This is a genomic window from Paenibacillus sp. IHB B 3415 (genome assembly GCF_000802655.2).
GTDB classification, from domain to species: domain Bacteria; phylum Bacillota; class Bacilli; order Paenibacillales; family Paenibacillaceae; genus Paenibacillus_AQ; species Paenibacillus_AQ phytohabitans.
The window spans coordinates 1-41,894 of sequence record NZ_JUEI01000078.1; the positions used below are offsets into that span (position 1 = coordinate 1).

Genomic DNA, 41,894 nt, shown 5'->3' on the forward strand with positions numbered 1-41,894 from the left:
GTATTTTGGAAATTATATCCATACCATAATATGGGGAATCAACAGGCTTGCACAAAGTACAACAATCCGTCTGCGATATGCCCTCAGCAGGAGGAAATGTTGCACTACGTACAACAATCCGTCTGCGATATGCCCTCAGCGCTCCCGGCGTTAGCTAAAGCCTGACCAGGGCAGAAAATCCTATCCAAATGTGGTGCGCTGTTATTTAGCGCAAACGTTTGTACAAAGCTCCAAAAAATAAATGAAGCGTAATTAGCTTCATTTATCTGCTTGTAAAATCATTGTTGCTTGTGCATCACTGCTGCTTGTGCATCATTGCTTACCCGGAGTATACATCGATGACTCCCGTACGATTAAACGGTGGGGAATGACAAAACGGTTAGTATATCCGTCATGATTATCCGGCTTCTGAATACTCTGAATCAGCACCTGTGAGGCTGTATAGCCCAGATGATAGATTCCGATATCTATGCTGCTGATTGGCGGGCTGGACAATTCCGAGAGCGGAATATTGTTAAAGCTGACAATCGCCAGATCCTCAGGGACCTTGTATTTCAGCTCATTCAGTCCGCGCAATACCCCGAAAGAGACCATATCATCCACCGCAACGAGTGCCGTCGGACGGTTCGGGAGATTCATGAAGAATGACATCGCCCGGTAGCCGCTGTCCTGCAGAAACTCGCCTTCGACAATCCATTCCGCCTTCATTTCAAGGCCTTTATTCTGCATTGCCTTACGGTAGCCTTCCAGACGGTCGCGCGAAACGATAAGATTCGGCGGGCCGCTGACGAAGCCAATGCGTTCATGACCCATGGAAATAAGGTGGTTCGTTGCATCATAAGCAGCCATGATATTATCATTGTCGACTGACAATATATCCTCATAGCGGTCGCTTCGTCCAACCAGCACGAAGGGATAGCCGCCTGATTCCAGAAAATCGATCACCGCATCATCTTTACGGGAATACAGCAGAATAACGCCGTCCACCCGGCGTCCCTTGAGCAAGCGTGAGACGGCTTCAAGCTCTTCCTTCTCATTTGCCCCGGAGCTGATCAGCACATCGTAGCCGGAACGGCTGGACTGGGTGACGATCCCGCGGATTAATTCCATAAAAAACAAATTGGAGAACAGCTCTTCAGCCGGTTTCGGAAGAATGATGCAAATACTGTTGGTTGTCTTGGAAACGAGACTTTTGGCCATCATGTTCGGGGTGTAGCCCATTTCCTCCATAATCACTTTAACCTTACGGGAAGTTTCTAGGCTGATTCTGGGATGGCCTGACAACACCCGGGAGACCGTGGAGGGAGAAACTCCCGCTTTCTTGGCCACGTCCTTAATGGTAACTGTCATAGAAACCTCCTTATGGAACCGTTTGCTTTACACAGTAATATTAATCGAAGTGCTGATGATTGTAAATAGATAAACCCGGTGTGTTGCACAATACTGGCATAGAAAGTGATGAAATGAACATTTTTACTGTGCAGGCCACAAGCTTTCCACAGGGATTCACTGGATGAATATAAATGGAGTGGTATCCGTGGGAGGAGGCAGTAGAAAGGTATCCCGGACATTGCACCGAAACTGTGCAAACGTTATTAGATTGGTTTGGAGATGATATATCTAATTTATTTTCAATATTCCTTTATAAAATAAGGATTTATTTAGACTTTCTCAGCCTTTTTATTATCAACAGAAGCATATGAATGAATATGAAGTGTGCAAATTAATGCAATTAATGACTTAATTATTGTGCAACTATAAGCAAATATTTGAGAATATTCTGGAAAATTACTAGTTGACAATAACTTTACCGGCGGATTAGTATGAAATCGAAATGAAGCAAGCGTTTACAAAGCCCGATTTTATGCATAGTATTTATGTCGTTTCCCAAAGTCAATGGATAAGGGTTTGTGCACAAATGATTGCAAACGTTTGCACTCTGGGAAGGGCGAATTGAGGGCGTGAGGGCGTGATGGCGTGATGGCGTGATGGCGTGATGGCGTGATTTTGGAATTTGACAAGGAGGATCGGAGTCGGTTGGGCCTGACAAGCCATCTTTACAGCAGAAATCCTGCAACCGGAGCGGGGGATTCTGCCGTTCATGCGGGTTGAAGTTCATAACATTCATGGGGGGATTGACGGAATGGAATTTGCTTTACGGATAAAAAAGGCTTTTGCAATCCTGATGGTTATCGCTCTTGTATGCTCAGGCCTGGGCATAAACCTGCCCAGAGTCAGCGCAGAAACGACAAAGGTTGTGCTGGTTGGTGATCTGCAGAGTAAGTTCACCGGACTGGATTCCGCTGAAACGAAAGATTGGAACGAGAAGTCTACAGTAACCCAAATGACTTACAGGGGTGAGGGTCTGTACACCTTCACCGGCATGCTGCCACAGGGGACCTATCAATACAAAGTGGCCCTCAACGATGCCTGGACGGAGAACTACGGATATGGCAGCTATACTGATCCTGACGGGACAGATGCAGGCGGCAACATTCAGATTACATTAAGTGAGGATACAAGTGTAACCTTTTATTATAATGACATTACCAAAGCGATTGCAGATTCCACGTATTATTCACCGGTGCCTGCGGACCGTTTACCCCGGGTGACCGGCAGTCTGCAGACTGCGCTTGGAGATGAGCAGAATGACTCCCCTGCAGAGGCCCGTACGCTGCTAACCGATCCTGACTTCGACGGGGTCTATGAGCAGACGGCCACACTTCCTGCTGGCAATTATACCTACCAGGTTTATCTTCCGGGCGCTGATCCATCGGGTGGAGTCTCCTATCCGGATACGGCGCAGGAGCTTAAGCTTCCCTCCGCATTACCTGTAACATTCAAGTATAAAACGCAGGACAACAGTGTGTCTGCCCATTACACGGTTCCTTCTGAACCGGGTACGGCTGTGCCTGTTCCTGCCGGACATATAAGAGTTCATTACCACCGTGCTGCCGGTGATTATGCCGGTCAGGCGTTATGGACATGGGGCGATGTTGTATCACCGTCCGTGAATTGGCCTAAGGATGCCGTTCCGTTTCCTGATGGACAAACCGATGCCTACGGCGCTTATGTCGATCTGCCTGTGAAGGATGGGGCGAAGACGATCTCGTTCCTCGTGGTAAACCGGACTACCGGGGTTAAGGAAATGGAGGACGGGGACAAAACCTTTAATATCAGTACTCCGCAGACCAATGAGGTCTGGATCACGGAAGGCTCGAATAAAGTAACCCCTTATGAACCGGTGGAGCTTCCGGCGAATACAGTGCGGATTCATTATATGCGGGCCGACAACAATCAGAGCCAGTATGGCCTGTGGCTGTGGGATGATGTGGTGACGCCGTCTAATGTGTGGCCCAAAGACGCAACGCCTTTTGAACCGGAGAACCGGGATTCCTTCGGTGCCTATGCGGATATTCCGCTGAAGGAGAATGCCAAAACTATCAGTTTCATCGTTATGAAGCCTGCAAACGGAGACAAAGACGGTCCGGCGGGCAATGAGAACAAAAGCTTCGCCTTTCTCGACCGTTACAATCAGCTATGGGTGAAGGAGAATGACCCGAATGTTTATACTTCACCTTTTGGCGAGACACCGGTTGGGCTGTTATCCGCAGATATATTGTCCGCAAGCAAACTATGGCTCGGGTTTACGTTAACGGACGGACTTACGGCGGATGCATTAAAAACAGCCATTTCCATAAAGGATTCGGAAGGAGCCTCTGTTCCTGTTACAGGTGTGGCGGTTACCGGCGCAACTTCGGTTGAAGTGACTACCGGTGCATTTGATCTGAAGAAAATCCCGCTGAGTATAACGTATGCAGGTAAAACTGTATCCGCTTCCACCGGCTGGAGAATGATGGATGAGCTGTACAATTACACAGGTGACGATCTCGGAGCCACGTACCATAAGGCCGGCAAGTCGGCAACCCTGAAGCTATGGGCGCCGAAGGCGAGCTCGGTGACCGTGGTAGTCTACGATAAAGCTGACGCTAATCTCACCGTAGGCCGCGCCGGACTGACTCTGGGTGACAAGGGGGTCTGGTCGGCGGAGCTGACTCCGGCTGATCTGACCGGTGCACCCGGCGCAGAGGATGTCAGGGACTTCTACTACCAGTATGAAGTGACTAATGATGGAGTAACTAAGCAGGTGCTTGATCCTTATGCCAAATCCATGGCCGTATTCACCGTGAATACGGCGGGAGAGGCAGGGGGAGAGGCAGGCGCAGGCGGTGATACGGTGGGCAAGGCAGCCATTGTGGATTTAAGCGCTACGAATCCCGAGGGCTTCCAGGCTGCAGACATTGCCGGCTATGAGGATCGTGAAGACGCCATTATCTATGAGGCACATATCAGGGATTTCACCTCTGATCCGGCAATCGAGTCGAGTCTCGGCGGGGAACGCTGGGGGTCTTATGCGGCTTTTGAGTCGAAGCTGGATTATATCAAATCACTGGGTGTCACCCACATTCAGCTGCTTCCGGTGATGGCCTGGTATTACGGGGACGAAACCGGGATGGAAGACAGGGAGCTGGACTATTCAGCTCAAGGTAATGAGTATAACTGGGGTTATGATCCGCACAGCTATTTCTCTCCGGACGGGGCGTATTCCCGGAATCCGGCAGATCCGGAAGAGCGGATCAAAGAGCTGAAAGGCTTGATCGATGCGGTGCACGAAGCCGGGATGGGCGTCATTCTTGATGTTGTGTACACCCATATGGCCAAAAAAGAATTCCTGAATGACATCGTGCCTAATTATTATGCCTTCCAGGACCCGGCCGGGAACTTCATCGGCGGCTTCGGCAACAATCTGGCAACCAGCCATAAGATGGCCGAGAAGCTGATGGTCGATTCCGTGAAATACTGGTTCCAGGAGTACAAAATCGACGGGATGCGGTGGGACATGATGGGCGATGCCACAGCAGATGCGGTACAGGCTGCTTATGACGCAGCGGCTGCCATTAATCCCAAGGCCCTGTTCATCGGGGAGGGCTGGATTACCTTCGGGGGCGAGGCTTCTGATCCATCCCTCAAAGGCAAGGCTGCTGATCAGACCTGGATGGATAAGACGGACAGTGTCGGCGTATTCTCCGATGAATTCCGCAATGAGCTGAAATCCGGGTACGGCTCCGAAGGAGATCCGCGGTTCATTACGGGCGGAGCGCGCCCCTTGACGACGATCTTGAACAATATCAAAGCGCAGCCTTCCAATATTCCGGCAGATGATCCGGGAGATATCGTGCAATACATTGAAGCGCATGATAATCTGACGCTCCATGATGTCATTGCCCTGGCCCTTCACAAGAATCCGCAGAATGCGGCGAACGAGCTGGAGATTCAGAAACGGATCAGGCTCGGAAACATGCTGCTGCTGACTTCGCAGGGAACCGCATTCCTGCAGGCAGGTCAGGAGTACGGGCGTACCAAGCAATGGATGGCTGCGGGGACTCCACAGCAGAAATATACCGAAGTCCGCGATGCGGCTGATCAGTCTGTCAGTTATTTCATCAACGATTCATACGATTCTTCGGATGCGGTCAATGCCTTCGACTGGGCCGCAGCAACGGATGAAGTGAACTTTCCGGTGCAGAATGCGACCAGAGAATATACGGCCGGGCTGATTAAGCTCAGAAAGTCTACCAACGCTTTCCGGCTGGGCGACATCAGTCTCGTGAATTCCAATGTCAAGCTTATCGAAGCACCTGAAATGCAGAAGGATGATCTTGTGATCGGTTATTCAAGCAAAGCAACGGATGGGACCGGGATCTATTATGTCTTCATGAACGGTGACAGCAAGACAAGAGTTCTTACTTTGCCGGAGAACTTGAGTGACGGTACTGTGCTTGCCGATAATGACGAAGCCGGGACCGAAGCTATTACTGCTGCGGACCAGAGCGGATTCAGCCTGACTGCGGATTCGATTACCCTCGACCCGCTCACATCTGTAATTATCCGCAAGGATGCAGCCGCAGCAGTAGTGTCTCTGCTAGAGACGGACCAGGCCAGCTATTCGCTGAAGGAGGGGGCCGCGCATCAGATTGTGGTCACGGCCAAATATGCGGACGGCACTTCAAGCAAAGTGACCGCCAAGGCGCTGTATGTATCCGATAAACCGGAAGTAGCCACAGTGACAAGCAAAGGGCTGGTGAAGGGGATTAAGGCGGGAACGGCTATCCTTACCATTACCTATGGCGGCGTGTCCGTGAATGTGACCGTAGAAGTAACCAGCCCGCCGGTGGAAACCAAACGGTATGTGCAGTTCACTTATACCCGTGAAGACAGGAATTATAAGGATTGGAGTGTATGGCTGTGGTATTCCGGGGCAACAGACGGTGAGGTGAAGCTCCCCGAGCCCGCAGGAGATTCAGCAAGCTCGACGGTTCTGATTGAAGTAGGCAAAGACGCAACCCAGGTAGGCTTTGTGCTCATAAAAGGTCTGGACTGGTCTGACAACAAACAGGATATAGCGGACGACCGCTATATTGTTCTGACTCCCGGCGAGGACTTTACCAAAGTCCATGTAACCAGCATGGTCAAAGAGCTTGAAATCACCCCGGGCATCAGCGGTCCGCTGATGCAGGATGAAGCCATAACCTCTCCCGGCGAGGACTTTACCAAAGTCCATGTAACCAGCATGGTCAAAGAGCTTGAAATCCCCCCGGGCATCAGCGGTCCGCTGATGCAGGATGAAGCCATAACCTTCCTGTACCGTGATGACGAGCTGTTCCGCGGCGGCGAAGTGTCTGCGATAACAGACATTAAAGTGAAGGTGAACGGTAAAGAATATCCGATGGAGTATGATCCGGCCAAGGAATGGTTCATCTACCGGCTGAGCGGTCTGGAGGAAGGCATTTATAAGTATACCTTCATCGTAACTAAGGACGGAGTGACCCGCGAGTTCACCGACCCGCACAACACGGTGGGCGGGGAATCTTCCCTGTACTATCACAAGCCGGAAGTCAGTATTACGGCAGAGGTCAATCCGCCGGCTGTAACTTCCAATGAGAACACTGTGCTAACGGTCAAGGCTGTTTCAGCAGAGGAAGTGTCTTATAAGGAGGCTTATCTGGACCTTACTGCACTAGGTGGACCAGCCAAGGTCAAATTTGATACAGAGCTTATGCAGCAGACTATAGCGGTGAAGGATGAGGTTCCGGCAGGTATCAAGAGCATTCCTATTGTCCTTGTAGACCAGTATGGCAATCTGCACAGACAGTCTGCTGAAATCGAGGTGAAAGCCAGAACCTACAGCGGTTCCAAGCTTGATTTCGACTGGGATGAAGCGCGGATCTATTTCGCACTGACCGACCGCTTCAAGGACGGTGACCCTGACAACAATGAGAATGTGGACAAGGCACATCTTGAAGCCTATCATGGCGGCGATTTCAGGGGGATGATCGGCAAGCTCGATTATCTGCAGGAGCTGGGCATCAACACGCTCTGGATCACGCCGGTTGTAGACAATATTGATTTCAACCAGGGGTTAAGCTTTGGCGGCAAACAATATGCTTATCACGGGTATTGGGCCAAGGATTTCACTAAGCTTGATGAGCATCTTGGGGACATGGAGACCTTCAAGGAGCTGATCGAGAAGGCGCATGACAAGGGCATCAAGATTATGGTCGATGTAGTGCTTAATCATACAGGCTACGGGTTGAAGGAGGATGACGTCAATCCGCAGGTGGCTGCAGAGGACAAAGCGCGTTTTGCGGGAATGCTGCGTACGGACGGCGTTCAAGCCGATACGGATGTCATCAAAGGCGAGCTCAGCGGATTGCCGGACTTCAAGACGGAGGATCCTACGGTACGCAAGCAGATCATTGCCTGGCAGACAGGCTGGCTGGATAATGCCCGGACAGAGCGGGGAGATACAATCGACTATTTCCGCGTTGATACGGTCAAGCATGTGGAGAGCACAACCTGGAAAGCATTTAAAAATGTACTGACGGCTATAGATCCGGGCTTCAAAATGGTCGGCGAATACTTCGGTGGAACCGCCGATAATGATGGCGGCATGCTGCAGAGCGGGCAAATGGATGGTTTGCTTGATTTTAGCTTTAATGATCAGGCCAAGCTGTTCGCAGAGGGCACCATTAATGCTGTGGATGCTTATCTGCAGGAGCGCGAAGCGAAGATCAGCAATACCGGGGTGATGGCACAATTCCTCAGCAGCCACGATGAGGATGGTTTCCTTACAGACTACGTGGACGGGGACAAGGGTAAGCTCAAGATCGCTGCCGCGCTGCAGATCACGGCCAAGGGCCAGCCGGTGATTTACTATGGGGAAGAGCTTGGCCGGTCCGGTAAAAATGCCGGGGATATGGCAAGCGGCAAGTTCAGCGAAAACCGGGGCGATATGCCTTGGGATCAGCTTACTGCAGAGCAGGGACTTCATGATCATTATCAGAAGCTGCTGAACATTAGGGCGGAATATTCGCAGCTATATGCCAAAGGTATCCGCACCAAGCTTGCGGGCTCCGATGATCTGGGATATCTGGCCTTCAACAAGCAATACGGGAACGATAACGTGGTTACGGTAATCAACACGAAGAAGGAAGGTCTGAGTGCAGAAATTCCCGTGCCTTTTGCGGCCTTGTCTTCTGTAAGAGATGAGTACAGCGGCAAACTATATACGGTATCGGCTGCCCGGAAGGTAATGGTTGATCTGCCGGGAAGAGATGACGGCGGAACGGTGATTCTGGCAGCGGAGACAGTTGTAGTACCGCCAACACCAACACCAACACCAACACCAACACCAACACCAACACCAACACCAACACCAACACCAACACCAACACCAACACCAACACCAACACCAACACCAACACCAACACCAACACCAACACCAACACCAACACCAACACCAACACCAACACCAACAAACGGTGATTCTGGCAGCGGAGACAGTTGTAGTACCGCCAACACCAACACCAACACCAACACCAACACCAACACCAACGGCAGAATCCGAAATAAGTTCCGTTGTAAAGCCAATAGTAACACCAACGCCAGCGCCAACGGCGGTTCCGTCAGGCACACAGATCATAAGTGAGCCGGATCTTCGAAATGGCAAGGATGGCAAAGTAGAACTCAGTCTGGAACAGGGCAAGACTTCGGTGCTGCTGCCGGTCCAGGCAGCTAAGCTGCTGGGGAATAACGGGCTGGTTATTCACTCGGAGGGGCTGTCCGTTACAATCCCGAATGCTGTGCTGGCTGATATTCAGGCCATGGTTACAGGTGCGGATGCGGACAATTCACATATCCTGCTGGAGCTGAGTCCGCTAAGTAAAGCGGCTGCACAGGATGCAGTCAAGAAATTCAGTAAGGAGAACACGGTTGCAACTGCTGTATCCGGGGTATACGACCTTAAACTGCAGATTATCAAAAAAGACGGGACCAGCCTGTCAGTTACAACCTTCAAGCAGCCGGTTACGATATCACTGAAGCTACAGGGCAATCCGGTTAAAGATTGGACGGGACTATTCTATCTCGCCGATAACGGGGAGCTGAAGTATGTGGGTGGCGCAGCGCAAGCGGATGGCTCACTTACTGCTGCAGTTATGCATTTCAGCAAGTATGCAGCGCTTCAGATGAATACAGTGTTTAAGGATGTTCCTGATACCCACTGGGCTTCTGCTGCCATTAAATCGCTTGCAGCCAAACAGGTGGCAACAGGAGTATCGGCTGCTGAATTTGAACCTGCAAAAAAGGTGACGCGTGCGGAGTTTACAGCATTGCTGATGCGTGCACTCGGACAGACAGGGGAAGGGGGAGCGATATTCGCTGATGTCCGGGCAGATGCCTGGTACTCCTCTTATGTAGCCGCTGCCGTCAAATCAGGCATTGTTAACGGGCGCAGCAGCACTGCCTTTGCCCCGGATGCTACTATCAGCCGTGAGGAAATGGCGGTGATGATAATCCGCGCTCTGGAGTTCAAACAGGGCAAGCTTCTGGCTTCCTCAACAGGCCCGGCCTTATTCGCGGATGCCTCCAGTATCAGTGAATGGGCAAATGCTTATGTGAACGCTGCCGTAGAGCTGGAACTGGTAGAGGGCAGAGACCATCATCTCTTTGCGCCGCAAGGACCGTTGACCCGTGCAGAGAGTGCGCAGGTGATTTACAAGCTGCTCGGCAAATAGCCCGCGCAACGAATCGGATCAGAACATAACAGGGTATTCCGCAGGCCATAACGGCTGCGGAATACCGCAGGCCATAACGGCTGCGGAATACCCTGTTTGCTTTGCCTGGAATATAACTCAATCATATAAAATGGTGCTGATGATACGGAGGCTAGTCCAAGTTAGCCTGCAGTACCGCATAACCGTAAGCCGGCAGCTTGAGCGACAGCTTGCCACGTTCCGCACGGAGCGGTTCGCCGGTGAACAGGTTCTCCCAGGAGCGTTCCTGTACGTCTACCCGGAAGGTCTGCGCGGTCTCTTCCGTATTGATCAGCACGAGAATAAGATCATCGCCCAGGCTGCGTTCATAAGCCAGCTTGGTGCCTTGGGGACCGGCTTCCAGGAACGTGAAGCTTCCTGTGCGCAGTGCCGGATGACTGCTGCGGATCTCGATCAGCTTGCGGTAATAATTGAACAGGCCGCGGTCCTGCATCGCCGGATTCCACTCCATGCACTTGCGGCAGTCCGGGTCGCCATCACCATCCATGCCGATCTCATCCCCGTAATAAATGCAGGGGGTGCCCATGAATGTGAACTGGAACAGCGCAGCCAGCTTCAGCTTATTCTTGTCCCCGTCCGCGAGCGTCAGCAAACGCGGGGTATCGTGGCTGTCCAGCAGGTTGAAGGCAACCTCGCTGGCCTGTAGCGGGTAGCGCGACAGCTGTTTGCCAATGGAGTTGGCGAAGCCTTCCGCATCAAGTTTGCCATACACGAAGAAGTCGAGCACCGCATCCGTGAACGGGTAGTTCATCACCGCATCGAACTTGTCTCCCTCCAGCCATGGTGCGGATTCATGCCAGATCTCACCGAGAATATAAGCCTCGGGATTCGCACGCTTCACCACCTTGCGGAAGTCGCGCCAGAATTCATGATCGACCTCGTTGGCCACATCCAGGCGCCAGCCATCGATGCCGACCTCCCGGATCCAATACTCAGCGACTTTCAGCAAATATTCCTTAACCTCAGGATTCTCCGTATTCAGCTTCGGCATCAGCGGCTCAAAGGCAAAAGCGTCGTAATTCGGAATGTTATCCACTACCTGAAGCGGGAACTCACGGACATGGAACCAGTCTTTATAAGCGGAGGCTTCGCCTTTCTCCAGCACGTCCACGAACGGGGCGAAGGTACGTCCAGCATGATTGAATACAGCGTCAAGCAGCACACGGATACCGCGTTCATGGCAGGCGTCGACTAGCCTTTTCAGCGTCTCCACATCACCGAAATGCGGATCGACCTGCATATAGTCCTCCGTATCATATTTATGGTTGGTGGTGGCTGTGAAGACAGGAGTGAAATAGATGCCCGTGATACCCAGCTCAGTGAGATGATCCAGATGGTCAATGACCCCCTGCAGATCACCGCCGAAGAAGTTGTCAGGCTTAGGTGTGCCGCCCCATGGCTGTACATTGTCCGGATTCAGACTGGGATCGCCGTTCGCGAAACGTTCAGGGAAGATCTGATAGAAGACAGCATCCTTCACCCACGCAGGAGGAATGAACACGTCACCGCGGTTGATATAAGGGAATTCAAACAGCCGGTTTGGATTGGCGGGACGTTCGGTTTGGAAATCGCTTTCGGTCATCCAGATGCGCTCATGGCCCTTTTGCAGCAGGAAACCGTACTTCAACCGGCGGTAAAGGGGGACGGACTCGCACTCCCAGTAATCGAACATCGCATCCGAAGTGAAAAGAGTCATAGGAATCAACTCCTTGGTGTTGTCCCAGGCGTACTTGTCCCCGGCCCAGGCGAATACCTCGGTCAAATCCCCCTTCTTGGCACGCAGACGCAGGTGGATCGTTTCATGATCGTAGGCATAAGACCAATTGAGGCGCGGACGATGATACACAGCTTCTAACAACATACTAATTCCTCCTAAGGTTTAGTGAACCAAACACCCCTGAATGACACCGGGCAAACCAGCGCTGGCTCCGGAAGTAAGCATTTTACAAACACAGTCCTATATCTGGCAAGTGCATGATTAGCACTGCAGCTGTGCCACAATCGCACTAATCATTCAGATTCTGCGCATACCAAACAGGCACAACCGGCGCCGGGTAGCTTGTCCGAGGTTGTACCCAATTGAAGTAACATTGCCTTTGAATTATGTGAAGAACAGGGGCGTTCTTAATGTTTTGGATTATAGCATGGAATAAATTGAGGTTCAATACGTTTGTACAAACATTTGCACAAATACCGTTAGGAAGGAAACCGATTTCCAAAGCTTGGAAAATGAGATTATATGGAAATTAAATTACATAATCCGCTAAAATACAACAAAAAATGCGGTTTGTAGATTTTAATAAAAAGATAAATAGAGATATTTAAAGAAATCCTGTGAAATTAAAAGTAAATAATTGATTATATGTATTAAATGATTGAATTTGCTTAAATACACTCTGTGCAAACGTTTTAACAATCTTGCCTGCTGTTGTATTATGAATTCAGGAATGAAGCGCTTTCTAAAACTTGGCGGAGCACATAAGGAAGGGTCAATTTGCAAAACATGAATTTTTTTTGAGTCTTCTGAAATCGTTTGCGCAAAGTCGGAGGCATCATGTTCAAATCAAGTGATATACAAATCGGGAGGGGTTAAAAGCAATGAATTTGAAAAAACTCATGGTTCTCACCGCATCGTTTTCTATGGCAATGTCGATTACGGCGTGCGGCTCAAACAACAATAACGGGGGAAATGCAGCAGCAACCAATGCTCCTGCGAATAACGCAGCAGCAACAGACAACGCTGGCACAAACGGCGGGAATGCTCCGGCAACAGATGAGATTGTACCTGAAGACGGCGCATCACTGGTGATCTGGGAGAGTAAAGAAGAAAGAGCATTTGCTGAAGAGATCGCCAAGCAGTTCACCGCACAGTACAACGTTCCCATCAAAATTGAAGAGGTAGCACCGCCCGATCAGGTCGGCAAGCTGACACAAGACGGCCCGTCAGGTCTGGCAGCAGACGTTATCCTCATCCCTCACGACAATCTGGGTAAGGCTGCGAGCGCGAGCCTGCTGCTTCCAAACGATATTTTCGTTGAGCAGACCAAAGCTGAGAACACAGAAGCATCCATCATAGGTTCTTCCTATGACGGTGAACTGTACGGTTATCCGAGAGCGGCAGAAACCTATGCGCTGTTCTACAACAAATCCCTGGTCAAAGAAGCTCCTAAATCCTTCGATGACGTGATTGCCTTCAGCAAAACGTTCACTGATAAATCCAAGAACAGATACGGAATTATGTGGGAAGTCGGCAACATGTACTTCAACTATCCGTTCATTGCTACAACCGGCGGTTACCTGTTCGGCAAAGACGGCACCGACAAAAACGATATCGGTCTGAACAATGAAGGCGCGATCAAAGGTCTGACTGAATTTGCGAAGCTGAAAGAAGTATTGCCGCTTAAGAGCGGCGACATTAATCCGGACATTAAGCGCAGCTTGTTCAACACAGGCGATGTGGCCATGGACATTACGGGACCTTGGGAGCTTGCCGGTTATAAAGAAGCACTAGGCGACAACCTCGGGATTGCTCCGGTTCCTACCATTGACGGCAAAACAGCGATTACGTTCTCCGGAATCAAAATTTTCGCAGTCAACGCCTACACACAGTATCCGAATGCTGCTAAATTGTATGCCCGCTTTGCTTCCGGCAAAGATGCGCAATTGACGCTCAACAAACTGATCGGTTCCGTGCCAACGAATAACGAAGCACTGCAGGATGCACAAATCACTAGCGATCCGTACGTATCCGCTTTTGCTGAACAGGCCAAGAACTCCCAGCCGATGCCTTCGATTCCTGAAATGGGTAACGTATGGAGCCCGGTAAATGCGGCGCTTCCGGAAATCTGGGATAACAATGCTGATCCTAAGGCGGCCATGGACAAAGCAGTAGAACAAATCAAGGATCTGAATAACGGGGCATCTGCCCAGTAAGAGCAGCTCTCCGGCAGTGACATCATCAGCTGCCCTTGAGGTAACTAACAACCATCAGCAAACAGTGGAATCAAATCGCCCGCCGCATAGCTCGCGGCGGGCAGTTTCCTGAATTCCGCACGGAGAGGAGAAGGGAAGGGAAATGCAGCGACACAAAGCGAGAGCCGCAGTACTGTCGGCCATTTTTATGGGATTGGGACAAATATATAACCGCCAATTCATCAAAGGGCTTATTTTCATAGCTGTAGAAGCAGCCGCACTATTCTATTTCATTAACAATTTGGGCAGGGCCTTCTGGGGCATCACCACCCTCGGAGAATCTCCAAGCCGCCTTGAGAAGGTAAAGGGAATTGCCAAAATGGTTCCCGGTGACCATTCCATCGTCATTATGATTGAAAGTCTGATTACCCTGCTGTTCCTTGTCTTATTCCTGATTGCCTGGTACATGAATATTAGGGATGCCCTTAAAATCGGAGCAGAACGCGAAACCGGCCGTCCATCGAATACATTCAAACAATCCGTACGCTATATTCTGGATTACAAATTTGCCCAGAGCTTTTTGCTGCTTCCGGGTATCGGTATTTTGTTTTTTACCATTATGCCGATTGTTTTTATGATCATGCTGGCCTTCACCAATTATGCCGCACCGGATCACATTCCGCCGGCCAAGCTGGTGGACTGGGTAGGCTTTGAAACCTTCCGCAATCTGCTGGTACTGAAATCCTGGAGCCGTACTTTCTATGGAGTACTTACCTGGACTATTGTCTGGGCGGTTCTATCGACGGTAACTACTTATTTCGGCGGGATGCTCGTTGCCCTGCTGATCAACCAAAAAGGAATCCGCTTCAAAGGCATGTGGAGAATGATTCTGATCATCCCCTATGCCGTGCCGCAGATGATCTCCCTCCTGCTGATGCGCAACCTGTTTAACGGGCAGTTCGGCCCGATCAACCAGTATCTCGGCTATTTCGGACTCACAGGACTGCCTTGGCTGACCGATCCGTTCTGGGCGAAGGTTACAGTCATTATCGTCAACATGTGGGTCGGTATTCCAGTATCCATGCTGCTGATTATGGGTGTGCTGACCACGATCCCGCGGGATATGTATGAAGCAGCAGAAGTGGACGGGGCTACTAACTATCAGAAGTTCCGGATTGTTACGCTGCCTATGATCCTGTTCGCCACCGCACCTACACTAATTATGCAATTCGCCGGCAATATCAATAACTTTAATGCGATCTATCTGCTGACTGCAGGCAATCCGGTTAAAGGTGACTATCAGTATGCCGGATCAACGGACCTGCTGGTAACATGGCTGTACAAACTGACGCTGGATCAGAACAAGAATAATATGGCTTCCGCGATAGGGATCATTCTCTTCATCATTGTTGCCGGATTCTCCCTGTACAATTACCGCCGGACCAAGTCATTCAAAGAGGAGGATATGATTCAATGATCATCGGACGCAAGCTTGCGAATTTTATACGTCTGGGACTAAGCTACATCGTTCTGGTTATCCTGGCGGTTGCGGCAATCTATCCGGCACTCTGGATTCTGCTGGCATCCTTCCGGCCGGGTAAGTCCTTGTACAGCAAGACACTGATTCCCGAGCACTTTACACTGAGCCACTATAAGGAATTGTTCACTTCACCAATCTATATGTTCGGGACCTGGTATGCGAATACGCTCAAGATTGCCGTGTTCTCCATGCTGATCGGGGTGGTGCTGACGCTTTTGACCAGTTACGCCTTATCCCGGTTTCGGTTCAAAAGCCGCAAGACGACCATGTCAACCCTGCTGATCCTCGGGATGTTCCCGGGCTTCATGAGTATGATTGCCATATATCTGCTGCTCAAGGAGTTCAATCTGCTGGATACCCATCTGGCGCTGATCATCGTGTATGCTGCGGGAGCGCCGCTTCTGGGCACACTGATTGCCAAAGGCTTCCTCGATACGATTCCCCGTTCGCTGGATGAAGCCGCGCGGATTGACGGGGCGAGCAACTTCAGGATTTTCACACGGATTATCCTGCCGCTGTCCCGCCCGATGATCACTTATATGGCACTGACGCAGTTTGTCGGGCCATGGGTGGACTTCATCTTCGCCAAGCTGATTCTGCGGACCAAGGAGAACTGGACGGTCGCTGTCGGAATGTGGGATATGGTCAATACGATGCAGAATTCCAATTTTACGCTTTTTGCAGCGGGTGCAGTTTTGATTTCTGTACCGATTATGATTCTGTTCGGCTTCCTGCAGCGTCTGCTTGTTGACGGACTGACCGCAGGGGCGAGCAAGGGGTAAGCCCTTAAGGAATAAGGGAAATAAGAAATGCAGATATCATTCTGAATAACAGGTGCGGCCTTTATGCAGTCAACGAAGGGCTGCACCTGTATTTTTTACCGAAAAAAATAAGGGGAGAGCGTAATGAACCGGCAGCGGAAATTAAACTTCAGATCGGTTGGCGTCAAATTATTTGTGATTCTGTTCTGTACAATTGTGCTATTGTCCTCTGTGCTGGGCTTAACCTCCTATTATGCTGCTAAAAGAATCATTACCGACGAGGTAGCAGCGGCATCCTCACAGTCTATTGTGCAGGCGGCGGACAAGCTGGACTTCCTGTTTGCTGAATATGAAGCGCTTTCAAGACAATTCGCCGTAGACTCTGCATTAAAATCAGATATGGAAACTGTCCATAATCCCGGTGCCGGAACGGTAGCCAAGGTGGCAGCTGAAGACCGGATCCGCCGCAAGCTGGATTCCGTCAGGGGCTCCGATGAGCGGCTGCTGGGCGTCCGGCTGGTCGCAAGAAGCATGGTGGATGCTGAATCCTACAAATCAACAGGCATCAGCGGCGTGCGCAGTGATGAAGGCGTTCTTGCCCGCATGAAGGAGATCGATAACGGCAAAGGCAATCCCGTCTGGTTCCCCGTACGGGCCAAAGGCTTCTTCGATGCGTACAGTGAATCCTCCATGACAATGGGCCGTCTGCTGCGGAATATCCAGAACCCGGCAGCGGAGTATTATATGCTGATTGAGCTGAAGGGCAAAGCTCTGACCGATGTATTATCCAATCTGCATATCGGACTTGCCGGGGAGATCCGCATCCTTGATCAGACCGGAAATATTGTGTATGGGGCGGATAACGGGCTGCTCGGACAGCCCTCTTACATACAGGCTGCGGATACCGAGGTTGAAGGGCAGAAGCAATCCTTCACTGCGGCTGATGAGCAGGGCAGCTCACAGCTTGTGGTCTATCAGCCGCTGGTGACAGCTGACTGGACACTGCTGGGTTATGCGCCGGTGAGTGATTTCACTAAATCGGCAGACCGGCTGCTCTATATTACACTGCTGGTTGTGCTGGCTGCGGCTGTGATCGCTCTGGTGATTGGTTATATTCTGGTGCGGCTGATCGGCCGCCCGCTCGGCAAGCTGGCCCGGCTGATGGAGGAAGGCGAACAGGGGAACCTGCAGGTGCGGACGAACTTCAAGGGCCAGGATGAGATCGGGCGGCTGGGACACAGCTTCAACCGTATGATGGAGCAGATCTCCCGGCTGGCCGGCCAGAGCAGCAGTTCGGCGGCGGCGGTACTGGCCACGTCCGAGCAATTGGTGCTTGCTTCGGGTGCGACCCGCACTCATGCCAGGGAAGTGGCTGCCGCAACCGGCGAGATCGCCGGGTACTGGCCACGTCCGAGCAATTGGTGCTTGCTTCGGGTGCGACCCGCACTCATGCCAGGGAAGTGGCTGCCGCAACCGGCGAGATCGCCGGCGGGGCAGCCAGCCTGGCGGCAGAAGCGGAGAGCAGCAACCGCAAGGTGGAGCTGATGGGAGACAAGACGGACGAAGTGGCGGGGACGAATGCGGTCATGGCTGATTCCGCAGGAAAGGTCATGGCGGTAAGTGACCAGGGAGCGGAGCTGATGAAGAAGCTGGTGGATCAAAGCGAATCAGCCCTGAAGATGATGAATCTGATTCAGGAGAACTCGGCCATGCTGCGTGACAGCACGGTGCTGATCCGCAGCATTCTCTCCCCGATGATTGCCATGAACAAGCAGACGAATATTCTGGCGCTTAATGCTTCGATTGAAGCTGTACGTGCGGGGGCTGCGGGGAGGGGCTTTATTGTCATTGCCGATGAGATCAGGGGACTCGCTAACCAATCCAGGCAGTCGATTGCGTCTGTCTCCAGAATTACGGAGGAGATCAGCGGCCATATCGAGAACACGGTCAAGGTAGTGCGTGAAGCAGCGCCGCTGTTCAGCGGGCAGATTGCCTCGGTCCGAGAATCTTCGCTTATCTTTGAAAGTGTGCGGGCGGAGATGGAAGTGTTCAGCGGTTATCTAAGCCAGTCTTCGGCGGCGGTTAAGGAGCTGACCGGTTATCGGCAGCAGCTGGGGCAATCCATGGCGAGCGTAATCTCGGTCGTGCAGCAGACCAGTGCCTCAACGGAGGAGGTGGCTTCGATGTCTTCACAGCAATTCATAGTGAGCGAGGAGCTGGTGGCTCTGTCAGGCAAGCTGGAGGTGTTAGCGGAGAATCTGAAGCAGTCGATGGTTTCTTTTCAGGGATGAGCCGATGTGTAGTTGATAAAGTGAAGTACTATTGCCAGAACTTACACTTGTCGTTATAGTTGTCTGTAAAAAACCGAAGGTGATGTCATGGATAAGCACTTATTTCTGAATGGCGGGGGCCCGCCGTTTACGCCGGATATGGCAAGGAAGTTTAAAGATAAAGTGGGTGTAGGCGCAGGTCCTGTTGTTGTATTATTCGTGGAGCGTGGGGAGAGCTGGGAAGATTACGTGCCGGTCTATACTCGGCCGCTGGCTGATGCAGGGTTAACAGAGTTCCGTTATCTGCCGCTGCCCGCTACACCCGTGGATGTTGTTGTTCAGAGCATAGAGACCTGCGCGGGTATAATCATCGGAGGCGGGGATACGGACCTGTATGCCGATTATATTGTAGATACCGCGATTGGCGGCGCTATTAAACTGAGGTATGAGTCTGGCGTTCCGGTTGTGGGGTTCTCGGCGGGAGCTTTAATCAGTCCTGAACTGTGCATTATTTCGGCCAAGGACAACGAAAGCAGGTTGTTTGATCACCGCAAGGGCTTAAATCTGGTCCCTAAGCTGCTGCTGTCCGTACATTTTACCCAGTGGGATGATGAAGATCATTTAAGAACCGCCGTCCGTACGTTCGGTGATCTTCCGAATTACGGGATCGATGAAGAGACGGGGATCTACCTGTTGAACGGAGTGCTGGAAATGGTGGAGGGCGGCGGAGTGTATAGCGTGGTGAATGATGTTCTGACTAAAATTCATTAATTATGGAGAACTGAAAACAAGAGTAGAGCGCTTCGGGGCTTTGCTCTTGTTTTTTCTGCTTTCTGCTGCACATAATAAATAAGCGAAAATCCTGCACGAAATACAACATTCCCCTCATCAAATTAGCCTCAATCGAAAATTATTGCAGGAAATGCAGCATTTCCCCCAATCTAAGCCGATTAATGAACCAATTCTTGTATTTCATACAACAATACTCCGGAAAACCCCCGGTTATATGAACTAAAGTTGTAATACTTACAACATTTACGCGAATAGAGAGAGCGCTCGATAATTTTGATTATCTGTGAGGAGGGAGCTCTGAATCTATGTGATCCTCACCTGAAATTCTAATTTACATTCAAGAAACAATTCACTTATAAAGCTATGTTATTCCAGTATTGGACTTCAGCATGCTTCTTGTCCTGGCGGAGCTCAAGGGATACACTTGTGCTATGAATACTGGCGAAGGAGGCATGCAGCATGCCGGAGTTGAACGGGAGTCTTTTTCAGCAGGCCTTGCTTGACGGGGATTACAGCCCGCGATTCCTGGCCTACTACTACAAGCAGTGGAGCCATTACACAATGGCCTATCATCACCATAACTCCACGGAAATCATGTATCTGATCTCAGGCAGCTGTGTGGTTGAGGTGCGGGATGAATCGGGCGGCCATACCCCCTTCCGGCTGAAGCGGGGAGAAATGATTTTGCTGGATGCGGGCGTTCCCCACAGGCTGATCGTCGAAGACGGGTCCTCCTGCCGGATGCTGAATGTGGAATTCGCGTTCACAGAGTACGGCGGTGTAGCTCCCTCAGTAGGCAGGCTGGCCCAGGAGGAGGAGGCGCTGGCGGAATTGCTGCAGAGTCCCTTCGATAGTCTGGTGCTGTCAGACCAGGAAGAGGTGTTTCATGTTCTAAAGGCATTGGTGCTGGAGCTGGATCAGCAGGGGAAGCACGGAAACAGCATGGCGCATCTGCTCTTCTCGGAATTGCTGCTGCGTCTGTCCAGACTGCGGCGGGAATCGCTGCCGGCCAGCCAGCAGCCTTCGCAGCTCTACGTACGGCGCGCGGTAGAGTTTCTGCACCAGAACTATGACCGGAGTATTCAAGTCAAGGAGGTCGCGCTCACTGTGAATGTCCACCCAGGCTATCTGCAGCGGATCTTCAGGACACATACAGGCCAGACCTTAACCGATTACCTGAACAGGCTGCGTATGGAGAAGGCACGGATGCTGCTTGGGCAGAGCGAGATTCCGGTCGCAGAGATCGCCGATTATGTGGGCATCAGCAGCAGGCAGTATTTTCATCTCCTGTTCAAAAAGTATACCGGCTGTACTCCGATCGAATACCGGAACTCGCTGGACCGCCATTCCTGGAGTGAGGAATAGATGAGTTTTTACTCTAAAGGTGAGGATTATTGACACTATGACGGCAAAGTGGTCATGATATTGGTTACGCTTCCCGCAGCCTCCTTGCTACAATGGACAGGAACCCACTATTCTTTACCGGAGGATGATAACGATGTCTTTTAAAGTAACCTTTATCGGGGCGGGCAGTATCGGATTTACACGCGGGCTGCTGCGCGACCTGCTGACAGTACCGGAATTCCGTAATATTGAAGTCTCATTCATGGATATAAACAGCCATAATCTGCAGATGGTCACCGAGCTGTGCCAGCGGGATATTAAGGAGAACGGCCTGGACATTATGATCGCTCCCACCACGGACCGGAGAGAAGCGCTGAAGGATGCCAGGTACGTATTTTGCACTATCCGCATGGGCGGCCTTGAGGCGTTCGCCACCGATGTGGATATTCCGCTGAAATACGGCGTGGACCAATGCGTAGGTGATACGCTGTGTGCTGGAGGGATCATGTACGGACAGCGCGGTATTGCCGAGATGCTGGAGATCTGCCGGGATATCCGGGAGACGGCTGCGCCGGATGTGCTACTACTGAATTACTCGAATCCAATGGCCATGCTCACCTGGGCCTGCAATAAATATGGCGGTGTGCGGACCATCGGACTCTGCCATGGTGTACAGCACGGACATCATCAGATCGCCGAAGTCTACGGGCTGGAGAAGTCGCAGGTGGATATTATCTGCGCCGGAATCAATCACCAGACCTGGTACATCTCTGCGAAGCATGAGGGCAAGGATCTGACGGCCGGATTGCTGGAGGCCTTCGAGCAGCATCCGGAATTCAGCCGCACCGAGAAGGTGCGGATCGATATGCTCCGGCGCTTCGGCTACTACAGCACGGAGTCGAACGGACATCTGAGTGAATATGTTCCCTGGTACCGCAAACGCAGCGGCGAGATTCTGGACTGGATCGATCTGGGCAGCTGGATCAACGGCGAGACAGGCGGATACCTGCGGGTCTGCACAGAAGGCCGCAACTGGTTCGAAACGGACTTCCCGAACTGGATGAAGGAACCGGCTCTGGAGTATACCCGGGAGAACCGTGGCGAGGAGCATGGCTCCTATATAATAGAAGGACTTGAGACGGGCCGCGTATACAGAGGGCATTTCAATATGGTGAATAACGGGGTCATCTCCAATCTGCCGGATGATGCCATTATTGAAGCTCCGGGGTATGTAGACCGCAACGGTATCTCGATGCCGCTGGTCGGCGACCTGCCGCTGGGCCCGGCGGCTGTCTGCAATGTAAGTATCTCCGTGCAGCGGCTGGCCGTGGAAGCAGCCGTGCATGGCGATGACAAGCTGCTGCGCCAGGCCTTCATGATGGACCCGTTGGTCGGTGCGGTATGTAATCCGAAGGAGATCTGGCAGATGGTGGATGAGATGCTGGTTGCCGGAGAGCCTTGGCTGCCGCAGTACGGTGCGGCTATAGCTGAAGCGAAGGAACGCCTCGCTTCCGGTAATCTGATCCCGACGAATGCCGGCAACGAAGGCGCTGCCCGGCTGAAGGTGAAGACGGTGGACGAGATGATGCAGGACCGTGAGGCCGCGAACAAAAACGCGGGGGAGTCCGATAAGGGCAAGGATAGAGAGAAGGTGCACTAAATAAGTTACTCCGGCCGGAAGCAGCCCGTTTTGCTTCCGGTTTTTTGTTGATGTTCGGGGACATGAAGTTCACACAAATTAGATTGAAGCCGGAAATGAAAAATTGGGGGGAGTGGCGGAAGTGGGGGAGTGGGGGGAGTGGCGGGAGAGGTGGGAGAGGTGGGGAAAAGCTGAAGAAGCGGGAGAGGCGGTAGTGGTGGATGTGACGGATGTGGCGGAAGTGAGGGAGTTACTGGTGCAGATGGCGTAGTCGGAATGAAGCGGACTGAGAAGACGCTATTTTGACCAAAAGCCTCATATTGCCGCTGATTCGGACTGAGATTCCGTTGTCTTGTTCAAATGGGCCACAAATGAAGCCTGATCGGACAATTAACGGAATCTCAGTCCGCTTGGCCCGCGAATCTGCCCAATCTGACGGAATAGCGGAATCTCAGTCCTTTTCACAGACTGAATGGAGCCGGAGTGGGGTAAACGCGCCGTTGGAACGCCCCGCCAACGCCCAAATCGTCACCGCAGAACGCTCCGCGGAGTCCTAAGGCTCACTCCCGGACCAGCTTGTCATTTTGCAGCTTGGTAATCTTGCGGCGGATAGGCATACTTATTGAAATGAAGAACAGGGCCAGAACGATGAGCAGCAGGCCCATGATAAGGTTGATTCTGATGAGGGCGGTGGGATTGTTCACAAACATCAGGGATATATTAAAGACGCCAATGATCAGCTCCACCACCGCGAGCGAAATCCATAACCGGTATATTCTCTGATAATGCTTGATTTTGGAATCGGTATCCGAATAGATGGTGAAGGCACCCTCCGCTGCTTTTCTTCGAAAGATCACCCAGCGCGGGTTGACATATACAGTTTTGCCCGATGGCTTTTTGCCGGCTGGCACACGCTCGGCTCCGGTCTCCTCCATAAACTGCAGGTATTCGGCAGACTTGGCTTTCTTCGGATCTTCCTCCAGCAGCTCCAGCCGGTAGATGTATTCCCCCGGGGCGCTCTCTTCAAAAACATAACGGGCCCAGGAGTATTCAACAAGCGCAAGACCTTTGGCGGACATGTCATTCAGCCACTGCTCTTCCTTCTCAAAATCCGCGAAATATTTGCGTATCACATGACTCATTCCGGTTCGCCTCCTATTAGCTTTCTTCCATTCGACAGCAGTTCGTCAAGCCTGGTCATTTCGCTCAGCAGTGCAGATCTGCCTGACTCCGTAATCCGGTACTCCTTCTTGCGGGAATCCTGCCCGCCCGCCAGCGGCTCAATCCAGCCCCGCTCCACCAGCGTGCCAAGCGCGCCATACAGCGTGCCGGCGCCAAGCTCCACGCGCCCGTTACTCAGCAGCTTCACATTCTGCATAATTCCGTAGCCGTGCATCGGGGTGAACAGTGACAGAAGAATATAATATACGCCTTCTGTCAGCGCCCCGTATTCATTGCTTCCTGACAAATGCCTCACCTGCCTTAGTCTAGTATTAACGGATCGTTGCATCAACTGACGTTATAGCAATCGCCGTTACATCGTCTGACGCTATATCGTCAACCGATATACATATTATATCGGTAGCCGATATATCAGTCAATAGGATTTTGCGGAAAATACAAAAGCAAAAAGCAAAAAGCAAAAAGCAAAAAGCAAAAAGCAAAAAGCATCCCCTTGCGATGGATGAAAAGCTCGCAAGGGGATGCTTTTTGGCCTGGATAGCAGACGGAGGGGGAACAATGCCGAAATAAGCATCCTGCATGACGTTGATCATTCTTGTTGCTGTAAGCCACGGGAAACACCTCAGCTTAAGCACCGGTTGTTTTTTTACCGAAAAACGTCTTCAGCGCCTGATAGACTTCCTTCTTATCCTTAATGACATAATGCATGAACTGCTCCTGCTTCAGGTGGCGGTAGGCGGACATCAGTGTGCTGCTGCGGTTGTACTGGTTCACCTCGCCATAGCCGAACATGTTGCTGCGCTTCAGGAGTTCCCCGATCAGCTTGACGCAGCGTTCATTGTCGGAGGTCAGGTTGTCGCCATCCGAGAAATGGAAGGGGTAAATGTTGTATTTGGCCGGAGGATAGCGGCTGTCGATAATCTCCAGTGCCTTCTGGTAAGCCGAGGAGCAGATGGTGCCGCCGCTCTCGCCGCGCGTGAAGAAGTCCTGCTCGCTGACCTCTTTGGCCTCGGTATGATGGGCCAGGAATACAATGTCCACCTTCTCATACTGGCGGCGCAGAAAGCGGGTCATCCAGAAGAAGAAGCTGCGTGCGCAGTATTTTTCAAAAGTGCCCATGGAGCCTGAGGTGTCCATCATCGCAATAATTACGGCATTGGAATGGGGAACCGTAATGTCATCCCATGTTTTGTAGCGCAGATCGTCCGGGCTGATGCTGTGAATTCCCGGATTCCCGCTGCTGGCGTTGCGCCGGAGATTCTCCATCAGTGTGCGTTTTTTGTCTATGTTCGACATCATGCCTTTTTTGCGGATATCGTTGAAGACGATGGACTTAACCTCGATTTCTTCCTTGTCCTTCGGCTTCAGGTGGGGAAGCTCCATATCCTGGAACAGAATATCCTCCAGATCCTCAATATCCACTTCGGCTTCGACGGTATCCTGCCCGGGCTGATCCCCCGCCTTGTCACCTTTGCCCGGCTGGGCGGACTGCGAATCGCGGCCGAGCACATCGCCTACCTGACTCTCCCCGTCCCCCTGGCCGACATGCTTCTGCTTGCGAAAATTATAGATAATCCGGTATTCATCCAGACTGCGGATCGGCACCTTTACAATCTGCTTGCCGCCCGACAAAATAATGTTCTCCTCAGTAACGAGATCCGGCAGATTATCCTTAATGGCTTCTCTGACCTTTTGCTGGTGACGCTCCTGATCCTGATGGCCTTTGCGGTGAAGGGACCAGTCTTCTTTAGACACAACAAAGGCGTATGGACCGGTTGGCTGGGGCAAGGATGACCACCTCCCATGATTCTCTGAAATTGGTACAGGCTACGCTTGTGACGGGTGCGGCTGGTTGTAACTAAAGTATATTCATGGGGATGGGGGATATGTGAGCTGTATTATTCACTGATTTCCTCAATGTGCAGTTTATAGCTGTTCGAGCGGGCTTCGCCGGAGTATCTGCGTCCGTCTATCGTGAATAAATACAGGGCGGTCGAGGATCCCTGAAGCGATGTGCCCATATAATCAAGGTTGATTTTCACAAAATAAGTGAGGGTGACGGTCTGCCCGGGCTGCAGTGTTCCCAGTGCCACAGTTCCGCTGTACGGGGTTTCGGGTACAGTGATGGCGCTGATGGTAACGATATCCGGATCAATTACTGCTCCTTGCGGCACAATCCGGACCACAGAGACTTCTGCCGGATAATTCCCGCTGTTGGTGACAAGGGTCCGGAATTCGGCAATGCTTCCAGGCTCGACAACCGGCGGCTCCCCTTGCATTTGAATGGAGACGATTGGCGAGAACAGCAGCGTAGTCACAGCGTTGGTCCGGGCGATCTGCCGGACATTGCGTCCATCCGGAAGGGTGAACGTGTATTGGACACTGCCCTGGTTCTGGATGGCCGGAGTCTGGCGGACATCGGTAGCGCCCGGAATGGATACGAGACAATCAACCCTTACCGCCGAGCCTGCTCTTACCGTTCCGAGCGGAATGCCGTCCGCGGGCCGTATTCCCTTCCGGGGAACACCGTCAATATGGATGCTATCCCAGATGAATAGAACATTTGCCGGAATGAAGTCGGTCAACAGAGCCTCTACAGCCAGGTTTCCGTTGTTGCGCACGGTGAACTCATACCGCAGATTATCGCCGGGAGCGGCACTGTAGAGATCTACCTTCAAGCTGGCGGATACTCCCGGCTGGACGACCGTTATGAGTACTGTATTGCTCTCAGCGGTATTCCTGCTGTCATTGACCTCATAGGTGACCACCGCCTTCGCCGGCAATACCGGGTCCGGAGGGATTGCAGCCACCCGCACACGGAAGGAAATCTCGGCAGCCGAGCCTGTACTCAAGGAACCCAGCCTGATGCCAAGGGCCGGGTCGGCCTCGGGCTGGTAGACCCCGCCTGCAATAACGCTGCCGGGGATGAATATAGCACCTTCCGCAACCAGAATGGTGGCGATAACCCCGGCCAGCGGCCGGGTACCTTCATTTCTGAGCTGCAGTGTATACGTCACGGCATCGCCGACAAAGGTAGTGGGTGTGCTGGCAGAGAGAAGCGTGGACAACTGATAAGAGAGCAGGGAGACAGTCACCGGGTTGGAGCGGACCTCCCCGCGCACCGTTCTTCCTTCGGGTGTGGAGAAGGAATAGGTGCCGACTGCCCTGTTGTGCAAGGCCAGAGAAGGCGGGAGCGATACTACAATGACCTGGAAGGCGATCATAACTCCGGAATGCGGAGAGAGTGTGCCTACCGGTATACCGGTAGACGGAGTGACCCCCGGAAGGGGGACTCCGTCTCTAAGCACACTGTTGACAATAAAGGATACACCCGCAGGAAGGACATCAACGATGGTGAGCAGTGCGGGCGTATTGCCGCTGTTCTTGGCGAATACGGTGTAGACGAGCGTCTCCCCCAGGGAGGCGCTCGTGTGATCCGTAAGCTTGAGAAGGGATAGAACAGGGCCCACGACGGGAGTATTGACGGTATTGGAATAGGTAATGGCGTTAATACCCTCTGCCGAGCTGAATAGTACCATGGACTGGTTGCTTACGACAGGTTGAAGCCGTGAGCCTTCTGTCATATTACAATGACCTGAACCTGGAAGGTTACTGTAGTGGACGCACCGGCGGCAATCGTGCCGATGACTACACCGGCAGCCGGGTTCGCACCCGGGCGGAAGACTCCGTCTACGGCAACACTGCCAACGACAAATTGGCTGCCTGCCGGAATCGGGTCAACCAGTACAACATTGTTGACGGGAACGATGCCGTTGTTGGTCACAACAATGGTATAGGTAATAATGTCGCCTACTACCGCATCGATTGCAGGAGTGCTCTTGACTGCTGTTACGTCCGGTGAAGAGACAGGGATAATCAGTGTATTCGACAGTGCAGAACCTGAGAGCAGACGGCCATCCGGCGGTGTGAAGGTGAAGGTGGCGGCGGCCTGGTTCACGAGCTGCTGCGGAGAAGGCAGGGAAGCTACCGTGACCTGCAGGGTGACTGTCACGAGGACTGTAGCTCCGGCTGCGATGGTGCCGAGATTAATTCCGGTAGCCGGGTCTGCACCCGGAACAGGCTGGCCGTTGACCAGTACGCTGTTCGGAATGAATACAGCTCCCGGCGGGATAGAGTCTGTTAAGGTTACGACAGCTGGCAGATTGCCTGAATTGGTAACGTTGAAGGAATAGGTCACGGTATCTCCAACCGTCGCATTGGCCGTATCCGCAGCTTTTAGAATGCCGATGATCGGCTGGAATACCGGAGTAATGAGATTGTTGGAATAAGATGCGCCAGAGAAAGCACCGGAAGTGAAGCTTACCGAAGCCTGGTTGTTCAGGATGGCCGGATTAGGCAGGGAGTTGACCAGAATATTGAATGTAACCAGGACCGTCGCGCCCGGGGCCACTGTTGCCAGTGAAATACCGTTGGCCGGATTCGCTCCCGGCAGCGGAGTACCGTCCACAACTACGCTTCCGGCAACAAAGGTAGAGCCTGCCGGAATCGGGTCGCTCAGTACAACATTATTGATCGGCGCTATGCCGCTGTTGGTAACGCTAATGCTGTATGGAACGGTATCTCCCACAACTGCATCGGTTACAGTAGTGCTTTTGACAACGAGTACATTTGGCGATGATACCGAAATCTGATTGATGTTCGAGCTGGCCGACTGGTTGAAGGTCCGTCCGTCAGGAAGCGTATAGCTGAAGGCGATGATGGCCTGGTTGTTGAGCTGCTGGCTGGCCGGCAGTGTAGTAATGACGACAGAGAATGTTACCGCCAGCGATGCACCTGCAGCAACCGAACCCAGAGGGATTCCGGTGGCGGGATCAGCACCCGGTGCCGGGAAGCCGTTGATCAGCACGCTGTTAGGAACAAGCGTTGTACCTGCAGGAATCGTATCGGTCAGAGTGGCAGCCGCCGCATAGTTCCCCGAATTGCTGACATTGACAGTATAAGTAATGGTGTCTCCAACGGTTGCATTTACAGAGTTTGAGCTTTTGGCTGCCGCAATAATCGGCTGGAAGACCGGAGTGGTTACAATGTTCGAGAAGGCAACACTGGACAGTGCCCCGGAAGTGAAGCTGACCGATGACTGATTGTTAAGCACTCCCGAAACAGGGAGGGACGTTACTGTCACACTGAAAACTACAGTTACTGAAGCGCCTGGAGCGATGCTGCCTATTGTTACCCCGGTAGAAGGTGAAGCAGCCGGACGAGGGACGCCGTCCACCACTACACTGCCGGGAATAAAGGCCGTTCCTGCAGGTAAGGCATCTGTAAATACGACATTGTTAACGGTAGCGATCCCGTTATTGGTCAGACTGACCGAATACGTAATCGTATCGCCAACATTGGTAGCGGTGGTTGTGGTCGTTTTGACGACCGCGAGATTCGGATTCGAGACAGGGATGGTCAGTGTGTTGGTGAGCGCCGATCCGCCAAGGGTTCTTCCGTCAGGCAAGGTGAAGCTGTAGGCCACCGTTCCCTGATTAACCAGTGTTTGCGGTGTAGGCATTGAAGTGATCACCACCGAGAATGAGACAGCGACGGTTGCTCCGGCGGCGATAGTTCCAGCGGCAATTCCGGTGGTGGGGTTGGCCTGCGGCAGAGGCAGCCCGTTGATCAGAACACTGTTTTCCTCAAAAGTAGTCCCGGCTGGGATGTTGTCCGTTACTGTCAGACTAGCTGCGTAGTTGCCTGTATTGCTGACAGTTATAGTGTAGGTCACTGTATCGCCCACCGTTGCGTTCGCGGTGTTGGCGGTTTTGACAGCGGCGATATTCGGCTGGAAGACGGGGACCGCCACAGGGTTAGAGAAGGTGGAGCCTGTAAAGACACCTGAAGTGTAAGTTACCGAAGCCTGATTATTTATTGAGGCATTAGCTGGTACGGATGTTACCGTGACACTATAGGAGACTACGGAAGATGCACCGGATGCAAGCGTGCCGATTGAAATTCCGGAAGCCGGGTTGGCATTTGGAAATGGCACGCCATTTACAGATACGCTGCCCGGCACGAAGGCTGTCCCATCGGGCGTTGGATCGCTAAGCACTACATTATTAACCGGGTCTATTCCGTTGTTCGTGATGCTTACGGAATAGGCGATAGTATCGCCGATTGCCACCGAGGTTGAAGTCGTGCTCTTAACAACCGCCAGATTAGGAGCGGAGACAGCGATCGTTACAGTGTTGGAGACGGCACTTCCGTTCAGCAGCCGCCCGTCCGGCGGCGTGAAGGTGTAGGTGGAAGCCGCCTGATTCACAAGCTGCTGCGGTGATGGCAGGGAGACAATGAAGACGGTGAAGCTGACAGACACACTGGCGCCGGGATCGACAACCCCGACAGCAATGCCTGTATCCGGTGCTGCGCCCGGCTGAGGGAAGCCGCCGACAATGACGCTGTTCGGATCAAAAACGGTGCCGGCCGGAATATTGTCGGTTAACGTTACATTGGCCGCAACATTGCCGGCATTGCTGACAAGGATGGTATAGATGACCGTGTCGCCGACTGTGGCGTTCAGGTCATTGGCGCTTTTGGCAAGCGTGATCTGCGGCTGCGTTACCGGTGTGGTAGTGACGTTGGAAGATGAAGAGCCGGAGAAGACCCCGGAGGTGAAACTGACGGTTGACTGGTTATTGACCTGTGAAGGAATCGGCATTGTTATCCTCACCTCGAATGTTACGGCAACTGTTGCCCCTGGGCCCAGACTGCCGATTGGAATGCCGGCGGACGGAACTGCCAGCGGCTGGGAGACGCCGCCTACAATTACGGTTCCGGGAATGAAAGCCGCATTCTCAGGCAGAGGATCGCTGAGAATGATATTGCTGACAGATGTAATACTGTTGTTGGTCAGCACGGAGGTGAACGTAAGAATGTCGCCGGTCACGGCATCGATGGCATTCACGCTTTTGACAACACTGACATTGGGGGCAGAGACGGGAACAGTCAAAGCGTTCGATACGGTATTTCCGCCGAGCTGCCGTCCGTCCGGCAGCGTGAAGGTATAGGAGGCGGCCGCTGAATTGACCAGCTGCTGGTTCGGCGGCAGTGACGTAACGGTAACCAGAAAACTGACGGTGACGCTGTCTCCGGGAGCAAGCGGGCCTACCGGAATTCCGGTCAGCGGGCTGAAGCCGGGCAGCGGCGTTCCGCCTACGCTAACACTGTTGGTCTCGAAGACCGTTTGCGGCGGCAGAATGTCGGTCAGATTCAGGGTTGCGGCAATATTGCCGGTATTGCTGGCGAATATGGAGAAGGAGAGCAGACTGCCCACCGATGCTTGTGCAGGGCTGGAGCTTTTGACTAGCCCAATCACCGGGGTGAAGACTGGAGTAAGTATAGTGTTCGAAAGAGCTGTTCCGCCGAATGCACCCGCTGTGAAAGAAGCGCTCGCCCGGTTATTCAGCTGAGGCGGGCTTGGAACAGAAGTGGCGTTGACCTGGAAGACTACAATACTCGTTGCTCCGGCAGCAAGCGTACCCAGGGCGATCCCGGCATTCGGATTCGCAGACGGTACAGCAGCCCCGTTCACCGTGACGGTTCCCCCTACAAAGGCGCTCCCGGCAGGGGAGGGATCGGACAGAACGACATTGTTAACCGCCACACCGCTGGGGTTGGATACCGACACGGTGTAGGTGAGATATTCACCTACTGCTATAGCGGTGACATTGGCGCTCTTAAGCAGCATGATGTTAGGTGCAGATACCGGAATGGTAACCGTGTTCGACACACTTCCGCCGGACAGGGCACGTCCGCTGGGCAGCTGGTACGTATAGCTGCTGCTTCCCTGGTCGGTCAAGGTTGCCGGAGAAGGCAGAGATTGAACCGAAGTCAGAAAAGTCACAGTAAAGCTTGCCCCGGGTGCTACGGACCCCAGCGGGATTCCGCTAACGGGTGAGTCTGCCGGGCGGACAACGCCATTCACCATAACACTTCCGGCAACGAAGACGGACCCGGCCGGAATAGTGTCGGTCAAGCTCACCGTTGCTGCGAGGTTGCCTGTGTTCCTCACCAGCAGCGTATACTGCACATTGCCCCCGACCGTCGCGCTGCCCGGACTCGCGCTTTTGACAATACCGATTACGGGTTGATATACAGGGGTTAGGGTTGTATTCGACTGGGTGATTGCATTAAATGCTCCCGAGCTGTACGAAGCGGACGACTGGTTGGAGAGCTGGCTGCTTCCCGGCACGGAGGTGACATTCACCTGGAACGTAACGGTTACGCTGGCCCCCGGAGCGATGGTTCCGATGGTAATCCCGGAAGCCGGATCAGCAGTCGGCCGCGCACTCCCGGCTACAACGACACTTCCGGGTACGAAGGTGCTGCCGGCGGGTACCGGATCAGAAAGGACGACATTCGTGACTGCAACAATTCCGTTGTTAGTGACTACTGATGTATACAGCAGGGTGTCGCCTACGGCAACATCCGGGAAGCTGGCGCTTTTGACGATGGCGACACTTGGCAGCCTCACCGGTATGGTCAGCGTATTGGAGGCTGCCGTGCCGGAAACGGTCCGGCCGTCGGGAACGATAAAGGTATAGGCTGCCGTGGCCTGATCGACCAGCTGCGGAGGCGAGGGCAGACTGTTTACCAGTACACGAAATTGCACAGTTGAGGTTGCACCGGCAGCAATGGTGCCGATAGGAATGCCGGCGGCGGGATTACCTGCTACCGGAGTACCGTTGACCGTAAAGCTTCCCGGAACATAGGTGCTGCCCGCAGGAATGTTGTCAGTAAGCGTAGTTGTGGCGCCGATGTTGCCGGTGTTAGCAATCTGCAGCGTATAGAGAATCTGATCACCGACGGTGGCGTTGGTCGTATTGGCGCTTTTGACGATGCCAAGAACCGGAGAATAGACCGGCAGCGAGCTTGTATTGGATGGAATAACCCCGCTTACAATCGGGCCGCCGGCCACACTTTGGAAGGTGAACGCGGCATTGGCTGTATTGGCGACAATTTGCGGGTTTGGCAAGGATGTGACCCTGGCTTGATATGTAATCGTGATTGAAGTACCCAGAGCCAGAGAGCCGAGAGGGATGCCTGAGGTAATGTCAAAAGTCGGCCTGGCAACACCGGCTACGACCACGGTTCCTGCAACAAAGGTAAGACCCGCCGGCAATGTGTCTGATAGTACAACACTTGCGGCACTTGCTGTACCGGTATTGCTGACGGTAACGGTGTACGTGACCAGATCACCAACGATTGTACCGGCGACATTGGAAGCCTTGGTTAATGAGATTCTGGGTGCATTGATATCAATCTGCAACCCGTTAGCGTTAACCACGTAGGCATCGCCCGACGTAGTCAGTGTCAGCAAAGCCGAGGACTGATTGTTAACCAGGCGCGCGCCAACATCCACGTTCGTGATATCCCAGCCCTGCCGGCCGCCGACAATGTTGGAGCCGGGACTGCCGTTAGTCTGGTTACGGTTTCCGAACGTGCCGGTGGTATTCAGGTTGCCGGTATCATTATTGATCTGTGAAGCGAAGAAGTTGTTCGCAAAGTTGTTTGGGCCTGACAAAGCGACCTGGGTCGCAGGGGTAGGCCCGAAGAGCGCCTGATCCCCTGAACGGTTGGCATCTCCTTCCTGGGCACTGAACATGATGCGGCCGCCGAGTGCTCCTGTGACAGGTGTGGCAAATCCGGTAATTGTTGTGACAACCGGGGCAGAGGTGGACTGGACAAGTACGGCCCCCGCCCGCAGAGACATGTTGCGGAAAGGGAGTGACGGATTCTGGTAGATGACAGCGAGCGTCCACCCCGCATGATTGGCAGTAGCATCACCGTTGATAACGATGGTGCCGACTACGCCTCCGGTGATATAGGTTCCGGCTCCAGAGGCTTGAATAATGCTTGTCACATTGGCGGAACGGACATACGCGAGCGCTCCGCCTCCCAGATCTACGGAATTGGCAGTGGCTGCGTCGGGGGACACGCTGACCGTGTTGCCGAGCGGTGTTATGAAAGAAACGGGATTGTTGATCGCCGCACTGAGGTTGACGTTCCCGTTAACATAGGAACCGCCCCAGATCAGTTCTGCATACAGGACCGTGCTTCCCGCCGGAAGCACCAGGACCGCTGCTGAACTGTTGCTCAGGTACAGATTTGTAGTGCCAGCAGGATAAGTGCCGAATATGGAGGCTGTATTTACCGTGGAGAAGGCCCCGATACTATCCTGGGTACCCGGAACCCCAAGCGTTTCGGACCGGCTTAACCCCAATGTATTACCTGTAAAAGTAATGGCACCTGTTGCATTAACCGTAGACCGAACGACTAGAGGAATGATTTTCACCTCCTTTTGGGAGTGCTGAATACAAATAGGAAGACAACGAAAAAAAGCAGACCGACTCCTGCTTGAGGTCGATGTGCCATCTTTCTTGTGTGGTATTAGCCTATGTGCGGTGCCGGGCATTATTGTATGTCCATTTGCGATTCTTTTTCATTAATTATGTCTGTTCTGCGACCGGAGCCGGCGGTCGAACAGCGCGCGCGGTTCTGGATAGACTTTTCTGCTCATTGCTTCCAGCTCTTCCCGGCTGATCTCCTGCTTAATTACGGCAAAATGATACATGATTTCATGGACGACGTTGGACTGCAGCGTCTTGAGCACCTCCAGTTCCTCCGTCTCATAGAGCGAGTCGTCAAAAGGATACTGATAGAACAGCTCCATCCGCAGCAGTCTGAAATCGAACGGCGGCGCAGGGGCCGGATAGTCTGGAATCTCCGGCGAGATTGGGCTGAGCGAAGGCTGAAAAAAGCTGCCGGTCAGATAACGGGGTGTATATTCGTCAAACTTCTGTTTGAACATAGGGTTGGAGATATGCGGGAAACTATGGGCATAGGGTGAGAGAATGCAGACAACCGCTTTATGCGTGCTGATTCTGTGAATCTCGGACAATGCTGCAAACAAGTCGTTTACATAGGGCATTACCCGGCTGGCCATCACGAATTCGGCGGTATTATCAGGCAGGGGAATGCCCTCGCAAATATCGCAGACAATATCCACACCGGGGTATAACTTGCGGTCGATTCCCAGATAACCGGATTCTTTGCCGGGACCGCAGCCGATATCGATTCTCAGGGGAAATCACTCCTTCAAGGTGCTGAATAAGGCTCTCCATCATTGTATTAAATCTGCGGTTCTGTGCGTACGGCGGATGCCCAGCCCCGTCCGGCAAGTTTATGCCCCCCGGCCTTTGGGGTAATCGTTAATAAGGTAAGCAGCAGACTCAGGGCTTACCGTGAGATATGGAGGAGGTAAGGCTATGAGATCACAACGTTCGCTGCCTGCTATTGCAGCAGTCGCTGTACTAATGCTGGCCTTAACCGCCTGCGGCGGGAATCATCCGGCTGAAGCGCCGGGACTACCGTCAGCGGGCCCGACATCTGCACCTGTAGAGAGCGCAGCTGCGCCGAGCCCCAGCCCTGCTCTCCCGCCAAGTCCGACCGGAGCTGCAGAGGCACAGGTTATTCAGGGATCCGGTGTGTATATCGGACAGATTGATAATCATTCCGTAGAGATTGAGACTGAAGAAGGACCCACAGCCTTTGAGCTGGGTGCCGGCACGGAGGATGCGCCGGAGCTGCTTGAAATGGATGATGCCGTGGTTTTTGCGTATGTGGAAAAAGTGGTCGGAAGCGATGGGACCGCGGTCCAGCGTGTGTTGTCCAGCCTGTCCAAGGCAGAGGGCGGAGGGACCGCGCCGGCGGCCAGTGCGCTCCCGGATACTCGGACCTTCAGGCTGACACTGGAAGGGATGGAGGAAGAGAAGACGGCGGCACTTGCCGAAGGAGAAGGGTACTCCCTGTATGTATTTGATATCTTCAGCTTTGACGCAGCTAGCGGCAAGCTGGCGATGAAGGTAGACCCGGGGTATTACGCCGAAATTATCAAGCTTCCTGCCGATTTCAATCTGGATGCCATAGAGCAAGAGGGGAAGGCTGAGCTTGCGGCTACAGGCAAGGTTACGGCGCTTACCCGGGAAGAGCGGGACCGGCGGATGTCCGGCATCCGCTTGTATCTTACCGCAATGGGCTCTGGCCTGACCCGCCAGGTTGCAGTGAAGGAAGTTGACGGCCAAGGCTATCTCATCAAGCTGAACATTCCGCAGCGTGAAGCCTCGGAAGGCTTCGGGCCTCATGTGTATGCTTCACTGGATTCACTGGTTAATCAGTGAAGCACGGAGCAGCGAAGCGGCACCGCCAGCTTACAAGATAAGAATGTATAGGCTTCGCGCCATCCATTATCCTAATCTTTACCGCGGAAACGGTAGTGTCCTTATTAAAGGGGCGCTACCGTTTTCGCTTGCCTGCGGCATGATTTAACCTCCAAAAGAATATTTTTTTGTAACCGGTTTGCGAGAAACTTTTACCCGTGATCTTACGTCAAAGAGTTAGAAATATATGAGATTTTTTTCCTATCTGGGAGGATGAGTTTGTGAAGAAGTTATGGATTTCTATTGTAGTAGGGTTGTTGATAGTTCCGTTACTATTTCAATCCCAGGCCAAGGCGGCAGTCACACCAATCCGCATCATTATTGACGGAGTCCAGTTGTCTACGGATCAGCCTCCGGTAATGGTGAACGGACGGACGATGGTGCCGCTGCGTGCAATCTTCGAAGCCTTCAATGCCGCTATCAAGTGGGATCAGAAGACGCAGACCGTAACGGCGGTGCAGGAGGGTACAACGGTTATATTGAAGATCGGCTCCAAGACAGCTACGATTAATAATCAGTCTGTAAGCCTGGATGTGCCCGGTCAGAATTTGAAGGGCAGAACAATGGTTCCGACGCGGTTCGTAAGTGAAGCGCTGGGCCGGAAAGTGGGCTGGAATCAGACCACCAAGGTTGTGACGGTAACCACTCCGGTACCGGCCGGTGTTAATACTGCTCCGGTATCCGGCGTAACCACGCAGGATATCAGTGATTTCGGTGATGGACGCGACCTGCAGATCAGCTTCAACCGGGTGGCCAATGAGTCCCTGGTGGACCATTACCGCGTTCTGATCGTCAAGGCGGGGAATTCGCTTGATCTGTCGTCAGCACTTGCTGTACCTGCATCTAATTACTCCTCAGTTATGGTAACAGGCGCCAATCCTGTGATTAAACTGACAGCTGCTTCGAGAACGGCAGATGGAGAAGTAATTAAAAGCAGTCAAGGGTATATGGCTTATGTCCTTACGGTAGGCAAAGGAAGTAACATCAGCGCGCTTTCCGGCAGTTCTTCCACCCTTACTCTGACCAATAACATTGCACCGGTAATAAGCAATGTACAAGTGACCGATAATGGCGATTACGGTGACGGGCGCGATCTGTCTGTCAGCTTTAACAAGCTGGCAGATGAGACCAAGATAAGCTCTTACCGGATATTTGTGGTTAAAGCGGCTAACTATTCAGCCTTTAACCTGGCCAAAGCCAATTCTGTCGTCAGTGCCTATTACACACAAGTCACCAAGACAGGTGCTAATCTTGCCCAGATTCTTTCCTCAGGTGCCAGGGATACAGACGGAGCACTGATTCAGACAGGGGTAAGCTACCGGGTATTCGCCATGGCTGTTGACAGCAGCAATACCGCCAATAATGTGTTATCCGCTGCTTCGTCTCCGGTTACCCTGTCCAGCATCGGGATCTCGAGCCTGTATGTCACTGACGTTAACGACTATAATGACGGCCGTGACCTGAAGGTGTCCTTTACCCATGCCGCTGACGAAACGTATATCAGCCAGTACCGGATTCTGGTGGTGCCTACATCCTATTACAGCAGCTACAGCCTGTCTGAGGCGAATAATGTATCGGGAGCCAACTATACTGCTGTGAGCACTTCAGGTTCTTCTACCAGTCTAGTGCTGACCTCGTCCACCAGAGATGTGCGCGGGACGCTGCTGAAGAGCGGAATCAATTATAAAGTGTATATTTTATCTGTCAGAAACGGGATTAATGCAGGATCCAATATTCTTTCTCCTGCCTCTGCCGAAATTACGCTATGGAATGATTTCAGCATGAGTGCTGTGACTAACCTGAGTGTGACCGACGTTAACGATAATGGGGATGGCCGCGATCTGAGGGTGTCATTCACCCATGCGTCAGATGAGACTTATGTCAGCCAGTACCGGATTCTGGTGGTGCCAACATCCTATTACAGCAGCTTCAGCTTGTCTGACGCGAATAATGTATCAAGTGCAAATTATTCATCAGTAGGTACATCGGGCTCCACGACCAGCCAGGTATTAAGTTCCTCCGCCAGAGATGTGCGCGGGAATCTGCTTAAGAATGAGATCAGTTACCGGGTGTATGTATTATCCATTGGAAGCGGAAGTTACACAGGTTCAGGTGTACTTTCGTCAGCTTCATCGGTAATTACGTTATTGAATTCCTCAAGTGTGAGCACAGTTTCCGGCCTCGCTGTCAGCGATGTTACGGACTTCGGTGACGGCCGTGATCTGAAGGTGTCATTTACTCATGCTTCGGATGAAACCTACATCAGAGAGTACCGGATTCTGGTGGTGCCTACATCCTATTACAGCAGCTTCAGCTTGTCTGATGCGAATAATGTCTCCACGTACACTTCAGCAGGTACATCCGGCAATAGCACCAGCACAATTTTAGACTCCTCAGCCAGAGATGTGCGCGGTACTACAATCAAAGATGGAATCAGCTATAAAGTGTATGTGTTGTCCGTTGGAATTGCGAATTATGCAGGCCCGAACGTGTTGTCCGGAGAATCGTCAGTGATTACCCTGGCCGGCAAAACCCCACTCACCTCTGTTACGAATGTAACTTATAGTGTGGACAAAGGTAACCTTCTGATCGGCTTCACCAAATCATCGAACGAGGCTAATATCCTGGAATACCGGGTATACGTAGTCCCTTCCAAGCAAGGGTTTGGTGCAGCGGATGCGCTCGGAGTGCCGGCTTCACAGTATAAGGCGGTGGCTCCAAACGGATCGAATCCGACAGTTGCAGCTGCAGCCAGAGATGTGAACGGAAATGCAATTGCCAGCGGGATTAAATACAAGGTGTACGTTCTTGCCGTAGCCAATAATTATGGTGTGCAGAATGGCGGTCTTTCAGATTCAAGCGAGGAGTTTGAGCTATAACTGCCGATTCTAAGCTGTGAAAAAAGCTGAAAAACACAAACACAGCACGTCTCCAGTACATGGGGAGGTGCTGTGTTTTTTTGTAATTCGTTACGCCTGCCTAGGCAGCGCCTGCATTCACCAGAACCATGGAAATCAGCAGCATGAACACCAGCAGGATAACGGCGTTAATGATGGTCCCGAGGACTGCGAATACCTTACGGCGTCTGCGGAGCGTAAGCCCGACAATGCCGGTGACAGCTCCGATCACATTAACAGCAGCCAGGATCAGCACGGATAAGCCCAAATACATAATCGCTTCCGCTGAATCGGCAATCAGCTTATTATTCTCATTCATGATGGAGGAAGCCTGTGCACCAACATACACAAACGCAATTGCATAACCGACCAGAGTAAACAGAGCGATGACAAAAGAAGCGATGCCGGGGCCTGAGTGCTTGAAGTCGCGTTTGTTCTCCTGATACTCGTATGCTGGATCAGCAGGTATTGGCTGTTCTGATGAGCCCCATTCTGCGGGCCGGGGTGGTGCGGTTTCCGGTTTGGGTGGAGGATTATGGTCCATGGGCTGCACTCCTTGGGATAAAAGATTGATAGTATCACTTTTCCATAAGATGGCTCTAAAAGCAAGTATTACGGCAGAAATATCCGTAAATCCTGCTGCTGGAAATCAGCCCTGCGGATACGTTAAGATAGGAGGAGTTCAAGAGACAAAGGAGCTGTATATCCATGCAACGAAGATTGGTAGCCTGGGGAGCTGTGCTGGCTATGCTGTCCGTGGGAATCGGAGCGTTCGGCGCACATATGCTGAAGGCTGTAATCAGTGAAGAGTACCTGAAAGTGTACGAGACCGGTGTCCAGTATCATATGGTTCACGCACTGGCTCTGATCCTTATCGGCCTGGCAGCAGGCCAGTGGGGAGAGAGTGCCCGGCTTGCCTGGGCCGGCCGGCTGATTGGTGCCGGAATTATTCTGTTCTCCGGCAGCCTGTATATCCTCAGCACCTCCGGGATCAAAATTCTTGGAGCAATTACACCCATCGGCGGCGTATGCTTCCTTGCCGGCTGGATATGCTTTGCTGTGGAGGCTTTCTCGCGTAAGGACTAATAAACAAGCACCCGTTCCCGGAATCCCGGGCGGGTGCTTGTTTGGGCTTGCTTACAAGAATTCGTCGATTTCATTGAGATTGAAAGTGTACACCTGCTTCTCGTCAACATGGTACACGCTTAGCGAGTTAGCGCCTTCATCAAAGTTCAGAATACGGCAGGGCATCGATACCTGCTTCCCGTGCCGGTTCGCTCTCAGCCGGACCAGCTGGTTATTCTGAATATATTGCCTGATCTTGCCGAACACATCTGCCGGCGTTTCCGCGGGTGTGACAACTGGCGGTTTCTTGACGGGAGGTCTTTCAGCAGGCTTGTCCGCAGGCTTCTCTGGCAATTTCACTGAAACCGGCGCTGGAGTGTAAGATTCGTTTCTTAGAGCCAGCTTTGCCGAGCGCAGCAGAGTGTCTATAGTTCTTCCAAGCTCCAGACCGGAGTTAATGTTGAAATCTGTGATTTTATCGCTGTTATTCAACATTTCAAGTAAGTATTGCAGTGCAAGCGGGTTAGTACGGGCATTAATCAGGATATCGACATTGAAGAGATAGTTGCCGTCGGTGTGTTGTAGTTTCTTGTCCATTAATCCCCCAGCTTTATCGTTTAACACGATTCATCAAGTATTTATAAAGTATATAAACTATACCATTAAACAATCAAAATTTATATACCCTCCGGCAGAGAATTAAGGACTTATGACCCCTCTAATTTGTAAAGGAACTAGGACCATCGTCCACACGCAGCTGAAGCAGGACGCATAACTTAGATCGTGGAACGTGATAATAGGAGGTGCTGCAAATGGTAACATTGGAGCCTGTACAGGTGGGCGATTATGTCCTGGTCGGGGTTGAAGTGAAGCTGCCCAAAACTACGCTGCTCAGCATCAGCACAAGCCGTGGATATATCATGTGCGGGGCGCTGGATATAGGACTGCTCAATAATACGCTGAGTGACCGGCAGATTATTGCCGCACGGGCAGTAGGGGTACGCACATTGCCGCAGCTGCTGGCTGCCCCGCTGGAATCCGTTACAATAGAAGCGGAGAAGCTTGGCATCGTTCCGGGCATGACTGGGGCGGAAGCCCTGCTTCTGATGGTGTAAGACAGCAGACTGGATGCGTGTTCAGCAGGGGGCCGGTGGCCCTCTTTTTGTCTGAGGATAAGAATAATTATGTTGTTTCACATGTCCCGGAGCATAAGGCAAGGACTCTTGGCTCATCCTACGGGTTAGGACCGGAAGCGGCAGGACGCGGCGGGAAAAAAGCTGCTTGTCCCGTGTTCTCCTTTGTTTCGCCCTGCGGGCAGAAGGGTAAATGGAGAATAGACTAATGCATAGCCGGATGATGGACAAGCAGCCGGCAAAATATATGGATAAGGAAGGGATCAACTCATGGCTAAAGCATCAAACAAAGTAAATACCGCTTCATTGGAACAAGTACTTAACCGTCAGGTAGCTAACCTCAACGTTCTATATGTGAAAGTGCATAACTATCACTGGTATGTGAAAGGTGAGCAGTTCTTTGCCCTGCATGTGAAGTTTGAAGAACTGTACGATGATATCACGCTCAAAATGGACGAGGTTGCCGAGCGCCTGCTGAGTATCAAAGGCAGTCCTGCAGCGACGATGAAAGAATATTTGGAAATTGCCACTATTCAGGAAGCAACCGGCAAGGAAGATGCACGGGGGATGGTGCAGGCACTCATCGAAGATTTCGCTACAGTAGCGGAAGAATTGACTGAAGGCATCGAACTGGCGGAAGAAGTCAGCGATCAGCCGACTGCGGACCTGTTCATCAAGATCCGCACTGATCTTGAGAAGAATCAATGGATGCTGCGCTCTTTCCTGGGCTGAGTGATAGCTGGATAATCCTTGCTGTGTAAGTTTGAGACAAAAGTATAAACAAAGCCTCCCCTGGGATAATACCATGCGGGAGGCTTTGTTTATGCTACGAACTAAAGAAGAGAGTTCATATAATATTGCAGCAATGAATGTATTCAGTTCCAAGTGGAAATTCAGTAATAGTTGTATATTGGAGACAATTTCATAATTCCAAACCCTTGCTGGGAGCGGTTTTTTTGA

General features: G+C 52.2%; 26 protein-coding genes. 16 read left to right on the forward strand and 10 right to left on the reverse strand.

Features of this window, described 5'->3' with window-relative positions:
• Positions 1-312: 312 nt before the first annotated feature.
• Complete coding sequence (locus tag QW71_RS28720) at positions 313-1,350, reverse strand: LacI family DNA-binding transcriptional regulator (protein ID WP_039307469.1); 1,038 nt, start codon at positions 1,348-1,350, stop codon at positions 313-315.
• A 793-nt stretch (positions 1,351-2,143) separates the two neighbouring features.
• Between QW71_RS28720 and QW71_RS41575 the strand changes: the two genes are divergently transcribed.
• Both QW71_RS41575 and QW71_RS41580 read left to right on the forward strand, forming a co-directional pair.
• The gene (locus QW71_RS41575) at positions 2,144-9,049 is read left to right on the forward strand and encodes a pullulanase (protein WP_235441577.1); all 6,906 of its coding nucleotides are present in this window, start codon (positions 2,144-2,146) and stop codon (positions 9,047-9,049) included.
• Positions 9,050-9,587: 538 nt separating this feature from the next.
• Positions 9,588-10,136: an S-layer homology domain-containing protein gene (locus QW71_RS41580; RefSeq protein WP_235441582.1), complete on the forward strand. Its 549-nt coding sequence runs from the start codon at positions 9,588-9,590 to the stop codon at positions 10,134-10,136.
• Positions 10,137-10,287: 151 nt separating this feature from the next.
• Here the strand turns inward: QW71_RS41580 and QW71_RS28735 are convergent, their stop codons facing one another.
• The gene (locus tag QW71_RS28735) at positions 10,288-12,036 is read right to left on the reverse strand and encodes an alpha-glycosidase (protein ID WP_039307473.1); all 1,749 of its coding nucleotides are present in this window, start codon (positions 12,034-12,036) and stop codon (positions 10,288-10,290) included.
• Positions 12,037-12,773: 737 nt separating this feature from the next.
• Here QW71_RS28735 and QW71_RS28740 point away from each other — a divergent pair.
• From QW71_RS28740 to QW71_RS41885, 9 genes are all read left to right on the forward strand, one after another.
• Positions 12,774-14,108 carry a maltose ABC transporter substrate-binding protein gene (locus tag QW71_RS28740; protein ID WP_039307475.1) on the forward strand — a complete coding sequence of 445 codons (1,335 nt, stop codon included), beginning with the start codon at positions 12,774-12,776 and terminating at the stop codon, positions 14,106-14,108.
• 142 nt (positions 14,109-14,250) lie between these two features.
• Positions 14,251-15,564: a sugar ABC transporter permease gene (locus tag QW71_RS28745; protein WP_039307477.1), complete on the forward strand. Its 1,314-nt coding sequence runs from the start codon at positions 14,251-14,253 to the stop codon at positions 15,562-15,564.
• Complete coding sequence (locus tag QW71_RS28750) at positions 15,561-16,409, forward strand: sugar ABC transporter permease (protein WP_039307479.1); 849 nt, start codon at positions 15,561-15,563, stop codon at positions 16,407-16,409. Before QW71_RS28745 ends, QW71_RS28750 begins: the two co-directional genes overlap by 4 nt.
• 123 nt (positions 16,410-16,532) lie before the next feature.
• Positions 16,533-17,933 carry a sensor histidine kinase gene (locus QW71_RS37395; RefSeq protein ID WP_235441578.1) on the forward strand — a complete coding sequence of 467 codons (1,401 nt, stop codon included), beginning with the start codon at positions 16,533-16,535 and terminating at the stop codon, positions 17,931-17,933.
• Positions 17,849-18,679 (forward strand): methyl-accepting chemotaxis protein, encoded by an 831-nt coding sequence (locus QW71_RS41585; RefSeq protein ID WP_235441579.1) that lies wholly within the window; start codon positions 17,849-17,851, stop codon positions 18,677-18,679. Before QW71_RS37395 ends, QW71_RS41585 begins: the two co-directional genes overlap by 85 nt.
• An 87-nt stretch (positions 18,680-18,766) precedes the next feature.
• The gene (locus tag QW71_RS28760; protein ID WP_039307482.1) at positions 18,767-19,429 is read left to right on the forward strand and encodes a Type 1 glutamine amidotransferase-like domain-containing protein; all 663 of its coding nucleotides are present in this window, start codon (positions 18,767-18,769) and stop codon (positions 19,427-19,429) included.
• 489 nt (positions 19,430-19,918) lie between these two features.
• Positions 19,919-20,815, forward strand: a complete 897-nt coding sequence (locus tag QW71_RS28765; RefSeq protein ID WP_039307507.1) for an AraC family transcriptional regulator — start codon at positions 19,919-19,921, stop codon at positions 20,813-20,815.
• A gap of 133 nt (positions 20,816-20,948) precedes the next feature.
• Positions 20,949-22,454, forward strand: coding sequence for an alpha-glucosidase/alpha-galactosidase (locus QW71_RS28770; RefSeq protein WP_039307485.1), 1,506 nt, complete (start codon positions 20,949-20,951; stop codon positions 22,452-22,454).
• A gap of 121 nt (positions 22,455-22,575) precedes the next feature.
• The gene (locus tag QW71_RS41885; protein WP_268794637.1) at positions 22,576-22,704 is read left to right on the forward strand and encodes a hypothetical protein; all 129 of its coding nucleotides are present in this window, start codon (positions 22,576-22,578) and stop codon (positions 22,702-22,704) included.
• A 289-nt stretch (positions 22,705-22,993) separates the two neighbouring features.
• On the opposite strand, the gene QW71_RS28775 is transcribed toward QW71_RS41885, so the two are convergent.
• The 6 genes from QW71_RS28775 to QW71_RS28800 form a co-directional block, all read right to left on the reverse strand.
• Positions 22,994-23,575 carry a DUF2812 domain-containing protein gene (locus tag QW71_RS28775; RefSeq protein WP_052770381.1) on the reverse strand — a complete coding sequence of 194 codons (582 nt, stop codon included), beginning with the start codon at positions 23,573-23,575 and terminating at the stop codon, positions 22,994-22,996.
• Positions 23,572-23,901 carry a PadR family transcriptional regulator gene (locus tag QW71_RS28780; RefSeq protein ID WP_039307488.1) on the reverse strand — a complete coding sequence of 110 codons (330 nt, stop codon included), beginning with the start codon at positions 23,899-23,901 and terminating at the stop codon, positions 23,572-23,574. Before QW71_RS28780 ends, QW71_RS28775 begins: the two co-directional genes overlap by 4 nt.
• A 341-nt stretch (positions 23,902-24,242) precedes the next feature.
• Positions 24,243-25,403, reverse strand: a complete 1,161-nt coding sequence (gene yhbH, locus QW71_RS28785; protein ID WP_039307491.1) for a sporulation protein YhbH — start codon at positions 25,401-25,403, stop codon at positions 24,243-24,245.
• 110 nt (positions 25,404-25,513) lie between these two features.
• A complete protein-coding gene (locus QW71_RS28790; RefSeq protein WP_083442772.1) occupies positions 25,514-27,199 on the reverse strand; it encodes a DUF11 domain-containing protein in 1,686 nt (561 codons plus the stop codon).
• Positions 27,196-33,843: a hypothetical protein gene (locus tag QW71_RS28795; RefSeq protein ID WP_235441580.1), complete on the reverse strand. Its 6,648-nt coding sequence runs from the start codon at positions 33,841-33,843 to the stop codon at positions 27,196-27,198. Before QW71_RS28795 ends, QW71_RS28790 begins: the two co-directional genes overlap by 4 nt.
• A gap of 222 nt (positions 33,844-34,065) precedes the next feature.
• Positions 34,066-34,629, reverse strand: a complete 564-nt coding sequence (locus QW71_RS28800) for a class I SAM-dependent methyltransferase (RefSeq protein ID WP_235441581.1) — start codon at positions 34,627-34,629, stop codon at positions 34,066-34,068.
• Between the two features lie 259 nt (positions 34,630-34,888).
• On the opposite strand from QW71_RS28800, the gene QW71_RS28805 reads away from it, so the two are divergent.
• Both QW71_RS28805 and QW71_RS28810 read left to right on the forward strand, forming a co-directional pair.
• Positions 34,889-35,800 (forward strand): hypothetical protein, encoded by a 912-nt coding sequence (locus tag QW71_RS28805; RefSeq protein WP_039307495.1) that lies wholly within the window; start codon positions 34,889-34,891, stop codon positions 35,798-35,800.
• A 260-nt stretch (positions 35,801-36,060) separates the two neighbouring features.
• Positions 36,061-38,718: a copper amine oxidase N-terminal domain-containing protein gene (locus QW71_RS28810; RefSeq protein WP_052770384.1), complete on the forward strand. Its 2,658-nt coding sequence runs from the start codon at positions 36,061-36,063 to the stop codon at positions 38,716-38,718.
• 100 nt (positions 38,719-38,818) lie between these two features.
• On the opposite strand, the gene QW71_RS28815 is transcribed toward QW71_RS28810, so the two are convergent.
• A complete protein-coding gene (locus QW71_RS28815) occupies positions 38,819-39,280 on the reverse strand; it encodes a hypothetical protein (protein WP_052770386.1) in 462 nt (153 codons plus the stop codon).
• A gap of 164 nt (positions 39,281-39,444) precedes the next feature.
• On the opposite strand from QW71_RS28815, the gene QW71_RS28820 reads away from it, so the two are divergent.
• The gene (locus tag QW71_RS28820) at positions 39,445-39,822 is read left to right on the forward strand and encodes a DUF423 domain-containing protein (protein ID WP_039307497.1); all 378 of its coding nucleotides are present in this window, start codon (positions 39,445-39,447) and stop codon (positions 39,820-39,822) included.
• A gap of 51 nt (positions 39,823-39,873) precedes the next feature.
• On the opposite strand, the gene QW71_RS28825 is transcribed toward QW71_RS28820, so the two are convergent.
• A complete protein-coding gene (locus QW71_RS28825) occupies positions 39,874-40,398 on the reverse strand; it encodes a hypothetical protein (protein ID WP_039307499.1) in 525 nt (174 codons plus the stop codon).
• Positions 40,399-40,613: 215 nt separating this feature from the next.
• On the opposite strand from QW71_RS28825, the gene QW71_RS28830 reads away from it, so the two are divergent.
• A complete protein-coding gene (locus QW71_RS28830; protein ID WP_039307501.1) occupies positions 40,614-40,916 on the forward strand; it encodes a YunC family protein in 303 nt (100 codons plus the stop codon).
• A gap of 288 nt (positions 40,917-41,204) precedes the next feature.
• Positions 41,205-41,666: a Dps family protein gene (locus QW71_RS28835; RefSeq protein ID WP_039307503.1), complete on the forward strand. Its 462-nt coding sequence runs from the start codon at positions 41,205-41,207 to the stop codon at positions 41,664-41,666.
• The last annotated feature ends 228 nt before the right edge of the window (positions 41,667-41,894 follow it).

Excerpts from the sequence above, each read along its gene's own strand:
- QW71_RS28720 (WP_039307469.1), bottom strand. The coding sequence starts at position 1,350 with ATGACAGTTACCATTAAGGACGTGGCCAAGAAAGCGGGAGTTTCTCCC.
- QW71_RS41575 (WP_235441577.1), top strand. The coding sequence starts at position 2,144 with ATGGAATTTGCTTTACGGATAAAAAAGGCTTTTGCAATCCTGATGGTT.
- QW71_RS41580 (WP_235441582.1), top strand. The coding sequence starts at position 9,588 with ATGAATACAGTGTTTAAGGATGTTCCTGATACCCACTGGGCTTCTGCT.
- QW71_RS28735 (WP_039307473.1), bottom strand. The coding sequence starts at position 12,036 with ATGTTGTTAGAAGCTGTGTATCATCGTCCGCGCCTCAATTGGTCTTAT.
- QW71_RS28740 (WP_039307475.1), top strand. The coding sequence starts at position 12,774 with ATGAATTTGAAAAAACTCATGGTTCTCACCGCATCGTTTTCTATGGCA.
- QW71_RS28745 (WP_039307477.1), top strand. The coding sequence starts at position 14,251 with ATGCAGCGACACAAAGCGAGAGCCGCAGTACTGTCGGCCATTTTTATG.
- QW71_RS28750 (WP_039307479.1), top strand. The coding sequence starts at position 15,561 with ATGATCATCGGACGCAAGCTTGCGAATTTTATACGTCTGGGACTAAGC.
- QW71_RS37395 (WP_235441578.1), top strand. The coding sequence starts at position 16,533 with ATGAACCGGCAGCGGAAATTAAACTTCAGATCGGTTGGCGTCAAATTA.
- QW71_RS28760 (WP_039307482.1), top strand. The coding sequence starts at position 18,767 with ATGGATAAGCACTTATTTCTGAATGGCGGGGGCCCGCCGTTTACGCCG.
- QW71_RS28770 (WP_039307485.1), top strand. The coding sequence starts at position 20,949 with ATGTCTTTTAAAGTAACCTTTATCGGGGCGGGCAGTATCGGATTTACA.
- QW71_RS28775 (WP_052770381.1), bottom strand. The coding sequence starts at position 23,575 with ATGAGTCATGTGATACGCAAATATTTCGCGGATTTTGAGAAGGAAGAG.
- QW71_RS28790 (WP_083442772.1), bottom strand. The coding sequence starts at position 27,199 with ATGACAGAAGGCTCACGGCTTCAACCTGTCGTAAGCAACCAGTCCATG.
- QW71_RS28805 (WP_039307495.1), top strand. The coding sequence starts at position 34,889 with ATGAGATCACAACGTTCGCTGCCTGCTATTGCAGCAGTCGCTGTACTA.
- QW71_RS28815 (WP_052770386.1), bottom strand. The coding sequence starts at position 39,280 with ATGGACCATAATCCTCCACCCAAACCGGAAACCGCACCACCCCGGCCC.
- QW71_RS28820 (WP_039307497.1), top strand. The coding sequence starts at position 39,445 with ATGCAACGAAGATTGGTAGCCTGGGGAGCTGTGCTGGCTATGCTGTCC.
- QW71_RS28825 (WP_039307499.1), bottom strand. The coding sequence starts at position 40,398 with ATGGACAAGAAACTACAACACACCGACGGCAACTATCTCTTCAATGTC.
- QW71_RS28830 (WP_039307501.1), top strand. The coding sequence starts at position 40,614 with ATGGTAACATTGGAGCCTGTACAGGTGGGCGATTATGTCCTGGTCGGG.
- QW71_RS28835 (WP_039307503.1), top strand. The coding sequence starts at position 41,205 with ATGGCTAAAGCATCAAACAAAGTAAATACCGCTTCATTGGAACAAGTA.